The sequence below is a fragment of the Pseudonocardia nematodicida genome (genome assembly GCF_040105385.1).
Classification (GTDB): Bacteria; Actinomycetota; Actinomycetes; order Mycobacteriales; family Pseudonocardiaceae; genus Pseudonocardia; species Pseudonocardia nematodicida.
Genome location: NZ_JBEDNQ010000011.1, coordinates 228,333 through 284,961, shown reverse-complemented (window position 1 = coordinate 284,961; position 56,629 = coordinate 228,333). Strand labels below are relative to the sequence as shown.

Genomic DNA, 56,629 nt, shown 5'->3' with positions numbered 1-56,629 from the left:
CGCGCGTGCCACCGGCGAGGTCGAGCAGCTCCCGCAGGGTGGTGCCGAAGTCCACCTCGTACACCCCGGGCGTCCCGACCGCGCCGGAGACGCAGAACAGCTTCGACCCGGTGGACTTCCCGCCGCCGACCGAGGCGAAGGCCTGCCCGCCGATGTTGAGGACCTCCAGCACGTCGTACAGGGTCTCGACGTTGTTGATCGCCGTGGGCTTGCCGAACAGCCCGGCGGTGGCGGGGAACGGCGGCTTGTTCCGTGGTTCCCCGCGGTAGCCCTCGATCGACTCCAGCAGCGCGGTCTCCTCACCGCAGATGTAGGCCCCGGCGCCGCGGCGCAGGTCGATGTCGAACGCGAAGCCCTCGCCCATGACGTCGTCGCCGAGGTAGCCACGGGCCCGGGCGGCGGCGATCGCGTCCTGCAGCCGGCGGGTCGCCAGCGGGTACTCGCCGCGGATGTAGAGGTGCCCGGTCGTCGCGCCGGTGACGTAGCCGGCGATGGTCATGGCCTCGATCAGGCCGAACGGGTCGCCCTCCATGAGGACGCGGTCCTTGAACGTGCCGGGCTCGGACTCGTCGGCGTTGCAGATCAGGTGGTGCGGGCGTTCCGGGGTGGCCGCGACCGTCTCCCACTTCACGCCGGTCGGGAACGCCGCACCGCCGCGCCCGGTCAGCGAGGCGTCCTTCAGCTCGGCGATGACCCGGGTCGGGCCGAGGTCGACGGCACGGCGCAGCGCGGCGTACCCGCCGGCGGCCCGGTAGTCGTCCAGTGAGCCGGGGTCGACGACGCCGACCCGGCGCAGCAGCCGCAGGTGCTCACCGGTGCGGGTCTGGGGTGCGCTGACGGTGGTGTCGGCGAACGCGTGATCCGCGGCGGAGGCCTGTTCGCCGGTGGGGTCCGCGGGGGCCTGCGCGGCCTGCAGGACCGACGACGGCGTGGCCGGGGCCTGGGAGAGGTCGGGCTCCCCCGCGCGCTGGTGCAGTACGGCCGGAGCGCGCTCGCACAGGCCGAGACATGGGCTGCGCACCCAGCAGGCGTCGGTGGAGCCGTCCAGCCCCGGCTCGAGCTCGGCGATGATCTCCTCGCCGCCGAACGGGCCGCACGCGACGTCGTCGCACACGTGCACCACCCGCGGCGCCCGCGGCTCGACCGAGAACATCGCGTAGAACGTGGCGACGCCGTACACCTCCGCCGGCGGGACCTGCAGCGTCCGCGCGACGTGGTTGAGCGCCCCCTCCGAGAGCCACCCGACGGCGTCGTGCACCGCGTGCAGCATCGGCAGCAGCAGGTGCCGCCGGGACCGGGCGGCGTGCCCGGCGTGCACCGACCGGGTCGCGACGTCGCCGTCCCGCTCGGGAACCGTGGGCGCGAGCATCGCGAACGCGGCGTCGATCGCCTCGCGCTCGCCCTCGGTGGGCGAGGCCGACGACAGGTGCAGATCCATCCACTACCCCCCGGCCGCCGGGAGCGAACCGAGACGTTCGATCCGCACCGCGGTGGCCTTGAACTCCGACGTCCCGGACTTGGGGTCCCAGGCGTCGTTGGTGAGCGCGTTGACGTCGACCTCCTCGGTGAAGTGCGGGGTGAACGACGCCAGCCCGGGCCGCAGCGACGGGTCCAGCGCCACCGGGGCCTCCACCGAGCCGCGCCTGCTCGTGACCCGCACCCGCTCGCCGTCGGCGATGCCGAGCCGCGTGGCGTCCGAGGCGTCCATCCGCAGCGACTCCCGGCGGCGCAGCGGCGAAGCGTAGCCGCCGGTCTGGACGCCGGAGTTGTAGGCGTCCAGCAGCCGCACCGTGGTGAGCCTGATGGGGTAGTCGTCGGTGAGCTCGTCGACCGGTGGGACGTGCTCGACCGGCGTGAACGGCGCCGCGTTCCCGCGCTTCTCCGGTTCGGTCTCCCACAGCCGGGCGTGCATCAGCGGGGTACCCGGGTGGTCCTCGGTCGGGCACGGCCACTGGATGCCGCCGAGCGCGTCGAGCCGGGCGTAGCTCATCCCGTGGTGCCAGTTCAGCGACACCGACCGCAGCTCGTCCCACACCTGCTCGGCGGTCGGTGAGCCCCAGTCGTGGCCGAGCCGGTTCGCGATGTCGCAGATGATGTGGGTGTCCGGGCGGGCCTGCCCGGGCGGGTCGAGCGCCTTGCGGACCCGCTGCACCCGTCGTTCGGAGTTGGTGACGGTGCCCTCGTACTCGCACCAGTCCGCCGAGGCCGGCAGCACGACGTCGGCCAGCTCCGCGGTGGCGGTCCGGAAGATGTCCTGGACGACGAGGTGGTCCAGGCCCTCCAGCAGTTGCCGGGCGTGCACGACGTTGGCCTCGGACTCCGCCGGGTTCTCGCCGATGCAGTACAGCGCGTTCAGCTCGCCGCGCTCCATCGCCTCGAACATCTCCGAGAGGTGCATCCCCTTCTCGGACGGGATCGGCTTGCCCCGGTAGACGGCCTCGAAACGGGCGCGGGCCTCGTCGTCGGACACGTCGTAGCCGCCGGGCAGCTTGGCCGGGATCGCGCCCATGTCGCCGCCGCCCTGCACGTTGTTCTGCCCGCGCAGCGGCACCAGACCGGAGCCGTAGCGGCCGACGTGCCCGGTCAGCAGCGCCAGGTTGATCAACGCGAAGACGTAGTCGGCGGCGTTGTGGTGCTCGGTGATGCCGAGCGTCCAGCAGATCTGGGCGCGGTCGGCACGGGCGTAGGCGTGCGCCAGCTCCCGGATCGACGACGCCGGCACGCCGGTGATCTCCTCGGCTCGCTCCAGCGTGTAGGGCTCGACGGTCTCGGCGTAGTCGTCGAACCCGGTGGTCGAGCGCTCGACGAACGACCGGTTCACCAGACCGGCGTGGATGATCTCGCGCCCGATCGCGTTGGCCAGCGCGATGTCGGTGCCGACGTCGAGCCCGAGCCAGGAGTCGGCCCACTGCGCGGTCGAGGTGTGCCGCGGGTCCACCGAGAACAGCCGGGTCCCGCCCGAGATCCCCTGCAGCACGTGGTGGAAGAAGATGGGGTGCGTCTCGCGGGCGTTACTGCCCCACAGGACGATCAGGTCGGCGTTTTCCGCTTCGACGTACGCGGAGGTGCCGCCGCCGGCACCGAACACCGCCGTCAGACCGACGACGCTGGGAGCGTGTCAAGTGCGGTTGCAGCTGTCGACGTTGTTGCTGCCCATCACCGCCCGGGAGAACTTCTGCGCGGTGTAGTTCATCTCGTTGGTGGCCTTGGAGCAGCTGAACATGCCGTAGCGCTCGCCCGGCACGTCGCGGAACCCGGCCGCGGCGCGGTCCAGGGCCTCCTCCCACGAGGCGGGGCGGAGCACGCCGTTCTCGCGGACGAGCGGCTCGGTGAGACGGACGTGGCGGGGCCTGAAGCCACGGCGGTTGCGGGTCGTGCGGGTCATCGTCGACCTCCGGCTGGTGAGTCCGGGACTCCTCCACCGTAGCAACCGCGGAGATCCACGTCACATGATCGGCGTAGGCGGCAGACTGTCCCGATGGACTCCGACCCCGGACGGCCTCCCCCCGGCGACGACCTCGACATCTACCTCGGCTCCCTCGACGCCGACGCGCTGCGCGCCCTGCTGCGCACGATCGCCGACGGCGACCCCGCGGTCGACCGGCTGCTGCGCGTCCGGGCCACCGCGGGCACCCCCGACCCGGGCGCGACGCGACGGCTGACGGCGGCCGTGACCGAGGCGCTGCGCACCCGCGAGTTCATCGACTACCGGCACTCCTTCGACGTCGCCAAGGACGCGAACGCGGTCCTCGACGAGCTCGAGGACCACCTCGACGCGGGCGCCCCGGACACCGTCCGGCCCGCCCTGGAGCGCGCGACGACCCGATTGCGCGCGCTCGCGCTGCAGGCCGACGACTCCGCCGGGGTCATCGGCGACGCCGGGCAGCGCGCCGTCGACCTGCACGCCCGGTCGTGCCGCGAGGGCTCGCCCGACGGCCGGAGGCTGGCCCGCTGGCTGGTGAAGTTCCGCGTGGGCTCACCGGGGTGGCCGGAGGTCGTCCTCGACGACCACCTGGCCGGGCTGGGCGACGCCGGGCTCACGGCCTACCGGGCCGCGGTGGCCGGCCTCGACCCCACCGGCGACACCCTGTTCGAGATCGAGCGGATGCGCCTGGAGCTGGCCGACCACGACGGCGACGTCGACGCCGCGATCGACATCCTGCAGCACGGTGGCCGGTCGCCGACCTACGGCGGGATCGTCCGGCGGTTGCGGGCCGCCGGGCGGGAGTCCGAGGTCCTGGGCTGGATGGACCGGGCGATCGCCGACGGCCGGGTGTCCGGCCGGCTCGGCCCGTCCGGTGCCGATCACTGGCTCGACCCCGCCGACGTCGCCCGGGTGCTGCTCGGCGCCGGCCGGCCCGACGACGCGGTCGGGGTGCTGCGCACCGAGTTCACCAGCCGTCCGGACCGGACGACGTTCGCGGCGCTGCTCGCGTTCGCCGGCGAGCTCGGCCGGCGGGAGGCGGAGCGGGAGTGGGCGCTGGCGCACGCCCGCTCGCGCGCCGGTTCGCACGAGCGGGGTGCGGTGCTCGTCGACCTGGCGCTGGGCGAGGGGGACCTCGCCGCCGCGTGGGCGGCCGCCGACGAGTTCGGTGCGGGGGCCGGGTGGCGTGATCTGGCCGAGGCGAGCCGGGACGAACGGCCGCTCGGCGCCGCGCAGCTCTACCGCTCGGAGGTCGACGCCCAGCTGGAGGGCGGCGCCGACACCCGGGTGTACGCCTCGGTCGCGGAGACGCTCGTCGATGTCCGGGAGCTGCACAGGGCGGCCGGGAGCGAGGAGGACTTCGTCCAGTACCTGCGCGTCCTCCGGGAGACCTACCGGCGGCGGACGTCGCTGATGACCGCCCTGAACCGCAACGGTTTGTGAGTGGTTATCGCGGTCCTGACCGCGACAACCGCTCACGAGCGACGGAGTCGCCGGTGACCAGCGGGAACCAGGAGGGCAGCGGGCCGGGGGGCGCGACGGTCTCGCCGACCGCGACGAGACCGCCCTCGACGGCGCCGGCGCGGGCCGCGCGCAGGGTGCGGGTCCGGCCGTCGCCGTCCTGCAGCCGGACCGCCGGCAGTGGGCGGGCCAGGGCGTCCGCGAGCTCGTCGGGGGTGTTGACGTTGAGCAGCGAGTCCAGGCCGGGGTCGAGGCGGGCGAGGACCGGGTCGGCGCGCAGCGCACGCTCGTCGATCCGGTGCACGTCGCAGCGGGCGAACAGCGACGGCGGCCGGCCCTCCCCGGCTCGCGTCAGCGCGGCGATCTCGGCGGCGAGGGCTGTGCGGTAGGCGGCGGCCAGCGGCTGGTGGTGGCCGTGCGCGACCGGCAGGGCGACGTCGTGGCCGTCCAGGTGGTCGAGCGTCCGCGCGGCGAACGCGGGGTGCAGCAGGGGCAGGTCGACCGACGCGACGAATGCGGAGCTCCGGTCCAGCGACTCGACCGCCGCCAGGCCGATCCCGATCGCGGGCAGCGGGCCCAGGTCCGGCACCGGGTCGTCGAGCACCTCGGTGCCCTCCGGGAGCAGCGGCAGCGGCTGCCCGGCCGCACGCACCACGACCAGCGGCCCGTTCACCGCCCGGCCCAGGACGGCGACGGTGCGGGTCAGCAGCGGCGTCCCGTGCCAGTCCAGGTCGGCCTTCGGCGTCCCCATCCGGGACGACCGGCCGCCGGCGAGGACGATCCCGGCCCCCGGTCGTCGGCCCCCGTACCCGCGCACGCGGTGATCCTACGGGCCCGGCCTACCCAGAACTGATGACTCCGAACGGCGGGGGGCAACACGTCCGGTCAGGGCACCGATGCGAAGTTGTGACCACTTCGTACCAGCCCCGCCACGGCGCGTCCGACGACGACGAGAACAGGTGGACCACCCCGGCCGTCCCGGCGCAGCGGAGCGCCCCGCCGATGCTTCCCGAGCGCCCCCGGTGGACCGCCCCGGCCGGGCTGTCCACCCCGTCCGAGTGGGTCACCCCCGTCGACCCCACCCATCGGGTCCCTCCGCGGCCCGGCGCGACCGCGCTGCCCGCCTCGGCGATCGAGGCGATGATGCGGACCGCCGCCGCACCGATCTCTCCCGCCGTCGGGGCGGACCCGTCGTCGTCCGGGTCCGCTCCGTCGGCGCCCGGTCCGCGCCCCCGTCGCGCGTGGGTGCCGTGGACGGTGGCCGGGGTCGCCTGCGTCGTCGCGATCGGCGCGATCGCGTCCGGCGGGCGCACCCGGATCCCGGAGTAGACCGAGCCGCGGCGGCCGGCCCCGGGCGGCGCCTACCCTGGTGGTCCGCCCACCGCCCGCCCAGGTGGCGCGGAGGAACGAGGACGTGATGGGACGGCTGACGGTCCGCCGGCCGGTGCTGCGCCTGACCGCCGACGGGACGACCCGGTCGCGGCCGGACACCCTGGTCGCCGAGGAACCCCTCGAGCTCCGGGTCGGCGGGAAGCCGCTGTCGGTGACGATGCGGACCCCCGGCCACGACGTCGAGCTGGCGCACGGCTTCCTGCTCACCGAGGGCGTGATCGGGAGCGGCGCCGACATCGCGGCCGCGCGCTACTGCGACTCGCTCGACGACCAGGGCCGCAACACCTACAACGTGCTCGACGTCGACCTGGCCGCCGGTGTGGAACCGCCGGACACCTCGGTGGAACGGAACTTCTACACGACGTCGTCGTGCGGGGTGTGCGGGAAGGCCTCGCTGGACGCGGTGAAGCTCAAGACCCGGCACTCCCCCGCCGCCGACGCGCTGCGGATCGGGCGCGAGCTGCTGGTGCAGCTGCCCGACCGGCTGCGTGAGCACCAGAAGGTCTTCGGTTCGACCGGCGGCCTGCACGCGGCCGCGCTGTTCGACGCCGACGGTGAGGTGCTCGCCGCCCGGGAGGACGTGGGCAGGCACAACGCCGTCGACAAGGTCCTCGGCCGAATGCTGATGGACGGCCGCATCCCGGCGGCCGGCACGGTGCTGATGGTGTCCGGACGGGCGTCGTTCGAGCTGGTGCAGAAGGCCGTGATGGCCGGGGTGCCGATGCTGGCGGCGGTGTCCGCGCCGTCGTCGCTGGCGGTGGACCTGGCCGAGGAGGCCGGGATGACGCTCGTCGGGTTCCTGCGGGGCGAGACCGGCAATGTCTACACCGGAGCCGAGCGCATCGTCGTCTGAGCCGGCCGGTCACGGCACCGGCTCGGCGCGCGCCGCTGCGCCCGACGGGAGCACCAGCTCGGCATCGGGAAGTCCGGCGAGCACGTCCTCGATCGCCGCGGAGTGGGACGTCGGGTGATCGCGCGTCCGACGGTGGTCGTCGGAGAGGGTGAGGATCTCCAGGGCGAGCGTGGCCGTGAGCCGGACGGACAGGTCGGCGGCCGCGCGGCCCATGCGAGCGGCCAGCGCGTCCTGCAATCGGGTCCGGGCGCTGAGGTGGAAGTCCCACAGCCGTGCGCGCGGCACCGGGGTCACGTCCACGAGCTGTCGGATCTCCGCGATCCGGAGGTCCGGGGCATCGAAGTCGGCCGCGGCGGCGCGCAGTACCGCGGCCAGTGCCTCGCCGACCGGTTCGTCGGACGGCCGATCACGCAGCCGCTCCCCGAGGTCCGGGCCGCCGACGAGCCGGTCGAGCAGCAGCAGGTCCTTCGTCGGGAAGTACCGGTAGAGAGTCGTCGTCCCCGCCTCGGCGGATTCGGCGATCTGTTCCATCGTCGTGTCGTCGTAGCCCTGCTCGAGGAACAGCTCGACGGCGACGCCGACCATCCGCTGTCGCGTGCGCGCCGACTTGATCTCTCGAAGCCCCATCGCCCGAGCCTACCGGCCACCGACTCCCGTGCGGGCTTGACACCGTGCCGGGTTAGACTACAAATAGGTAGTCACTACCAAGTGGTGCGCGACACCGAGACGGTTTCCTCTCCGGAGGATCGACCGCGGAGAGGAAACCGATGAACACCCTGTCTGTGTCGTCCTACAGCCTCCGGGAGCAGCTCGGACCGATCGATCTGAGCGCCGTCGCGCCCGACGGCCGTGAGATCCGGTTCGCGACCGAGTACCCCAGACTGATCGCGCTGACCGAGTTCCCCCGCCTGGCGGCGGACCGGTTCGCGGTCACCGCGGTCGAGACGGTCGCGTTCCAGTTCGCCGGGGTCGACGACCCGGAGCTCGACCGGTTCGCGGCGGAAGCGGTGGCGGCGGGCGCGACGCTGCTCAACGTCGCCGTCGACGACGGCGACCTGCTCGCCGACGACCCCGCCCGGCGTGCCGACGACATCGCCGCGCTCACCGCCTGGATCGACCGGTGTGCGGAGCTCGGGTCGGTCTTCGTCCGGGTCAACCCCGGGTCACCGCTGAGCCCGAACCACGGCAGCACCCCGCCGGACCACCTGGTCGAGGCACTGGCCCGGCTCGGCTCGTACGCCCGCGAGAGGGGGGTCCGGCTGCTCGTGGAGAACCACGGAGGTCGGTCGAGCGACGCCGTCTGGATGAACCGGCTGCTCGACGCCGTCGGCCCGGAGAACCTCGGCCTGCTCCTCGACCTCGGCAACTTCGACGTGATCATGGCGCCGATGATGGCGCCGCTGACCGGCGGACCGGCCGGCCCACTCCCCGGCCCGGCCGAGCTCGAGCCCGTCTACGAGGGGATCGACGCACTCGCCGGGCGGGCCGAGCTCGTGCACGTCAAGGCGCACGAGGTGGCCGACGACGGGGCGATCGGGCTCGTCGATCTCCCGCGCGCGCTGGGAATCCTGGCCCGGCACGGCTACCGGGGTCCGCTGACGATCGAGTACGAGGGCACCGGGGGCGATCCGTGGTCGAAGATCCGGCAGATCCTCGACCTGACCGCCGCGATGGCTCCCGCCACCGACTGACGCCGCTCCGGCGGTGGAAGGAGTACGGATGACCACACACGAACCGGTGGACGTGCTGGTGATCGGCAGCGGCCCCGCCGGTGCCACCTACGCCCGGACCATCGGTGACGCCGTGCCGTCGGCCCGGATCCTGATGGTCGAGGTCGGTCCGCCCGTACCCGGCGGACGAGGCGACCACACGCAGAACCTGTCGGACGAGGACCGGACCGCGGCCCAGCTGATCACCCAGGGCCCCGACGCCGGCATCGAGAGGGCGGCCGCCCTCTCGGATCTCGCGACCGGTATCGATCCGAGCCTGGAGTTCCGGCACACCATCCTGCCCGGCCTGTTCTTCGTGGATCCACGACCCGCGACGTCTCCGGGCGAGGTCGGACTACCCGCGGCCAGTATGGCGAGCGGCGTCGGCGGGATGGGCATCCACTGGGCGACGTCGAGCCCCCGGCCGCAGCAGTCCGAGCGCGTCCCGTTCGTCGATGCAGCCGAGATGGACGCCGCCCTCGACCGTGCCGAGCAGCTTCTCGGCACGACGACGCCGGCGGTTCCGGGCGACGGGCTGCCCGAGGCGGTCCGTTCGGTGATCGCGGAGGAGTTCGACGGGCCGGGGCTCGTCCCGACCGGCTTCATGCCGACCTCGACGCGGTGGGAGGGTGACGTCCTCCGCTTCGCCGGGACCGGGACCATCCTGGGCGATCTCGAACGATCGGTACCCGGCTTCGAGTTGCGCAGCGAGACTCTCGCCCGCCGGGTGCTCGTCGAGGACGGTGTCGCCGTCGGCGCGGTGCTGGAGGACCGCCGATCGGGCCGGGTCCACGAGGTGCGGGCCGGGCGGGTCGTCGTCTGCGCCGACGGGCTGCGCACACCGCAGGTCCTCTTCGCCTCCGGCATCCGGCCTCCCGCTCTCGGGCACCATCTCAACGAGCACTTCCAGGTCACCTCGTTCGTGACGCTGGACGACGAGTTCGACCCCGCCCGGTTTCCGCCCGCACCCCGCGACGTCCGGTCCGTGCTCACGCCGTTCTCCGACACCCGGCCCATGCAGGGCGGCGTGGTGCTGCTCGCGAACTCCGCGTACCGGATGGGCCCGGGCGACGACGCTTCGGCCAGGCTCGCGGTCCTGGCCTGGTACGGGGCGAAGGACGTCCGCTTCGCCGACGCCGTCGAGTTCAGCGACACCGAGACCGACTTCTACGGGATGCCGCGGATGCGGATCCGCTACGCGCACACCGACCGGGACCGGGCGACCATCGAGGAGATGAGGCGGAACTCGGCCCGCGCGGCGAGCCGGATCGGGACGCTCGTCGAGCCGCCCACCCTGGCGGCCGGAGGTTCGTCACTGCACTACCAGGGGACCGTACGGATGGGCGAGACGGACGACGGCTCCTCGGTGTGCGACCCGCTGCTACGGGTCTGGGGGGTGGAGAACCTCTACGTCGGCGGCAACGGGGTCATCCCCACGGCCACCGCATCGAACCCGACGCTGACGACGGTCGCGCTCGCCTGGCGTGCGGCCGTCGCGATCGCCGACGAGCTGACCGTCGCGGCGCGCGCCACCGTCGCGACCACCGTCTGACCCGTACGTCCGCTTCGGCCCACCCGGGCCGCCGCCTCCAGGAGACCGCAATGTCGCAGTCCCACGATCCGACCGCCGCACGACCGGCCGACGTCCGTCACCCAGCGCCGGACGCAGCCCGGGCACCGACTTCTCTCATCGCGATCTACGTGCTGGCCCAGTTCGGCCTGTGGACCGTGTTGCTGACACCGGTCACCGTGACGCTCGCACTCAAGGTCGCGAGCCTGGACGGGGTGAACAAGGCCACCGCGCTGGGCCTGATCCTGGGGATCGGAGCCTTCATCGCGATGATCTGCATGCCGATCTGGGGGGCGCTGTCGGACCGGACCACATCCCGGTTCGGGCGCAGACGCCCGTGGCTCGCGGCGGGTGTCGTCGCCGGCGGGATCGGCCTCGCGGTCATCGTGCTGGCGCCGAACATGCTCGTGCTCGGGCTGGGCTGGTGCCTGTGCCAGGCGGCGTTCAACGCCACGCAGGCCGCGCTCAACGCCATCCTCCCCGACCACATCCCCGATGCGCAGCGGGGCAGGGTGTCCGGCCTGCTCGGCCTGACCCCGATCAGCGCCGTGCTGCTCGGCACCTTGATCGTGCAGGTGGTGGGCAGCCCGTCGGTCTGGATGTTCCTGGTACCGCTCGCCGTCGCGGCGCTGTTCGTCGGCCTGCTCGTCGCGGTGCTCCCCGACCGGCCGCGGGCCGATGTCCCCGCCGGACCGCACACGGCCCGGGTGAACCCCGTCGAGTTCGTCCGCGGCTTCTGGATCAGCCCGCGCCGGCACCCGGACTTGCGTGGGCCTTCCTGAGCCGGTTCCTCTTCTTCACCGGTGCCGCGTTCCTGCTGACCTACCAGGTCTACTTCCTCACCGACGGGCTCGGGATCCCGACGGACGAGGTGGCCGGCCGCGTCTTCGTCAGCACACTGGTCAGCGCCACGGTGACGATCGCGGTGTCCGTGCTCGGAGGCTGGCTGTCGGACCGTATCGGGCGGCGGAAGCCGCTGGTCCTCGTTGCCGCATTGATCGGCGGGGCCGGGCTGTTGACGATCGGCATGTCGACGACGTTCACGCAGTTCCTCATCGGAAGCGCCGTGACCTCGGTGGGCACCGGCCTTTACCACGCCATCGACCTCGCCCTGGTCGCGGCCGTCCTGCCGAACCCGGACGACGCGGCGAAGGACATGGGGACCTTCCAGATCGCGAGCTCGATCCCGCAGTCGCTCGCGCCGACGATCGCACCGGTCTTCCTGCTCCTGGGCAGCGGCGACTACCTGGCCGTGTTCGTCGCCGCCGCCGTCTTCGCGGTGCTCGGTGCGATCGCGATCCAGCCCGTCCGTGGCGTCCGATGACCTCGGCCGCGACAGAGCCGACAAGGAGCACTCCGTGATCCCCTACCCCGACCGTTCGCTGGTCACCCGCCTGCTCGACGTGGTGATCCCTGCCGACTCCCAGCCCGGGGCGACCGAGGCGGGCGTGCTGGGCTGGCTCGACGGCGTCGCGGCCGACCATCACGCCGAGCACTGGAGGACCCTGTTCACCCCCGGTCTCGACGCGCTCGCCGCGGAGCTCGCCGCCGGGGCGGAGCTGGACGCGGAGCTGGTCGCCGAACTCGGCGACCAGGACCGGCGACCCGGGTGGACGGTGTCTCCCCGCGTCTTCGTCGCCACGCTGGCCGACGTCGCCGCGCACGGCTACTACGGTCGCCGGGAGAGCGGGTCATGGTCCGGGATCGGCTACGACCCGGCACCGAAGCTCCCCGTGCCCGAGCTCGTCCGGCACGTCGCGCCCACCGAGTCCGGCGTCGAGGCCCTCGACGGGAGCTACGACGTCGTCGTGGTCGGTGCGGGAGCCGGCGGTGGCGTGGCCGCCCGGGTTCTCACCGAGGCGGGTGCGCGGGTGCTGCTGCTCGACCGCGGCCGGTTCCTGACCACCGAGGCCATCGGTCACGACCACCTGGCCAACCACCGGTTCTCGGGCTACGGGCACAACACCGGCCCGGAGCGGACGGGCAATCCGCGTGTCGTCGCGGACTCCGACGGCGAGCACAGGATCGACGCGCCGCACCACTTCCAGTGGCAGAACAACGCGATGACCGTGGGTGGAGGCACCCGCGTCTACCAGGGCATGGCCTGGAGATTCCAGCCCGACGACTTCCGGATGGCCTCGCGCTACGGGGTCCCGGAGGGCAGCTCCCTGGCCGACTGGCCGCTCACCTACGACGAGCTGGAACCCTTCTACACCCGGGTCGAGCAGGAGTTCGGGGTGTGCGGTGACGGATCGGCGCACCGGTTCCAGGGGCGGCGCAGCGCCCCGTATCCCATGCCACCACAGCCCGAGACCGTGGAGGCGGGGGTACTCCGCAAGGGCGCCGAGGCGCTCGGCCTGAGCACCGGACCGGTCCCACTGTTGATCAACACACAGCAACGGGACGGCCGGGCCGCGTGCGTGCGGTGCGGCCAGTGCATCGGCTTCGGCTGCCCCGTCGACGCCCGCGCGGGCTCCCACAACACGGTGATCCCGCTCGCCCTCGCCACCGGGTTGTGCCGCCTGGTCCCGGGGCAGTTCGTCGAGCGCGTCCTCGTCGACCACACCGGGAGGGCGACCGGGGTCGTCGTCGACGACCTGCGCACCGGCGCGCGGCGCGAGATCCGGGCCGGCGCCGTCGTGCTCGCCGCGGGAGCGATCGAGACGGCACGCCTGCTGCTCGCCAGCAGCACCCCCGAGTTCCCCGACGGGCTGGGCAACCGGAGCGGCCACGTCGGCCGGCATCTGCAGGGGCACAACTACGTCGGGGCGTTCGGGCTGTTCGACGATCCGGTACAGGACCTGCACGGACCCGGCGTGTCCATCGCGACCACCGAGTACACACACGACCTGGATGGAGAGGGGATCGGTGGCGGGGTGATCGCCAACGAGGTCGTCAAGATGCCGGCCCTGTTCCGGGTCTGGGCCATCGCACCCGACGCGCCGCGATGGGGACACGCGGCGAAACAGTGGATGCGGGACGCCTATCTGCGTACCGCCCACCTCATGGGGCCGATCCAGGAGATCCCGAACCCGCAGGCGCGTGTCACCCTCGCCGACGACGTCCGGGACGCAATCGGCCAGCGGGTCGCCCGGCTGTCCGGCGCACAGCACCCGGAGAGCGTGCGCGCCGCGCATGCACTTCGCCGCCGGGCGGAACGATGGATGCACGCCTCCGGGGCGCGACAGGTCTGGACCGGACCGGTGCAGACCGGCCTGACCGGTGGTCAGCACCAGGCCGGAACCGCGCGCATGGGGACGGACCCCGCCCACTCGGTGACCGATCCGTACGGCCGGGTACACGGACACGCCGGTCTCTGGATCAGCGACGCCTCGTTGCACGTCACCAACGGCGGAGTGAATCCGGTTCTCACGATCCTCGCGCTGGCGTACCGCTGCATCGGCGAGCTCGCAGCGACCGGTGCCGGTCGCCGATGACCTCCTGCGGTAGCCGCCGCGTGTCCGGGACGGGCTACCGGGTCCTGTGCCCTCTCGCGCGAGACCGCGCCCGCCTCCCGGCTCCCCACACGCGCGCCCACGACCACGCATGATCGTCGACTCACGCCCGATCCCGTGGTCTGCGCGAGGAGGCCGGCGACGTCCACACGAATCCTCGGCGCATCCGGGCGTGAGCTGACTAGGGTTGCCGGCGATGACCAGCGCCGTGACCCTGATCCGTTCCCGGGCCCTGTCCGACGTCGCCGAGTACGCCTACGCCGCCACCGCTCCGGCCGACGCAAGACTGATCTTCCTGGCGGGGAGCTGCCCGCTCGACGTCGACGGGACGACCGTCGCGGTCGGAGACCACGCAGGTCAGGCGGCCCGGTGTGTGCAGAACATGACGACCGCGCTGCGCGAGAGCGGCGCGTCGTTGACCGACGTGATCAGCACCCGGGTGCTGGTGGCGTCGAGCCGGCAGGCCGACCTCGTCGCCGCCTGGGAGGTCGTGCGGGACGCCTTCGGTGACCACGACCCGCCGAGCACGCTGATCGGGGTGACGGTGCTGGGCTACGACGACCAGCTCGTCGAGATCGAGGCGGTCGCGGCCGTCCGGGACTGATCAGTCCGTCCGCGGCACGGTCCCGGCCACCCGACGCGTCCACCTGCGGGCCCACCCACCCGGCCCGGCGAGCCACGCCACGGCGGCGACGACCACCGCGCACCCCACGAGCTGCCAGGCCGTCGGCCGCTCCGCCAGCACCAGCATCCCGAGCATCACCGACAGGACCGGGTGAACCAGCAGCAGCGCCGCGGCCGTCCCGGGCGTCAGGCCCGCGGTGCCGCGGCCGATCAGCACCCACGACACGACCTGGCCGGACAGTGCGAGCACGATCAGCCACGCCCAGCTCTGCGCCGGCAGGTCGACGGCGATCCCGCCGCCCACCGCACCGACGATCCCGCTGGTGACCGCGGCGCCGACCGTGGCCAGCGCGACCGGGGTGACCAGGTGCCGGCGGTGCCGTCGGGACACCGAGCGGTTCAGGTACAGGAACCCGGCGTAGGCGATCCCGGCCAGCGTGCCGAGCACCGCGCCGCGGACCGGCTCCGGCCCGCCGGCCCCCGCGCCGAACACCCCACCGGCCAGCGCGATCCCGCCCAGGAGCACCGGGACGGCGAGCAGCTGACGCCGCGACATCGTCTCCCCCGCCACCAGCCACGCGATCAGCGGCAGCGCGACGACCTGCACGTTGAGGACGACGTTCGCGATGCCGGTCCCGGCATCGAGCACCGCGCGGGCCCACAGCAGGAAGTCCGCGCCGAGCAGCACCCCGGACAGCAGCGCCCAGCCGGCTGCCGCCGGAGCGACCCCTCCGTGCCGCCGGCACTCGGCGAGTGCCCACGGGGCCAGCACGACCAGCGCGAGCACGCACCGCCAGAACGACGCCGTCGCCGGGTCCGCACCCGTGAGTGCGACCAGGATCCCGGTCCAGGCCAGTACGGTCGCCCCGGCGAGCAGGGCACCGACGGAGCGGGGGTCGGCGGACGGGGTCCGGTGCGGTGCGGGGGCGTGTACTGCTGCGGTCACGATCTCCACGCTGCCTGTCGAAACCGTGAAGATCCAATGACTGTTTCTGCGGTGTACTGCTTAGAATCGCTGCGTGATCGGAATGACGCTGTGATCGCATGGGACAGGCTCCGGGTGTTCGCCGCCGTCGCCGATCACGGGTCGGTCGGGGCCGCGGCGGCCGCGCTGCACATCACCGGGCCCGCCGTGACCCAGCAGCTGCGCAAGCTCGAACGCGAGACGGGGACGCGGCTGGTCGAACCGGACGGCCGCGGGATCCGGCTCACCGCGGCCGGGCACGTGCTGGCCGGGCACGCCCGCGCGGTGGCGGCCGCCGTCGCCGGTGCCGAGCGCGACCTGGCCACGCTGCACGACGACGTCGCCGGCCCGCTGCGGATCGCCTCGGTCGCCAGCGCCCTGCGCGCCCTGCTGCCGGACGTGCTGCGGAGCCTGACCGCGGACCACCCGCGGCTGGTCCCGACCGTCACCGACGGCGAGGTCGTCGACATGCTGCCCGCGCTGCGCTCCCGGGATCTCGACGCCGTACTGCTGGAGAGCTGGACGCACCGCCCGGCGACACTCCCGGCCGGCCTCGAAGTGACCACACTGGTCACCGAACCCGTCCTGCTCGCGGTGCCCGACGGTCACGCGGTGGCCGAGCTGGACCCGGTGCCGCTGCGCGGGCTGACCGGCGAGGTGTGGGCGTCGAGCCCGGTGGGCACCGAGCCCTACGAGGCCATGCTGCAGCTGCTCCGGTCCCGAGGGGTCGAGCCCGACGTCCGCTACCTGTTCGGCGACTTCGCCACCCAGCTCGCGCTGGTCCGTGCAGGGCTTGCCATCGCCCTGGTCCCGACGACCGCGGTGCCGGGCACGACCGGCGCCGCCGCGCCCGACGGGAGCCCCCGGGACGCCGAGCGGGTCGGGCCCCGGCCGGGTGTGGGCCCTGACGAGAGCGACGAGGTGCCGTCCGGGCTCGTTCCGGGTGCGGTGGCACCGTCGTCGCGACCCTCCGGCTCACTCGACGGCGTGCGCTTCGTGCCGTGCCGGCCGGCCGTGACCCGCGCCCTGCTCCTGGCGACCCGGGAGTCCGACGCCGGCCTCCCCGCTCTCCGCGCGCTCACCGACACCCTGCGCACCACCGCGGCCCGCGCGGTCCACGTCGCCCCGGACCCCGCGCGCACCCACGACACCCCGTGATCATCGGCCCCACGCCCCGGAGCCGAGCCTGGCTGCGGCGATCACTGATCGGGCCCGGAACCCGGACGGATCAGGCCGGATTCCGGGCCCGATGGTCGATCACGACCGGCCGCGTGTGCGCCCACCCCGTGATCAGGCCAGCAGCTCACGCACCATCGGGACCACGCGGGTGCCGTACAGCTCGACCGCGCGCATCCGGGCCGAGACCGGCTGCGGGCCGACCGTGTAGGTCAGGTCGAACCGGCCCGCTCCGAGCGAGCGCACGGATTCGGCGATCTTGCGGGCGACCGTCTCCGGCGACCCGACGTGCAGCGCCCCCTGCGCGACGTCCGCCTCGAACCGGGCCCGCGACATGGGCGGCCAGCCGCGCTGCGCACCGATCCGGTCCATCTGCACCTTGAACGGGGCGTAGAAGATCTCGCGCGCCTCGTCGTCGGTGTCGGCGACGAATCCGGGCGCGTGCACCCCGATCGGCTTCGGGGCGTTCCCGAACTGCTCGACGGCCCGGTGGTAGAGGTCGACGTAGGGCGCGAACCGCGCCGGCGCCCCGCCGATGACGGCCAGCACCAGGCCGAGGTCGTGCCGCGCGGTCCGCACGACCGACTCCGGCGACCCGCCCACCCCGACCCACACCGGGATCCTGCGGCCGGTGGTCGGGAAGACCTCGATGCCGTCCAGCGCCGCCCGCGTCGTGCCGCGCCAGGTCACCGGCTTCTCGTCGAGGAGCCTGGCGAACAGGTCCAGCTTCTCCTCGAACAGCACCTCGTAGTCGCTCATGTCGTAGCCGAACAGCGGGAACGACTCGGTGAACGACCCGCGGCCGAGGATCACCTCGGCGCGACCGGAGGACAGCGCGTCCAGCGTCGCGAACCGCTGGTAGACGCGCACCGGGTCGTCGGAGCTGAGCACGGTCACCGCGGACGAGAGGTGGATCCGCGACGTCCGGCCGGCGATCCCGGCGAGCACCGTCTCCGGCGTGGAGATCGCGTAGTCCGCGCGGTGGTGCTCCCCCAGGCCGATGACGTCCACGCCGACCTCGTCGGCGAGCACCGCCTCGTCGACGACCTGCCGGATGGCCTGCGGATGGGTCAGCGACTCCCCGGCGTCGTCGGTCGGCACGTCGCCGAAGGTGTCCAGGCCGAAGACGATCTCACTCATGGCGCCCCCAAGTAGTTGATTCTTCAATCATGCCATCGGGGGAACACTCGAGAGCGTCCCGGTATGCCCGCTCCGCGACGGTCAGGTAGCGGACCAGGCCCGCGCGCTCGGAACTCGACAGATCGGCCACTGCGGCGCCGATCGGCTCCCGGACCCGGTCGAGGATCTCGGTCAGCCCCGGCGGCAGGACGCCGGTGTGCTCGACCAGGACGCGCCGGCGGTCTCCCGGATCCGGCACCCGGCGGGCGAGGCCGGCGGCGACCAGCCGGTCGACCACCCGGGTCGCGGAACCCGGGGTGAGCCCGAGCCGCCGGCCCAGCGCACCGGCCGTCGTCGGGCCGTCCAGCTCCAGCAGGCTCGCCGCCTGGTAGTCGGTGGGCCCCAGTCCGGCCGCCTCGGCCGCCCGCAGATGGAACCGCACGACCGCGGCGAGGTAGCGGCGATAGATCTCGGTCGTCGGATCGCGCTCGGTCACCCTCGCCCCATTTCAGTTGCGTTTGCGCAATGACTGCGTCTACACAATGATTGCACACGCACAACTCATCGGGAGGTCCCGTGACCACATCGTTCGTCCCCCGCCGGCGCCGCCGTCTCGTCGCCGGTCTCGTGGGCGCCGGCCTCGTCGCGCTCGGTGCCGGGGCGTGGCTCTGGCTGACGGCGTCCTCCACCCCGCACGCGGTCGGGCACGTCGACTGCACCGCCGCACCCGTGACCGGGCCGGTCGCGCCCGGCGGGCCCGAGCACCGGGCGGTCTGCGCGACGATCGGCTCGCTGACCACGGCCTGGAACGCCGGGGACGCCGACGCCTACGGGGCCGCCTTCACCCCGGACGCCACCTACACCAGCTGGGTCGGCACCCACTACGCCGGACGGGAGGACGTCGTCGAGAGCCACCGCGCCCTGTTCGGCGGGCTGCTGTCCGGGACCCGGCTGGTCGACCGGTACCTGTCGGTGCGGTTCGTGCGCCCCGACGTCGCGGTCGTCAGCACCCGCGGGGACACCTACGACGGCGACGAGCCCCCGTCGGTGCCGGGCAAGGTCCAGACCTACATCGTCGTGCGGGACGGCGGCACCTGGTCGGTCGCGGCCTTCCACAACACGGCACGCCGGCCGGTCATGGAGCGGATCCAGTTCCTGTTCGAGCCCGCCTCGCGCCCGGCGGCCGAACGGTGAGGCCTACCGCTCCCGGGCGTGCAGGTACTTCAGCAGGTTCGCGCCGAACCGGTCCCCCGTCACGTCCATCGTCGCCCGCATGGTGCGGGTGACGACGGGCGCGGCCAGCCGGGACAGCGGCATGTCCACGTGCAGCGTCAGCGAGATCTCCAGGTGGGTCGCCGGTGCCCCGTCCGTACCGGGCTCGGCGTCGCGCAGCGCGTAGTACCCCTCCGCGCCGGACCACTCGGTCACCCCGGGCGGCGGTTCGTGGGTGAACTCGATCCGCTTGCCCTCGGTGAAGCTCATCCGCTCGGTGAACACCGGCTTGATCCCGACGCCGAGCACGGCCAGCTGCACCATGTGCCAGCGCCAGCGGGCACTCGCCCGGTCGGGGCCGGGCTCGGCGTCGATCCTGCTCAGCAACGGGGTCAGCTTCGGCAGCAGCACAGGGTCGGTCAGCACACCCCACACCGCCGTCCGGTCCGCGGTCACGACCGCCGCGGACTCGGTGGTCGCCGAGAACCGCGTCAGGACGAACCGTCCTCGCCCAGCGCACCACCCGCAGCCGGCGCGTCGTCCCCGCCCGCGACGTCGGGCTCGGGCTCCTCGGTGCCCCGGTTCACGGCCGGGAGCAGTGCCGCCAGCGCCGCGCCCTCGATCCGGCGGAACGTCCGGCGCGGCCGCGCGCGGTCGAGGACGGCGACCTCGAGGGCCTCGGCACCGAGCACGCGCGCCTCGGAGCTGCCGTTCGACGCCGCCGGGTCGGCACCCGGGACCTGCAGACCACCCAGCGCGACCTCGATCGCCGCGCCGAGCTCGAGGCCGTGCGAGTAGGTCTCGCCGAGCTTGGTCGAGATCGGCTCGGTCTGACCACCCATCACGACGAAGCGGGGCTCGTCGGTGATCGAGCCGTCGTAGGTGATCCGGTAGAGCTGGTCGCCGTCCGCCTCGGCGCCGACCTCGGCGACGCAGAGCTCCACCTCGAACGGCTTCTGCTGCTCGACGAACGCGGTCCCCAACGCCTGGGCGTAGGCGTTGGCCAGCATCCGGCCGGTCACGTCCCGCCGGTCGTAGGAGAAGCCGCGGAAGTCGGCCATCCGGATCCCGCCGGTGCGCAGGTTCTCGAACTCGTTGTACCGGCCGACGGCCGCGAAGCCGATCTTGTCGTAGATCTCGGAGACCTTGTGCAGCGCCGTCGACCGGTTCTCGGCGACGAACAGCACCCCGCCGGCGTAGGTCAGCACCACCACGCTGCGCCCGCGCGCGATGCCCTTGCGGGCCAGCTCGGACCGGTCGCGCAGCAGCTGGTCGACGGAGGAGTAGAACGGCATCGTCATGGGGAGCGCTCCAGGGGCTCGTGCGTACGGAAGGCGGGGTGCGGCCGGCCGGCCGGGTCAGCGGCTCGGTCCACCGGGCTGCTCCCTGCGTCCCGCGACGACGCGGTCGACCACCGCAGCGATCTCGTCCTCGCCGCGCCGGGCCGCACCCTCGGCCGAGATCCCGACGACGATCGGGTAGATCCGGCGGACGGTGTCCGGCCCGCCGGTCGCCGTGTCGTCGTCCGCGGCGTCGTAGAGGGCCTCGATCGCGGTACGGACGGCCCCGTCGAGGTCGGCGGCCGGGTCGTGCAGCTTCTTCAGCGACGACTTCGCGAACACCGAGCCGGAGCCGACGGCGTGGTAGCCCATGTGCTCGTCGTACCGCCCGCCGGTCGGGTCGAAGGTGACGATCCGGCCGGCGCGCGCGGGGTCGGTCGCGTCGATGTCGTACCCGGCGAACAGCGGGACGACGACGAACCCCTGCATCGCCGCGCCGAGGTTCTGCCGGATCATCCCCGCCAGCTTGTTCGTCTTGCCGTCCAGCGACAGCGGGACACCCTCGAGCTTCTCGTAGTGCTCCAGGTCCATCGCGAACAGCCGCACCATCTCCAGTGCGATCCCGGCCGAGCCGGCGATGCCGACCGCGGAGTGCCCGTCGGTGACGAAGACCTTCTCGATGTCCCGCTGCGCGATGACGTTGCCCTGGGTGGCGCGACGGTCCCCGGCGATCACGACGCCGCCGGCGTACTGCAGCGCGACGATCGTGGTGCCGTGCACCGCGCCGAGCGCCTCGGCGGCGTTCCCGGGTGCGGCCGCGTGCGGCACCACCCCGGCGCCCGGCATCAGGTGCGGCGCCGTCGCCCCGACGAAGTCGGTGAACGACTGGGACCCGGTCAGGAAGGTGCCGAGGTGTCCGGTGCTACCGGGTGCCGTACTGCCGACTGTGTGGCCGAGCCGGAACTCCATGGTCGGGTGCGTGCCTCTCGATCCGGGGTGGTGCGCCGGCGGTTCCGCTCGTGGCGAGCGGCCTGGTCCGGCACGGCCGGGCCCGCGCACTGCGGACCCGGCCGGGACGGTGGTGCGGAGGGTGGCCGGAGGCCCGCGGGCCTACTGACCGCCCTTCTGGACGTAGGACCGGACGAAGTCCTCCGCGTTCTCCTCCAGCACGTCGTCGATCTCGTCGAGGATGGTGTCGACGTCCTCGCCGAGCTTCTCCCGACGCTCCTGGCCCGATCCGGACGCGTTCTCGCCGGACTCGTCGTCGCCGTCGCCACCGCCCTGGCGCTTCGTCTGCTCCTGCGACATGACGTCTCCTTCTCGCACTGGGATCCGGCGCCCGCACGCTGGCCCGCGCGGAGAACCCGGATCCGGTACGTGTTCACACTACCGACCGGGACCGACAAATTCGCCTGTAGCGCAGTGCCGGGCCCCCTATCCCTGGGTGAGCTTGTCGACCAGTTCCTCGGCGCTCGAGGTCGCCTCGAACAGCTCCCCGACGTGCCGGCGTGTCCCCCGCAACGGTTCGAGCGTCGGGATCCGGACCAGCGACTCGCGGCCCAGGTCGAAGATCACCGAGTCCCAGGACGCCGCGGCCACCTCGACCGGGTACAGGGCCATGCAGGTGCCCCGGAAGAACGCCCGGGTGTCGGTCGGCGGCTCGGTCATCGCCGCCATCACCTGCTCCTCGGTGACGATCCGGCGCATCGACCCGCGGGTGACCAGCCGGTTGTAGAGGCCCTTGGCCAGCCGGACGTCGGAGTACTGCAGGTCGACCATCCCGAGCCGGCCGGACGCCCAGGTCAGCCCGTCCCGCTCGCGGTAGGCCTCGAGCAGCTTGAGCTTGGCCGTCCAGTCCAGCCGGTCGGCGGTGAGCATCGGGTCGCGGCGCAGGTCGGTGAGCACCATCTCCCACTCCTCGACGACCTCGCGGGTGTCGGCGTCCCACCCGGACCGGTCGGCCCCCTGGGTGTCCTCCACGTGCGCGACGGCACGGGCCAGGTACTCGTCCTGCAGGTCCAGCGCGGTCATCTTCCGGCCGTCGGCCAGCTCGACGGTGAGCTGCAGCGACGGGTCGTGGCTGATCCGGGCCACCGACTTCACCGGCTCGGCGAGGCGCAGGTCCTCGAAGGTGCGGCCGTGCTCGATCATGTCCAGCACCAGCGCGGTGGTGCCGACCTTGAGCAGGGTCGCGACCTCGGACAGGTTCGCGTCGCCGATGATGACGTGCAGCCGGCGGTACTTGTCGGCGTCGGCGTGCGGCTCGTCGCGGGTGTTGATGATGCCCCGCTTGAGGGTGGTCTCCAGGCCGACCTCGACCTCGATGTAGTCCGAGCGCTGCGCGATCTGGTAGCCGGGCTCGTCGCCCTGTGCGCCGAGCCCGACCCGGCCGGCCCCGCAGACGACCTGGCGGGACACGAAGAACGGGGTGAGGCCGCCGACGATCGACGGGAACGTCGTCGTGCGGGCCATCAGGTAGTTCTCGTGCGAGCCGTAGCTCGCGCCCTTGCCGTCGACGTTGTTCTTGTAGAGCTGGGTACGCGCCGTGCCGGGCACGGTGACCGCCCGGTTCGCGGCCTCCAGCATGATCCGTTCGCCGGCCTTGTCCCAGGTCACGACGTCGCGCGGGGTGAGCACCTCGGGCGTGGAGAACTCGGGGTGCGCGTGGTCGACGTAGAACCGGGCGCCGTTGGTGAGGATGACGTTGGCGGCGCCGAGGTCGTCGAGGTCGGTGTCGAGCTGGGGTGCGAGCGACGGGGCGGACAGGTCGAAACCGCGGGCGTCGCGCAGCGGCGACTCGACCTCGTAGTCCCAGCGGGCGCGCCGGTTGCGGGGGACGTCGGCCGCCGCGGCGTAGGCCAGTACGACCTGGGTGGAGGTGACGACGGGGTTCGCGGTCGGGTCACCGGGCACCGCGATGCCGTACTCGACCTCGGTGCCCATGATCCGGCGGGCCGTCACGGGCGGCCCCTCTCGCGAGACTGCATCCTCCGAGCCTAGCCGTCGGCGGCCGCCGCGCACCCCCGCCGCGCGGGGCCGGACGGCGGCGCGGATCATCGTGGTCCGTGACCGACCCCGCACGCGAGCGCCTGACGGTGTTCGACGCCGACGGTCGGCCGACCGGCGTCGCCGAGCGCGGCGAGGTCTACGCCCGCTCGCTGTGGCACGCGACCACCGCGATCGCGCTGCGCAGCACCGACGGCGAGCACATCTACGTGCACCGGCGCACCGACACCAAGATGGTCATGCCGGGACTGTGGGACAACTGGGCCGGCGGCGTGCTCGACGAGGGCGAGACCCCCGACGACGGCGCCGCCCGCGAGCTGGCGGAGGAGCTCGGCATCACCGGGGTCGCGCTGGAGCCGCTGTTCGTCGTCCCGTTCGACGCCGGTGCGCTGGGCATCGACACCGGCCCCGGCACCGGGCCACACGGCCTGCGCGCCCACGTGCACACCTACCAGGCGTTCTCCGACGGACCGGTCACCCACCAGGCCAGCGAGGTCGCCGAGGGCGGGTGGTGGACCTTCGCCGAGCTGCGGGAGCGACTGGGCGACCCCGCCTTTCCGTGGGTTCCGGACGGCGCGCACGTCACCCGGCGGTGGATCTTCGGCCAGGTCGGCTAATCTCTTTCCTGCAGGTTTACCAATCGGTAACAGATGTCACCCACAACGGTCGCTGGATCGGTTAACACCCGGCGGGTCGCGTGACGACAATCGAAGAGGCCCCCAGCGTGGGGGCGCCCCCGACAGCATCGACTCCCCACCACGCCCCCAGGAGCTCCCCATGGTCAGCATCTCGGTCTCGGCACGGTCCCTCGCCGCCGCCCGGCTGATCGACCCCGACGTCAACACCGCCGCCGTCCAGGCCGCGGTCGAGGCGGCGCTGGTCGCCGAGCGCAAGGAGCAGCGCGACGCCGGCCGTCCCGCTGCCCGCCGCGAGCACAACGCGCGCCGCGAGCCCGGCCGCGCCGCCGGCGACGCCTGACCCGCCGACCCCGGGGCGTCCGCCACCGAGCCTCCTCACGGCCTCCGGCCGGGTGGGCGGGCGGCGACGGATCGAGCCCGGCCGGTATCGGACCCGGAACGCACGGGCGGCCCCGTGGCTCTCGCCGCGGGGCCGCCCGTCGTAGCGTGACTCAGAGGTTGATCATGTGGCCGGCCAGGCCGTGGATCGCCTCCTGCAGCCCCTCCGACAGGGTCGGGTGCGCGTGCACGTTGCGCGCCATCTCGTAGACCGTCAGGTCCCACTTCTGCGCCAGGGTCAGCTCCGGCAGCAGCTCGGTGGCCTCCGGGCCGATGATGTGCCCGCCCAGCAACTCGCCGTAGGTCTCGTCGGCGATCAGCTTCACGAACCCGTTCGGCTCGGCCAGGCCGTGCGCCTTGCCGTTCGCGGTGAACGGGAAGGACGCGACCTTGACCTTCCAACCCTTGGAGTCGGCCAGCTCCTCGGCCTGGGCCTGGGTGTAGCCGAACGAGGCGACCTGCGGCGAGCAGAACGTCGCCCGCGGCATCATCACGTACTCGAGCTCCTGGGTCTCCGCGCCGGCGAGGGTCTCGGCGGCGACGACGCCCTGGGCCTCGGCGACGTGCGCGAGCATCAACTTCGCGGTGACGTCGCCGATCGCGTAGACGTGCTCGGCGCTGGTGCGCATGTAGTCGTCGATCTTGATCGCGCCGCGCTCGGTGAGCTCGACGCCCAGCTTGTCCAGCCCGAAACCGTCCACCCGCGGGGCGAAGCCGATGGCCTGCACGACCTTGTCGGCGCGCAGCTCCTCGGTGCCCTTCGACGACGAGACGGTGACGGTGACGCCCTTGCCGTCGTCGGCGATCGACTCGACCTTGGTCGAGGTGCGGACGGTGACGCCCATCTTCTTGTAGCGCTTGAGCAGCTCCTTGGACACGTCCGCGTCCTCGAGCGGGAGCAGCCGGTCCAGGAACTCGACGATGGTGACGTCGACGCCGTAGTTGGCCAGCACGTAGGCGAACTCGACACCGATCGCCCCGGCGCCGGCGATGATCACGCTCTCCGGCAGCTCGCGGGTGAGGATCTGCTCCTCGTAGGTCACCACGCGCTCGGACAGCTCGGTGCCCGGCAGCAGCTTGACCGTGGAACCGGAAGCGATGATCACGTCGTCGTAGGTGACGGTCTCGCTGCCGCCCTTCGACAGCTCGACCTCGATCTCGCCCGGCTTGGTGAACCGGCCGAACCCGTCGAACTCGGTGATCTTGTTCTTCTTCATCAGGAAGTGCACGCCCTTGACCCGGCCGTCCGCGACGGTCCGGCTGCGGTCGAAGGCGGCGCCGAAGTCCAGCGAGACCTCGCCGGAGAGGCCGAAGGTCTTCTGCTCCTTCGTGACGATGTGCGCGATCTCGGCGTTGCGCAGCAGCGCCTTGGACGGGATGCAGCCCACGTTCAGGCACACACCGCCCCAGTACTTCTCCTCGATCACCGCCACACTGCGGCCGAGCTGAGCGGCGCGGATGGCCGCCACGTATCCGCCGGGTCCGGCTCCGAGTACGACGACGTCGAAATGAGGCATGTGCCCAGCCTAGGACGCCTGCGGGCAGCCCGGGCCGTCCGGTCCCGAGTCCCCCGTCACGGGCCACTCCGCGCCGTCGGACAGGTGCGTGACGATCGCCTCGCTCGCCTCCTGCAGCGCGGCCTGCTGGGCGGGGGTCAGGCCGTCGAACACCGCCTCGCGGACGCTCTCGACGTGGTCGGGCGCGGCCGCCTCCAGCACACCCATGCCGGTGTCGGTGAGGACGGCGAGCTGTCCACGACGGTCGGTCGGGCAGGACCGCCGGACGATCCAGCCGGCCTCCTCCATCCTGGCCACGGCGTGCGACACCCGGCTGCGCGAGGCCAGCGCCGACTCGGCGAGCACGCTCATCCGCAGCGTCCGCCCCGGCGCCTCGGAGAGCCGGACGAGGATCTCGTAGTACGCCTGCGGCATCCCCGCCCCGGCCTGCAGCCGCCGCTCGACCTTGTCGAACACCAGGCGGTGGGCCGCGAGGAAGGCGCGCCACGTCCGCTGCTCCTCGTCATCGAGCCAGCGCGTGTGGTCCACGTCACCCTCCGGAATGATTGAGCCTTCATCTTGTTGGGTCCTACTGTACTCATCAGCTGAGCGTTCAACTACTTTGCCCGGAGGCTGCACCCATGTCCACCACCATCCCGAACTACGTCGCCGGCACCTGGGACATCGACCCGGTTCACAGCGACGTGTCCTTCGTCGTCCGGCACATGATGGTCAGCAAGGTGCGGGGTCGCTTCGAGGGCGTGTCCGGTGAGCTCGTCACCGGCGAGGAGTTCGAGAACTCCACCGTCTCCGCCACGATCGACTGCAGCTCGCTGACCACGGGCAACGAGCAGCGCGACGGGCACGTCAAGTCGGCCGACTTCTTCGAGGTCGAGAAGTACCCGACCTGGAACTTCACCTCCACCGGGCTCGTGGCCAAGGGCGACGAGTACGTGCTGTCCGGCGACCTGACGATCAAGGGCGTCACCAAGCCGGTCGAGCTGGAGCTCGAGGTCAACGGCTTCGGGCCGGACGCCTGGGGCGGCACCCGCGCCGGCTTCACCGCGAAGACCACGATCAACCGCTCGGACTACGGCGTCGACATCGAGCTGCCGCTCGACGGCGGCGGCGTGGTCGTCAGCGAGAAGGTCGGCGTGGAGCTCGAGATCCAGGCGGTCCTGCGCGCGGCCTGATCCGCACTGCCACACCCGGGAGCCCCGGCGCGCATCCAGCGCGGCCGGGGCTCCGGTGCGTCCGGGCGTCGTAGGCTCGGCGGGTGGACTACCGGGAGATCCCGGCGGCCGGGCCGGCTGCGGAGCTGGTGGAGTGCGCGTGGCGGGCGCGCACCCCGGTCGCTTCCGAGGGGCGGGTCCTCCCCGACGGCTGCATGGACCTGATCGTGCTCGGCGGCCGGATCGTCGTCGCCGGGCCGGACACGGCCGCGCACCGCACGACGACCCCGGCCGGCTCGGTCACCACCGGGCTGCGCTTCCGGCCGGGCGCGCTCCCGGCGCTGCTGGGCGTGCCCGCCGCGGAGCTGCGGGACCGCAGACCCGCTCTGGACGACGTGCTGCCCGCCCCGCGTCGGGCCGCCCTGGCCGCCGCTCCCGCCGCTCCCGCCGCTCCCGCCACGGTCGGGCGCCTCCCCGCCGCCATCGCCCATCGGTCGCCGGCCCCGCCCGAGGGGTACGTGGGCGCTGCCGAGCGTGGCCCGGACGACCCTGCCGTACCCCTCGGCGATCTCGCACGGTTGTTCGGCGTGCTCTCCGCCCTGCGCGCAGCCGCGGACGACGACCGGGTCGGCCTGCCCGCGCCGCTCCCCCGGCCCGCGCTCCGGGCGCTGGCCCGTGGCATGCCGGCGGGCGAGCTCGCCGACCGGCTCGGCGTCACCACCCGCACCCTGCACCGGCGCTGCCTGGCGACGCTCGGCTACGGCCCCTCGGTCGCCCGCCGGGTGCTGCGGTTCCGCACGGCGAGCCGCCTGCTGTACGACGGCGTGCCGCCCGCCGAGGTCGCCGCCCGCGCCGGGTACGCCGACCAGCCACACCTCTCCCGCGAGGTCCGGGCCCTGGCCGGGGTCCCGGCGACCGCCCTGCACCCGGGGTCCCCCGGCCGCGGCCCGGACACTCAGGTCCAGGCGAACAGGTCCAGCGACTGCCCGTCCGGATCGCGCACGGTGGCGTAGCGCTGCCCCCACGGCGCGTCGAACGGCTCCAGCACGCTGCCGTGGCCGGCAGCGGTGACCCGCTTCCAGGCGTCGTCGACGGCGTCGGCCGACGGCAGCTTGAAGGCCAGGCTCATCCGCCCGTCCGGCGACGGCGCGGGCCCGGGATGGAAGGTCTCCACCATCGACTGCAGGTCCAGCGCCAGGCGCAGCCCGCCGCGCAGCGTCCTCTCCACGTGGGCCTCCCCCTCCGCGCCGTCCGGGAACGTCAGGCCCAGCAGCCGGTAGAAGGCCACCGAGGTGGCCATGTCCGTCACCAGGATGCCGATCATGTCGACCTCGGCGCCGATCGTCTCGTCCATGGGTGCCAGCGTGCCCGCCCCACGATGTCGTGTCGTGAACGGATCGGACAGCGGGAGTCGACATTCAAGGACGAATGCTCCTATCGGGTACCTTCCCGGCACGACGCGTGAGCGTCCGAGTGTTCCGGCGGCCGAAGGGGTCCTCTTGTCCACGACAGAACCAGACCAGAGGGACGCCGACAAGGCTCCCGAGAAGGCCGGCGGCGACCCGCCCGTCGGCACCGGCGGCGCCACCGCGGCGGACGGGCGATCCCCGGGCCGTACCTGGAGTTTCCGTGCCCTGGGCCTCGGTCTGGGCGTCCTGACCTGGCTGCTGCTCGGCCTGGCCGAGACCCTCGAGCCCGACGCGCGGATGGTCGCCGCGATCGGCGTCCTGATGGCGACCTGGTGGGTCACCGAGGCGATCCCGCTGTCGGCGACCGCGCTGCTGCCGCTGGTGCTCTTCCCGGCCTTCGGCGTCGTGCCGGTGGCCGACGTCGGCGCCCGCTACGGCGACCCGATCGTCTTCCTGTTCCTGGGCGGCTTCCTCATCGCGATCGCGATGCAGAAGTGGCACCTGCACCGGCGGATCGCGCTGCTCACGCTGCGTGCGGTGGGGACCACGCCGACCCGGATCGTGCTCGGCATGATGATCGCCACCGCGTTCCTGTCGATGTGGGTGTCGAACACCGCGACCACGCTGATGATGCTGCCGATCGCGCTGTCGGTGCTGGCGCTGGTGGCCGAGCGGGCCGGTGGCGCGGAGGACGAGGTGAAGCGCGGGGCGCCGCTGAGCGAGACGATCAAGAATCCGTCCGTCCAGATGTTCGGTGTGGGCCTGGTGCTCTCGGTCGCCTGGGCGTCCTCGATCGGCGGGCTCGGGACCCTGCTCGGGAGCCCGCCGAACGCCATCGTCGCCGGCTACGTGCAGGACGAGCTGGACCGGGAGATCAGCTTCCTGGGCTGGATGCAGCTCGGCGTGCCGATCGTGATCGTCTTCACCGGGATCGCGTGGTTCCTGATCACCCGGTTCCTGTTCCGCACCGATCTGACCGAGATCCCCGGCGGCCGGGAGATGATCGACGAGCAGCTGCGCGAGATGGGACCGGCCAGCCGGGCCGAGAAGCGGGTGCTCGCCGTCTTCGCCGGTGCGGCGTTCCTGTGGATCGCGCCCGGCCTGCTCACCGAGTTCGACGCGATCGACACCGCGCTGCCCTGGCTCGGCGAGTTCAACGACACCGCGATCGCGATCCTCGCCGGCATCGTGCTGTTCCTGATGCCGGCGAGCACCACTCCGCCCGGCGAGGCCGCGGAGGCCGAGGGCGCCCCGCGCCGCTACCGGATGCTGCTGGTCTGGGACGACGCCCAGAAGGGGCTCCCCTGGGGCGTGCTGCTGCTGTTCGGCGGTGGCCTCGCGCTGGCCGGTGCGGTCTCGGCGAGCGGCCTGGACGAGTTCATCGGCACCAGCGTCGCCGGGCTCGGGGTGCTGCCGATCCTGCTGCTCGTCGGCGCGATCGTCGCCATCGTCCTGCTGCTCACCGAGGTCACCAGCAACACCGCCACGGCCGCGACCTTCATCCCGGTCCTCGGCGGCGTCGCGATCGGGATCGGGGCCGACTCGATGACCCTTCTGATCCCGGCCGCGCTGGCCGCGACGTGCGCGTTCATGCTGCCCGTCGGCACGCCGCCGAACGCCATCGTGTTCGGCTCCGGCGTCGTGACGATCGGCCAGATGGCCCGCGGCGGTGTCTGGCTCAACATTGTGGGCGTCCTGCTGATCACGCTGTTCGCGTTCCTGCTCGGCGGATGGGCGCTGGGCCTGCAGTTCTGATCGTCGGACCCCGCTCGCCCGACCGGTGAGCGGGGCCCGACGGCCGATCCGGGCGGCGGCCGCACAGCCGCCGCCCGGCCGAACGGCGCGTCCGACCGGGCGCGCCGAGGAAGGGCACGGATGTCCACCGACACCACTCCCGGGTCCGCCGAGAACGCTGCACCACCCGGCGAGCCCGGCACCGGCACCACCCGTACCCCCGCGGTCGTGTGGGGCCTGCGCGCCCTCGGTCTCGTCCTCGCGGGCCTGACCTGGCTGTTGCTGGGCGCCGCCGAGACGATCGAACCCGACGCGCGCCTCGTCGCCGCGATCGGCGTGCTGATGGCGACCTGGTGGGTCACCGAGGCCGTCCCGCTCCCCGCGACCGCGCTGATCCCGATCGTGGCCTTCCCGGCGTTCGGGATCGTGTCGGTCACCGACGCCGCCGCCCGCTACGGCGACCCGATCGTCTTCCTGTTCCTCGGCGGGTTCCTCATCGCGATCGCGATGCAGAAGTGGAACCTGCACCGGCGGATCGCGCTGCTGACCCTGCGCGCGGTCGGCACGACCCCGGACCGGATCGTGCTCGGCGTCATGATCGCCTGCGGCTTCCTGTCGATGTGGGTCAACAACACCGCCACCGCGCTGATGATGCTGCCGATCGCGCTGTCGGTGCTCGCGCTGGTCGCCGAGCGGGTCAGCAACGAGCGGCTCACCCCCGGTACCCCGGTCTCCGAGGTCATCCACAACCGGGACGTGCGCCGCTTCGGGATCAGCCTGATGCTCGCCGTGGCCTGGGCCTCGTCCATCGGCGGTCTCGGGACGATCGTCGGGTCGATCCCGAACGCGATGGTCGTCGCGTTCCTCGCCGACGAGTTCGGCCGCGAGATCGGGTTCCTGCAGTGGATGCTGATCGGCGTCCCGGTCACCGTGATCCTGCTGCTGACGGTCTGGCTGGTCCTGACCAAGTTCCTCTTCCGGACCTCGCTGTCCGAGGTCCCCGGCGGCCGCGAGATGATCGACGAGCAGCTGCGCGAGATGGGACCGGTCGGCTCCGCCGAGAAGCGGGTGCTGGCCGTGTTCGGCGGCGCGGCGTTCCTCTGGATCGTCCCGGCCCTGCTGTCGGAGTTCGAGGCGATCGACACCGCGCTGCCGTGGCTGAGCAACCTGAACGACACCGCGATCGCGATCGCGGCCGGCATCGCGCTGTTCCTGGTTCCGGCCGGGCCGGCGGGCGATGGGCGCGGCCGGTATCCGATGGTGCTCGTCTGGGACGACGCCCAGAAGGGCCTGCCCTGGGGGGTCCTGGTCCTGTTCGGCGGCGGGCTCGCCCTGGCCGGATCGGTGTCGGCGAGCGGGCTCGACGAGTTCATCGGAAACCAGGTCGGCGCGCTCGGCGTGCTGCCGACGCTGCTGCTCGTCCTCTGCGTCGTCGCCATCGTCCTGATGCTCACCGAGGTCACCAGCAACACCGCGACCTCGGCGACGTTCATCCCGCTGCTCGGCGCGGTCGCGCTGGGCATCGGCACCGACGAGGCGACCCTGCTCATCCCGGCCGCGATGGCCGCGACGTGTGCGTTCATGCTGCCGGTCGGCACTCCACCGAACGCGATCGTGTTCGGATCCGGCGCGGTGACGATCGGTCAGATGGCCAGGGCAGGTGCCTGGGTGAACGTGGTCGGGGTCTTCGTCATCACCGGGGTGGCCTGGCTGATCGGCAGCTGGGCGCTCGGGATGGTGTTCTGACCCTCCCCCTCCCGACGACGACGGGCCCGCCGCTCGAGGTGAGCGGCGGGCCCGTCGTGGGTGGTGCGGTCTGTCTACAGGTACTGACCGGTGTTCGACGCCGTGTCGATCGCGCGGCCGGTGGTGTCGCTCTTGCCGGTGACCAGCGTGCGGATGTAGACGATCCGCTCGCCCTTCTTGCCCGAGATCCGGGCCCAGTCGTCCGGGTTGGTGGTGTTCGGGAGGTCCTCGTTCTCCGCGAACTCGTCGACGATCGCGTCCAGCAGGTGCTGGACCCGCAGGCCCGCCTGCCCGGACTCGAGCACCGACTTGATCGCGGACTTCTTCGCCCGGTCGACGATGTTCTGGATCATCGCGCCGGAGTTGAAGTCCTTGAAGTAGAGGGTCTCCTTGTCACCGTTGGCGTAGGTGACCTCGAGGAACCGGTTCTCCTCCGACTCGTCGTACATCCGCTCGACGATCCGCTGGATCATGCCGTCGACACACGCCTTGCGGCTGCCGCCGAACTCGGCGACGTCGTCGGCGTGGATCGGCAGTGTCTCGGTGATGTACTTGGAGAAGATGTCCTGCGCGCCCTCGGCGTCCGGACGCTCGATCTTGATCTTCACGTCGAGCCGCCCCGGGCGCAGGATCGCCGGGTCGATCATGTCCTCGCGGTTCGAGGCACCGATGACGATGACGTTCTCCAGGCCCTCGACGCCGTCGATCTCGGCGAGGAGCTGGGGCACGATCGTCGTCTCGACGTCCGAGGACACACCCGAGCCACGGGTCCGGAAGATCGAGTCCATCTCGTCGAAGAACACGATCACCGGGGTGCCGGCGCTCGCCTTCTCCCGGGCGCGCTGGAAGATCAGCCGGATGTGCCGCTCGGTCTCGCCGACGAACTTGTTGAGCAGCTCCGGGCCCTTGATGTTGAGGAAGAACGCACGGCCCTCGTCCGGGTCGTCACCGCGCTGGCTCGCGATCTTCTTGGCCAGCGAGTTGGCGACGGCCTTCGCGATGAGCGTCTTCCCGCAGCCGGGCGGGCCGTAGAGCAGCACGCCCTTCGGCGGGCGCAGCTCGTACTGGGTGAACAGCTCCTGGTGGAGGAACGGCAGCTCCACCGCGTCCTGGATCTGTTCGATCTGCCGGGACAGCCCACCGATGTCGGCGTAGGCGATGTCCGGGACCTCCTCCAGCACGAGGTCCTCGACCTCGGCCTTGGCGACCCGCTCGTAGGCGTAGCCCGCCCGCGAGTCGACCATGAGGGAGTCACCGGACTTGAGAGGGCTGACGCCCTCCTCCTCGCCCAGCTCGAACAGCGGTGCGGCCAGCCAGACCACCCGCTCCTCGTCCGAGTGCCCGACGACCAGGCCGCGGCCCGCCGAGCCGTCGTCGCCGGGACGGGAGATGACCTCCCGCAGCGAGTAGAGATCGCCGACCTGCTCGAAGCCCATGGCCTCGACCACGGTGAGCGCCTCGTTCAGCCGCACGGACTGGCCGCTGCGCAGCGACTCGCCCTCGACGGCCGGGGACACCGGGACGCGCATCCGGCGCCCGGAGGTGAACACGTCGACGGTGTCGTCGTCGTAACGACCCAGGAACACGCCGTATCCGGACGGCGGCTGGGCGAGCCGGTCGACCTCCTCGCGGAGTGCGACCAGCTGCCCCCGAGCCTCCTTGAGGGTCTCGGTGAGCTTCTCGTTGCGGGCGTTGAGCGCGGAGAGCCGGCTCGTGGTCTCGGCCAGTCGTTGTTCCAGCACTCGGGCGTGCCGGGGGGTCTCGGTCAGCCGCTGGCGCAGCGTCGCGATCTCGGTCTCGAGGTGACGGATGTTCTCGGCGGCCTCAGCTGGGCTGAGGTCACGGTGCCTGCCTTCAGACTGGATGTCCCGCCTGCCGGGACCGTCGTCGTGGGGGTGGTTCACGGCAGCCTCCCTCCGTGTTCCGTCCGACCAGGGTACCCAGGTGGGATACCGCGGCGGTGCGTCCAACCGGTGATCCGGGCCTCAGCCGGTCGGGCACCGTGAGTCACTCTGCGGCCTCCTGCTCGTCACCGCCACGTCCACACGGAGGGTCCTTCGTAAAGTTCTTGTTCCACACCGGGCGCGTCGCGGGCCGGGCGCCGCAGCGGACGGCGGGTCAGCGGCCCGTCGGACGGCGCTGCTGGCGGGGTGGCGTGACCCCGTCGGCCAGCCGACGGGCGGTCAGCAGGAAGGCCGTATGGGCGATCATCCGGTGCTCCGGACGGACCGCCAGACCCACCACGTGCCAGGGCCGGACCATCGCCTCCCACGCCTCCGGCTCGGTCCAGCACTGCATCTCGCGCAGCTTCTCGGTGAGCACCGACAGCTGGGTGGTGGTCGCGACGTAGCCGACCAGGATCCCGCCCGGCACCAGGGCGTCCCGCACGGTCTCGAGCACGTCCCACGGCGAGAGCATGTCCAGCACCACCCGGTCGACCTCGCCGCGGTGGTCCTTCACGTCGCCGACGGTCAGGTCCCAGTGCGGCGGGCGGTGCCCGAAGAACTTCTCGACGTTGGTGACCGCGTGCGGCGCGTGGTCGTCGCGGACCTCGTAGGAGATCACCCGCCCGGTCGGGCCGACGGCCTGGAGCAGCGAGCAGGTCAGCGCCCCGGAACCGGCACCGGCCTCCAGGACCCGCGCGCCGGGGAACACGTCGCCCCACATGAGGATCTGTGCGGCGTCCTTGGGGTAGATGACCTGCGCGCCACGGGGCATGGACAGCACGTAGTCGGCCAGCCGCGGCCGCAGCGCGAGGTACGGGGTGTTCGCGGCGCTGTGCACCAGGCAGCCCTCGGCGGCGCCGATGAGGTCGTCGTGGGAGATCTGGCCGCGGTGGGTGTGGTAGTACCCGCCCTCCTCCAGGACCAGGGTGTAGTGACGGCCCTTCGGGTCGGTCAGCTGGACCCGGTCCCCCACCCGCAGCGGCCCGCCGCGCCGAGGCGGCACCCAGGCGGCGGTCTCCTCGCCGGCAGCGGTCACCTCGCCGGGGACGAGGTCCTGGACGGGGACGGTGTCCCGGCCGGACGTGGTGTCGTGAGCGGGGCCGGAGGCCGGCAGCGGGTCGTGCACGGGCGTCGACGCTAGCCACGAACCGCGGAGCCCCCCGCATCGGGGCCGCCCCGGTGATCGCCGAACCGGATCGCGTACGGGGATCCGCGCACCCGGACGGGGTTGTCGGGGGTGTCGCCTAGTCTCGCCGTATGGCCTCGTCGCCGCTCGATCTCGCCGCCTCCGGCCCGCCCGCGGGTGGGGCGGGGACGATCGGGAGCCCGCCCCGTGCCGTCGACGCCGGTCCCCCGTCGACGGAACCCGACGAGCGGCCGCGGCCGCCGGCGTTGTCGCCGTCCCGGGCGTCGGACTTCCGGCGCTGCCCACTGCTCTACCGGTTCCGGGCGGTGGACCGGCTGCCCGAGCCGCCCTCGCGGGCCCAGGTGCGCGGGACGCTCGTGCACGCGGTGCTGGAGCGGCTGTTCGCCGCGGACCCGCCCGACCGCACGCCGGCGGCCGCCCGGGCGCTGCTCGGGCCGTGCTGGGACGAGCTCGCGACGGCCTGGCCGGAGGCGCTGACGTTGTTCGAGGGCCCGGACGACCGGGAGCTCGCGGTCTGGCTGGACTCGGCGTCGGCGCTGCTGGACACCTACTTCACCCTGGAGGACCCGGCCGCGGTGCCGGCCGCGGAGGTCGAGACCCGGATCGAGGTCGAGCTCGCCGCCCCCGGTGGCCCGGTCCCGTTGCGCGGCATCGTGGACCGGCTCGACGAGGGCTCCGGCGGCACCCTGAGCGTCGTCGACTACAAGACCGGGTCCACCCCCGGCGAGGGCTTCGAGGGATCAGCCCTGTTCCAGCTGAAGTTCTACGCGCTGGCCGTGCTGCTGACCCGCGGCCGGGTCCCGGACGAGCTGCGGCTGCTGTACCTGTCCGACGGGACGGCGCTGACCTACCGCCCCGACGAGCCGGAGCTGCACCGCTTCGCCCGGCTGCTCGACGCGGTGTGGACGGCGATCCGCCGGGCCGCGCCGGACGGCGACTTCCAGCCCAACCCCGGGCGCGCCTGCAAGGCCTGCGACCACCGGGCCCGGTGCCCGGCGTGGGGGGGCGTGCCGCCGCCGTACCCGGGGTGGCCCGGGACTCCGGCGACCCCGTGACCCGCGGACGGCCGGGCCGGACCCCCGGGCCACACCCGACCCCTCCCGGGGACCGGCGAGCACCGCGCCGGGACGACCACCACCGGACCGGCACGACCGCCGCCCGACGGGCATGATCGCCGCCGTGCACGATCCCATCCCGCCCACGCCGTTCTATCTCCCGCGCGGCGAGCGCACCGGCCCGGACGGCGCCGGCACCGCCGACTTCGAGGCCACCCTCTCCACCACCGGGCCGTGGTACGCCGAGGCCCAGCACATGGGGCCCCCGTCGGCTCTGCTGGTCCGCGCCATGGAGCGGCTGCCGGAGTCCCGCCCGGGCGGGGCGCAGGACGGGTGGCGGCTCGCCCGCGCCACCGTCGAGGTGCTCGGGATGGTGCCCGCCGGGCCGGTCACGGTGACCGCTCGGGTGGAACGGCCGGGGCGCAGCATCGAGCTGCTGGAGGCGACGATGCAGGCCGCCGGACGCGACGTGCTGCGCGCCCGCGGGTGGCGGCTGGCCGCGGGCGACACCGCGGACGCGGCCACCGGTGCCGTGCCGGCGCTGCCCGGCCCGGAGACCGGCGTCGCGCAGCCGGGCCTTCCCGACGGCTGGCTGCCGGGGTTCCTCGACGCCATCGAGTGGGTCTGGCTGGACGGCGGCGCGCTGGACGACCCCGGTCCGGGGCGCGGCTGGATCCGGATGCGGGTGCCGCTGGTCGAGGGCGAGGAGCCGACGTCGGTGCAGCGGCTCATGGTCGCCGCGGACTGCGCGAACGGGCTCGCCGCACCGCTGGACGTGCGCCGGTGGCTGTTCGTCAACACCGACCTGACGGTGCACCTGCACCGCGCCCCCGCCGGCGACTGGATCGGGGTCGACGCCGCCACCACGATCGGTCCGGACGGGCTCGGCACCTGCTCGGCCGCGCTGTTCGACACCGCCGGGCACACCGGGCGCGGCGCCCAGGCGCTCACCGTCCGGCCACGCGGCTAGCGACCCCGCTCAGACCTCCGGGGCCCGGTCCGAGCTCATCGCCCGGCAGGAACGGATCTCGGAGGTCAGGATGGCGGTCGCCCCGATGGTGGCCAGCTTGTCCATGACCCGGTTCGTGTCCTTCGACGGCACCATGGTCCGGACGGCGACCCAGCCGGCCTTGCGCAGCGGCGAGACGGTGGGCGCCTGCAGGCCGGGCGCGACCTTCTCGACCTCGGACAGCAGGCTCTCGGGGCAGTCGAAGTCCATCATCAGGTACTCACGGGCCAGGACCACACCCTTGAGCCGCTCGGCGAAGATCCGCTTCAGCGCGGTGGTGTGCTCGTCCTCGGCCCGGTCCGGGCGCTTCTCCCGCTCGATCAGCGTGGCCTGCGACGTGGCCAGCGGATCGCCGATGACCTTCAGGCCGTGCTGGCGCAGGGTCCGGCCCGAGGACACGACGTCGGCGATCGCGTCGGCGAGGCCGAGCTGGACCGAGATCTCGACGGCCCCGTCGAGCTTCACGATCTCGGCGCCGATCCGCTTGCCGGACAGGTGCGAGCGCACCAGCCGCGGGTAGGACGTGGCGATCTTGCGCCCGTCCAGGTCCTCGAGCTTCCAGTCGGAGTCGGCCGGGGCGGCGAAGTGGAAGCGGGACTTGCCGAAACCCAGCGCCAGGATCTCCTGGACCTGGCTGCCGGACTCCTCCATCAGGTCGAAGCCGGTCACGCCGAGGTGCAGGTCGCCCTTGCCGACGTAGGTCGCGATGTCCTTGGGCCGCAGGTAGAAGAACTCGATCTCGTTCTCCTCGTCGACCACGCTGAGGTCGCGCGAGTCCGACCGCTGCCGGTATCCGGCCTCGCGCATCATCGTCGCGGCGGGCTCGGCCAGGGTGCCCTTGTTCGGCAGTGCCACGCGGAGCATGACGCTCTCCTGATGGTTCTCGGTGGTGCTGATGTGCTGAGGTCGTAACTAGAGGTGCTTGTACACGTCTTCGAGCGTGAGCCCGCGCTGGATCATGATCACCTGCAGCCGGTAGAGCAGCTGTGAGATCTCCTCGGCGAGTTCGTCGTCGCCCTGGTACTCGGCGGCGAGCCACACCTCGCCCGCCTCCTCCAGCACCTTCTTGCCCTGGGTGTGCACCCCGGCGTCCAGTGCGGCGACGGTCCCCGAACCGGCGGGACGGTCCTTGGCCTTGGCCTGCAGTTCGGCGAACAGCCCGTCGAAAGTCTTCACGTGCATCGACCCCTTTCGCCACCAGTGTGAACCGCCGCCCCGGACGTACCAGCGGGTACCCGGTGCACGGAGCCGTACGGGCGACCGACCGCGCCGGATGGTTCACCCGGCGTGACCGGCCCGGCCCCGATCAGCCGTTCGTCGCGGCCAGAGATCCACTCACGGGCGGCCGCGCACCCGATCCATGATCTCGCCGAGCTCGGCGGTCGTCATGCCGGACAGGGTCTCCCGGTGGACCCGCCGCGGCCCGGCCGCCACCGGCAGCTCGCACGGCACGACGAGCACCGCGCAGCCGGCCCGCTCCGCCGACAGCGCGCCGGTCGGCGAGTCCTCGACCGCCACGCAGTCCGCCGGGGCCACCCCGAGCAGCTCCGCCCCACGCCGGTACGGCTCCGGTCCCGGCTTCGGGTCGGTGACCTCGTCGCCCGGCACGACGGCCGCGAAGTGCTCCCGGCCCATCGTGTCCAGGACCTTCTCGACCAGCACCCGGATGGTGTTCGTGACCAGTGCGGCCGGGATCCGCTCGTCGCGCAGCAGCCCGAGCAGCTCGCGGGCACCCGGGCGCCACGGCACGCCCTGGGCGAACAGCTCCCCGGCGCGGTCGTAGAGCCACTCCCCCATCTCGCGGTAGTCGGCCTCCGGAACCGTCTCCGGGTCCCGCCCGGACTCCCGGAAACAGATCCGCAGGCTGGAGGTCAGCGACCCGCCGACTGTCTCCTTGCGGGCCTCGGCGGACAGCGGTGGTGCGCCCAGGTGCTTCATGAGGTCGTTGAGCACGACCTCCCACACCTTCTCGGAGTCGATCAGCGTGCCGTCCATGTCGAGCAGGACGGCGGCCGGCCTGTTCGCACGCGCGGTCTCAGGCATTGGGTGTGTACCCCAGGTTCGGTCGGAGCCACTTCTCGACGACGGCGACGTCGGTTCCGAGACGGGAGGCGTAGTCGGCGATCTGGTCGGAGCCCACCCGTCCCACGGTGAAGTACCGCGAGCCGGGGTGGGCGAACATCATCCCGCTGACCGCGGCGGCCGGGTACATGGCGTAGGACTCGGTGAGCCCGACCCCGGTCTCCTCCGCGCCGAGGAGGTCGAACAGCGGCCGCTTGAGGGTGTGGTCCGGGCAGGCCGGGTAGCCGAACGCCGGGCGGATGCCGCGGAACTTCTCGGCCAGCAGCTCCTCGAGGGGCTGGTCGGCCTCCGGCTCGAACCACTCGCGGCGGGCCTGCCGGTGGACGTACTCGGCGAAGGCCTCCGCGAGCCGGTCGGCCAGCGCCTTGACCATGATCGCCTTGTAGTCGTCGAGGGCGTCCTCGAACTCCTTCGCCATGTCCTCGGCGCCGTGGATGGACACCGCGAACGCACCCAGGTGGTCCCCCTCGGGGGCCACGTAGTCGACCAGGCTGCGGTTGGCGCGGCCCTCGGGCTTGCGGGTCTGCTGGCGCAGCATCGGCAACCGCACGTCCCCGGAGTCCGGCGAGATGACGACGTCCTCGCCGTCGGCCCGCGCCGGCCAGAAGCCGTACACACCGCGAGCGGTGAACCGGTCCTCGGCGATGATCTGGTCCATCATCGCCTGCGCGTCGTCGTAGAGCTCCTTGGCCACCGGCGAGTTCAGGATCTGCGGGAACTTGCCCTTCAGCTCCCAGGCCAGGAACAGGAACTGCCAGTCGATCAGCTCGCGCAGCTCCGCGATCGTCGGCGTGCAGTCCCGGACCCCGGTGAACTCCGGCGTGGGCAGGTCGTCGAACTCGACAACCTCGTGGTTGGCGCGCGACTCCTCGAACGGCAGCAGCGGCTTGGCCTCGCGCCCGGCGTGCTGCTCGCGCAGCCGCTCCTGGTTCTCGGCGTTGGACTTCGCGAGCGCCTCGGCCCGGTCGTCGTCGAGCAGGTCGGACACCACCCCGACGACGCGGGAGGCGTCGAGGACGTGCAGCACGTTCCCGTCGTAGGCGGGCGCGATCTTGACCGCGGTGTGCTGCCGGGACGTCGTCGCACCGCCGATCAGCAGCGGCAGCTTCAGCCCGCGCCGCTCCATCTCCTGCGCGACGCCGACCATCTCGTCCAGCGACGGGGTGATCAGCCCGGACAGCCCGACGACGTCGGCGCCCTCGGCGACCGCGGTGTCCAGGATCGTCTGGGCCGGCACCATCACGCCGAGGTCGATGACCTCGTAGCTGTTGCAGCCCAGCACGACGCCGACGATGTTCTTGCCGATGTCGTGCACGTCGCCCTTGACCGTGGCCATGACGACCTTGCCGTTGCCGCGCTCGTCGATCTCGCCGCGGGCCCTGGCCGCCTCCTTCTCCTCCTCCATGAAGGGTTCGAGGTAGGCCACCGCGCGCTTCATCACCCGCGCCGACTTCACGACCTGCGGCAGGAACATCTTGCCGTCACCGAACAGGTCGCCGACGACCTTCATGCCGTCCATCAGCGGGCCCTCGATCACGTCGAGCGGCCGGGACGCCTGCGCGCGGGCCTCCTCGGTGTCGGCCTCGACGAAGTCGACGATGCCGTGCACCAGCGCGTGCGAGAGCCGGGCGCGGACGTCGTTCTCCCGCCACGTCAGGTCGACCTTGCGCTGGGTGCCCTCACCCTTGAACCGCTCCGCGGCCTCGACCAGACGGTCGGTGGCGTCCGGGCGCCGGTTGAACAGGATGTCCTCGCACATCTCCAGCAGGTCGGCCGGGATGTCCTGGTAGACCGCCAGCTGGCCGGCGTTGACGATGCCCATGTCCAGGCCCGCCTTGATGGCGTGGAACAGGAACGCCGAGTCCATCGCCTCACGCACGACGTTGTTGCCGCGGAAGGCGAAGGACAGGTTCGAGACACCACCGGAGATGTGCGCGCCCGGGCAGCGCTCCTTGATCCGGGGGCAGGCCTCGATGAAGTCCTTGGCGTAGTCGTTGTGCTCCTCCATGCCGGTGGCGACGGCGAGGATGTTCGGGTCGAAGATGATGTCGTGCGGGTCCAGGCCCGCCTGCCCGACGAGCAGGTCGTAGGCGCGGCCGCAGATCTCGACCTTGCGGTCGGCGGTGTCGGCCTGGCCGGTCTCGTCGAACGCCATCACCACGACGCCCGCGCCGTAGGCCTTGACCCGGCGGGCCTGCTCGAGGAAGGGCTCCTCGCCCTCCTTCAGGCTGATCGAGTTGACGACGCCCTTGCCCTGCACGCACCGCAGCCCGGCCTCGATCACCGACCAGCGCGAGCTGTCGATCATGATCGGCAGCCGGGCGACCTCGGGCTCGGTGGCCAGCAGGTTCAGGAAGGTCGTCATCTCCTCCTCGGACTCGAGGAGGTCGGCGTCCATGTTGACGTCGAGCATGTTCGCCCCGCCGCGGACCATGTCCAGCGCGACGTCGAGCGCGCCGTTGTAGTCCTTCGACTCGATGAGCCGGCGGAACCGCTTCGAGCCGGTGACGTTGGTCCGCTCGCCGATCATGACGAAGCCGGTGTCCGGGCCGATCTCGAACCGCTCCAGCCCGGAGAACCGGGTGCGGTCGGGGGTCTCCACCGGGCTGCGCGGCGGCAGGTCCTTGACCTGCTCGGCGATGTGCCGGATGTGCTCGGGCCCGGTACCGCAGCAGCCGCCGACCAGGTTCACCAGCCCGGACTCGGCGAACTCGCGCAGGTAGGCCGCGGTCTGCTCGGCCGTCTCGTCGTAGCCGCCGAAGGCGTTCGGCAGGCCGGCGTTCGGGTAGGTGGCGACGAAGGCGTCGCTGATCTCGGACAGCGCGACCGCGTGCGGGCGCATCTCGTCCGCGCCCAGCGCGCAGTTCAGCCCGACGACGAGCGGGTCGGCGTGCCGGACCGAGGTCCAGAACGCGTCGACGGTCTGGCCGGACAGAGTCCGCCCGGAGCGGTCGACGATCGTCACCGAGATCCAGACCGGCAGGTGCGGCGCGACGTCGTGCGCGGCCTGCAGCGCGGCCTTCGAGTTCAGCGTGTCGAAGATCGTCTCGATGAGCAGGACGTCGACGCCGCCCTCGTCGAGCGCGGCGATCTGGTCGGCGTAGGAGTCGTAGACCTGCTGGTAGGTCACCGCGCGGTAGGCCGGGTCCTCGACCTTCGGCGACAGCGACAGCGTGACGTTGAGCGGGCCGATCGACCCCGCCACCCACTTCGGCTCGCCGGTGCGCTCCTCGGCCTCGTCCGCGGCCCGGCGGGCCAGCTTGCCGGCCTCGACGTTCATCTCCTTCACGTGCGCCTCGAGCCCGTAGTCGGCCTGGCCGATCGTCGTGGCGGTGAAGGTGTTGGTCGTGGTCAGGTCCGCGCCGGCGTCGAAGTAGTCACGGTGGGCTGCCAGGATGAGGTCCGGACGGGTGAGGTTCAGCAGGTCCGGGTCGCCGTTGGTGTCCTTGTGGTGCCCCTGCAGCCAGTCCGCCGAGTAGTCGTCGGCCGACAGGCCGAGCCCCTGGATGACGGTGCCCCAGGCCCCGTCGATGACGCCGATCCTGCGGCCGAGGAGCTCTTTCAGCTGCTCGGTCTTCTCCCGCGCGCGCGCGACCCGATCGGGGTCCGCCGAGCCGGTCGTGATGTCGCCTTCCGAAGAGGTGCTCACCGAGTGATCTGCTCCCGTCGTGGATGACACGGTCGATCAGGTTACCCGCAGGAGGGGTCGTACCCCGGTTTCGCAGCGCAGGGGTCGTAGGCTGGACCGATGACCGACCGAGAGCCGAGCACCGCCGGCACCGGCGACTCCCCCACCCTGGTGGAGCCGGTCCTCATCGCGGCGTTCGAGGGCTGGAACGACGCGGGCGAGGCCGCGAGCACCGCTCTGGAGCATCTGGAGCTCACCTGGGACGCCCAGCCGCTGACCTCGATCGATCCCGAGGAGTACTACGACTTCCAGGTCACGCGGCCGCACGTGAAGCTCTCCGACGGGATCACCCGGCGGATCGAGTGGCAGACGACGCGGCTGTCCTGGGCGACGCTCCCGGGCACCGAGCGGCACGTCGTCCTGGTGAACGGGATCGAGCCGAACCTGCGCTGGCGGTCGTTCTGCGCGGAGCTCGTCGGTCACGCCGAGCGTCTGGGCGTGACGAAGGTCATCACTCTGGGAGCGTTGCTCACCGAGGTCCCGCACACCCGGCCGACGCCGGTGAACGGCACATCCTGGGACGTCGAGTCGCTGCAGCAGATGGCCACCGAGCCGTCGAACTACGAGGGGCCGACGGGCATCGTGGCGGTGTTCCAGCAGGCGTGCGTGCAGGCCGGGATCCCGGCGGTGTCGTACTGGGCCGAGGTGCCGCACTACGTGTCCCAGGCGCAGGTGCCGAAGGCGGCCGTCGCGCTGCTGCACCGGATCGAGGAGGCGCTCGACGTCGAGGTGCCGCTCGGGGTGCTGCCGGAGAAGGCCGAGGAGTGGGAGCGGACCGTCTCGGAGATGGCCGACGCCGACGACGAGGTCCGCGAGTACGTCCGCCAGCTCGAGGAGCAGGCGAACGAGACCGACGAGGAGGAGAAGCGCACCGAGCTGCGGGAGACCTCCGGCGACTCGATCGCCGCCGACTTCGAGCGCTACCTGCGCCGCCGCGGGCCGAACTCCTGAGACCCGTGGGCTCACGGTGGCCGTCCCGCCGGTGATCCGCCGCGGCGCGCTGTTCGCCGGCGCGTTCCTCGGCCCCTACGGCGGCGGTATGACCGCCGCGATGCTCCCCGAGCTGGGGGCCGACTTCGGCGTGCCCACCGCCACGGCGTCGGTGTCGATCACCGCCTACCTGCTGCCGTTCGCGGCCGTGCTGCTGGTGTCCGGCACGCTGGGCGAGCGCTGGGGCCGGTCCGGCACCGTCGTCGCCGGGTACGTGCTCTACGTGGTGGCGTCGCTGGCCTGCGTGCTGGCCGGGTCCTGGACGTTGTTCCTCGCCGCGCGGGCGCTGCAGGGCGTCGCGAACGCCTTCACCACGCCCCTGCTGCTGTCCGCGCTGGCGGCCTCGGTGGAGCCGGAGCGCCTGGGACGTGCGCTGGGCTGGTTCGGGTCGATGCAGGCGGCCGGGCAGACCTTCGCGCCGCTCGCCGGGGGCCTGGCCGCCGAGCTCGACTGGCGGCTCGCGTTCGGCGCGGCCGCCGCCCTCGCGCTGCTGCTCGCGGTGATCGGGCTCCCCGGCGACGCCGGCGCGCACGCCCGGCGGACCTCCGGACCGCTGCGGCTGCGCTCGGCCTGGACCCCGCCGGTGCTGCGGCTCGCGCTGGTCGCCGCGCTCGGCTGGGGCTGCCTGGCGGGGCTGAGCTTCCTGCTCGCGCTGCGGCTCGAGGACGGGTTCGCACTCGGCGCGGGTCCTCGCGGCCTGGTACTGACGGCGTTCGGCCTGACCGGGATCCTGACGGCGCGGCTGATCGGCGGCGCGGTCGACCGGCTCGGGCCGCGGCGCTGCGTGCTGGCCGGTGCCGTCGGCGGCGGGGCGCTGGTCGCCGGCGTCGGCGCGGTCCCGCTGCTGTGGGCGGTCGTGACGCTCTGGGCACTCGGCGGTGTCTGCGGCCAGCTGATCCTGGTGGGCCTGAACACGCTCGTGCTCTCCTCCCGCGGACCCAACAACGGTGGTGCGGTGTCCGTGGTGCAGGCGGGGCGCTTCGCCGGAGCGGCGACCGCTCCGGCGCTGGTGACCCCGATCTACCACGCCGACCCGCTGGCCGGGTTCCTCGTGCCGGCCGGACTCCTCGCGGCGGGAGCCCCCGCGCTGCTGGCGCTCGACCGGAACCCGGATCGCTGGACCTGAACCCCGGTCGAGGTTGCATCCTTCGTGCGGGCCACGGAGTGGAGGAGACCCGGATGCAGGCGATCGTGGTGGACCGGTTCGGCGGTCCGGAAGTGCTGCAGGTGCGCGACGTCCCGGCCCCGGCGCCGGCGACCGGCGAGGTCCTGCTCGACGTCGAGGCGGCCGGGGTGCTCTGGATCGACACCGCGATCCGGCGCGGGGACGCGCCGCACGCGCACCGGGCGGTGCCGCCGTACGTGCCCGGCGGCACCGTCGCCGGCACGGTGACCGGCCTCGGCGCGGGCGTCGGCCCGGACCTGCTCGGCCGGCGGGTGGTGGCGCGGGCGCCGGCCGGGGGCTACGCCGAACGGGTCGCCGTACGTACGGACGAGCTGACCGCGGTCCCGGACGGGCTCGACCTCCCCTCCGCGGCCGCGCTGGCCGGCGACGGCGCGGTCGCCCTCGCCCTGCTCGAACGCACCCCGGTGCGGCCCGGCGAGCACGTCCTCGTGCTCCCGGCCGCGGGGGCGGCGGGGAGCCTGCTGGTCCAGCTCGTCACCGCCGCGGGCGGACGGGTGATCGGCGGCGCCCGCGGCACCGCCCGGCAGGACCTGGTGCGTGCACTCGGCGCCGAGCACGTGGTCGGCCACAGCGCCGCCCGCAATCACAGCGCCGGTGGACCGCACGGCGACCAGGGGACCTGCGCCGCGCGGGGGTGGATGGCCGAGGTCCACGCACTGGTCCCGCGCGGCCTCGACGTGGTGTTCGACGGCGTCGGCGGGGACGTGGGACGGTCGGCGGCCTGGCTGGTCGCGGACGGCGGCCGCTACAGCTCCTACGGCACCGCCGATGGACGGCCGGTGGTCGTCGGATCCGCCGAGACGCGGTCCCGGAGGCTGACCGTCGCCGGGATCGACCAGCTGGCCGGGTTCGCCGCGGAGCGCCCGCGCCGGGTCCGGGAGGTCCTGGCCCGCGCCTCCCGCGGGGAGCTGCGCGCGGTCGTCGGTGCCACGTACTCGCTGGCCGAGGCCGCGCACGCGCACGCCGACCTGGAGCAGCGCCGGGCGACCGGCAAGATCCTTCTGCGGCCGTGAGCAGAGCCCGCCGCGTGCCCCCCGCCCCCACCCCTTCGACTCATGGAGCTTTAGTTCGGTGCTGCCGAACTAAAGCTCCATGAGTCGGCCTCGGGGTGGGGTCGGGCTCGGGGAAGGGTCGGGTCGGGTCGGGTCGGGTCGGGTCGGGTCGGGTCGGGTCTACAGCGTGACGCCGAGCAGGGCGTCCAGGGCAGTGCGGACCAGCTGCGGCGCGCCGGGGTCGGTGCCGCGGCGGGTGAGCGCCTCGTCGGCCCAGGCGTCGACGGCGGCCAGCGCCCCGGGGGTGTCGAGGTCGTCGGCCAGGTGGGTGCGCAGCGTGGCGACCAGCCCGCCGGCGTCCGGGCCGGCGTCGAGCTGCACCGCCTCCCGCCAGCGGGCCACCCGGCGCTCGCCGAGCGCGTGCACGTCCTCGGTCCAGGAGCGGTCGTCGCGGTAGTGCCCGTCCAGCAGCGCGACCCGGATGACGTTCGGGTCCACGCCGGAGTTGCGCAGCTTCGAGACGAAGACCAGGTTCCCCTTGGACTTCGACATCTTCTCGCCGTCCAGCCCGATCATGCCGGTGTGCACGTAGTGCCGGGCGAACGGGTGCTCACCGGTCAGCGACTCGGCGTGCAGCGCCCCGCACTCGTGGTGCGGGAAGATCAGGTCCGAGCCGCCGCCGTTGAGGTCGATCTGCTGGCCGAGCCGGTTCAGCCCGATCGCGGCGCACTCGACGTGCCAGCCGGGACGGCCGCGGCCCAGGTCGGACTCCCAGGCCGGCTCCCCCGGGCGCTCCATCCGCCACAGCAGCGGGTCGAGCGCGTTGCGCTTGCCGGGCCGGTCCGGGTCGCCGCCGCGCTCCCGGGAGAACGTGAGCATCGTGTCCAGGTCGTAGTTCGACTCGTAGCCGAAGTGCCCGGTCGAGGAGACGTCGTGGTAGACGTCCGGGTACTCCGGGTCGTCGAGCCGGTACGCCGCGCCGGAGGCGAGCAGCTTGGCCACCAGCTCGGAGATCTCCGGGATCGCCTCCACCGCGCCGACGAACTGGCGGGGCGGCAGCACCCGCAGCGCCTCCATGTCCTCGCGGAACAGCGCCGTCTCGCGCAGCCCGAGCACCACCCAGTCGTCCTGGTCGCGCTGGGCGCGCTCCAGCAGCGGCTCGTCGATGTCGGTGACGTTCTGGACGTAGTGCACCTCGTGGCCGAGGTCGCGCCAGAGCCGGTTCACCAGGTCGAACGCGAGGTAGGTGGCCGCGTGGCCGAGGTGCGTGGCGTCGTAGGGGGTGATCCCGCAGACGTACATCGTGGCGACCGCGCCCGGCGCGGTCGGCCGGACCCGGCCGGTCGCGGTGTCGTGCAGCCGCAACGGCGGGCCACTGCCCTCGAGCGCGGGGACGTCGGTCGGGGCCCAGGACTCCATACGGTCAACCTACCTGCGTGTCGTCGGGATTCGGCGGCATGCGCGGGTGCGCTCACCCACCCCAACCACCCGGGCCGTCACGGGATTCCGGGCCCGGGCACCCCGGCCGGCGCCGGCGCCGGTTCCAGCTGCTCCCGGATCGTCCGCTTGACGATCTTCCCGTACCCCGACTTCGGGATCGTCTCCCAGCGCACGAACCGCTTCGGGATCTTGTACCGGGCCATCCGGCCGGCCAGCCAGTCCCGCAGCTCGACCTCCCCGGCCTCGTCGTGACCGGCCGCGGCCACGTAGACGGCGACGCCGATCTCGCCCCACTGCGGGTCGGGCATCCCGAGCACCGCGACCTCGTCGATCGCCGGGTGCTGCAGCAGCTTCTCCTCGATCTCCCGCGGATGGATGTTGGACCCGCCCGAGATGTACATGTCCGACGCCCGGCCGGTCACGTACAGGTAGCCGGCGGCGTCGACGAGGCCCAGGTCACCGGTGCGGAACCAGCCGTCCCGGAAGGACTCGGCGTTCGCGCGCTCGTTGTTCAGGTACCCGGCGAACACGGCCGGGCCGGCCACGCAGATCTCGCCCTGCTCCCCGGCCGGGAGCTCGCGGCCGTCGTCGTCCTGGACGCTGATCTGGATGCCGGTCCGCGGCCGCCCGCAGCTGCCGAACTGCAGGCCGTCGGGCACCGGCCGGTCGTGCTCCCCCGGCGGCAGGACGGTGATGTTCCCGGTGACCTCGCCGAGCCCGTAGTACTGGACCAGGACCTCGCCGAGCACCGCGCGGGCCCGGTCGGCGTCCGCCCGGTACATCGGGGCGCCGGCGTAGATCACGTGGCGCAGCGAGCCCAGGTCGTGCCGGGCGGCCTCGGGCGCCTCGGCGAGCCGCTTGAGGATCGTCGGCACGGTGAACATGCTGCTCACCCGCTCGGTCTCGACCAGGCGCCACACCTCGGCCGGGTCCAGGCTCGCCGAGGTCGGCAGGACGGTCGTCGCGCCGCGGGCGACCAGCGGCAGCAGGTGCACCCCCGCGCCGTGCGAGAGCGGGGCGACGACGACCTGGGCGTCGGTGTGGTCGGTGCCCGGCAGCAGGTCGCACAGGTGGTTGGTGACCACGAAGCCCATCTGGTCGTGGGTCAGCACCGCCGCCTTGGAGCGCCCGCTGGTGCCGGAGGTGAAGAAGTACCAGGCGTGGTCGCCGGTCCGGACCGGCTCGTTGGGTTCGGGGTCCGCCGGCCGCGGCAGCGCTGCGAGGTCCGGGCCCTCGCCGGGTGGGGCGTCGATCCAGAGGACACCGGCCCGGGGCGCGGCGGCGGCGCGGACCGCCTCGGCGTGCCCGGTGTGCGAGCCGTGGCAGATCAGTGCGGCCGGCGCGACGAGCTCGGCGAGGTCGGCCGTCTCGGGTGGGGTGAGCCGGTGGTTGACCGGCGCGAACACCCCGCCGGCCCGCCAGACGCCGAACATCGCGGCGATCAGGCCGACCTGGTTCGGAGCGTCCACCAGCACCGGGTCGCCGCGCCCGACGCCGCGGGCCCGCAGCTCCGCGGCGACGGCGTCGGCCCGGCGGTCGAGCTCCCGCCAGGTGATCCGGTCGGCGCCGTGCACGACGGCGTCGTGGCCGGGCAGCCGCCGGGCGGTCTGGCTCAACAGCTCGGCCAGGTTGACCGCGCGCACGGCCGGGCGCAGCTCGGGCATCGCGGGCCCCGGAAGGCCGCTCACCGGGTCCGCTCCAGCACCGAGAAGTAGTTGGCCACGGCCACCCCGCCCATGTTGAACACCCCGGCCAGGGTCGCGCCGGGCACCTGCATCCCGCCGGCCTCGCCGGTCAGCTGCAGCGCGGCCATCACGTGCTGGGACACCCCGGTCGCGCCGATCGGGTGCCCCTTGGCCTTCAGCCCGCCCGACGGGTTCACCGGCAGCGCTCCGGTGCGCTCGGTGGCCCCCTCGGCGACCAGCGCCGGTCCCCCGCCCGGTCCGGCGAGCCCGAACGCCTCGTACTGCAGCAGCTCGGCGACGGTGAAGCAGTCGTGGGTCTCCAGCAGGTCGAGGTCACCGGTGTCCACACCGGACTCGGCCAGCGCGGCCCGGTGCGCGGCGCGGGCGCCGGCGAGTTCCAGGACGTCGCCCCGGCGGCTCAGCGGCAGGTGGTCGTTGGCGGCGCCCCGGCCCCGCCAGGAGATCGCGCGCGCGGCGCCGGCGGCGACCTCGGGGGCCGCGACGACGACCGCCGCGGCGCCGTCGGACACCAGCGAGCAGTCGGTGCGCCGCAGCGGGTCGGCGACCAGCGGGTTGCGCTCCGACGGCGTCCGGCAGAAGTCGTACCCGAGATCGGTCCGCAGGTGCGCCCACGGGTTGTCCACCCCGTTGCGGTGGTTCTTGGCGGCGATCGCGGCCAGCGTGTCCCCCGGGTCGCCGTGCCGCGCCGCGTACTCCCTGGCGAGCACCGCGAACACGCCGGGGAAGCTCTCGGCCTTCTCCTCGTTGCGGTACGACGCGCTCAGCAGGGCGTCGTTGAGCACCCCGCTCGCAGCGTGCGTCATCTTCTCGGCGCCGACGACGAGCGCGATCCGGCCCCGGCCGGACTGCACGAAGTCCAGCGCGCCGTACAGCGCCGCGGACCCGGTGGCGCAGGCGTTCTCCAGCCGCACCGCGGGGGTCCCGGCCAGTTCCGGGCAGGCGGCGCCGACCAGCGCGCCGCCGAACCCCTGGCGGGACAGGCCGCCGTCGAAGGTCCCGACGAACACGCCGTCGACCTCGCCCGGGCCGATCCCGGCGTGCTCCAGCGCGGGGCCGACGACGCCGGCGATCAGCGACTCGACGTCCGGTTCGGGGGCGCGGCCGAACGCCGAGTGCGCCCAGCCGATCATGCTCGGGGTCGTGGTCATGTCGTCCTCTCCCGCGGGGGCGGTGGTCGTGTGGCGGGCGGTGCGGCGCCAGCGGTCAGGGCGGTCCGGACGTCCTCGGCGCAGCGGTGCAGCTCGGCGGCCAGCTCGGCCCGGCGCTCGGGCCCCAGCCGCTGCTCGATGCTGGCGACGCTCAGCGCGGCGACCACGCGGCCGTCCGCGTCGTGCAGCGGCACGCCGATCGCCCACGAGCCGGCGACGAACCGCCCGTCGTTCAGCGCGTACCCGTCGGCCCGGGAGCGCTGCACCAGGTGCCACAGCGCCTCGTCGTCGAAGCGCAGGTAGCGACGGCGGGCCGGGGCGGTGGCGGCCAGCGCGGCGGCCACCTCGTCGTCGGGCAGCGCCGCGAGGATGGCCAGGCTCCCGGCGCCGATGCCGAGCGGATGGCGGTCGCCGACGGCGAGCGCGTTGTTGCGGATCGGGCCAGACCCCTCCTGGCGACGGGTGCAGAGCGCGTAGCTGCCCCGGCGCACGGTGAGGAAGGTGGTGTCGCCCGAGGAGTCCGCGAGCCGGATCAGGCTGTCGGTCGCGGCGTCGCCGAGCCGGTCCGCGCCGTAGCCGGCCAGCTCGCCGAGCACCGCGGCCTGGACGCCGAGCCGGTACCCGCTCGTGTCCGGGTCCTGCGCCACGTAGCCGGCGTGCACCAGCGCGGTCAGGACCCGGTGCACGCTCCCCTTCGGACGCCCGCTGGTCCGGGCGAGCTCGGCCAGCGACACCCCGCCGGGCCGGTCCCGGGCCGTCACGGCGACCAGGTCGAGCAACACCAGCGCCCGCTGGATGCTCTGCGCACCCGGCGGTTCGGCACCCGCCTCGTGGGCGTGCACGACGTTCCGTGATGCGGATCGCCGGGCGCCGGCACCGGCGTCGTCCGTCGGACCTGGACCGCCGCGCAGGGACACGAGCACCAGGAATACCCAACGAAGCGGCCGACCGCAATGGTCCACCATGCGGAACGATTTTCGCGATCATGCTGCTCTCGTCGATTGACAACACGCTCCGGCCGACCCGAGCATGCGTGTGCCGTCGCGCCGCGGAGCGTCCCGCGGGCGGCCCCCGACCACCTTCCACGCACCGCTGCGGGGAGGTCCCGAGGAGCTGACGATGAGGTCGAAGCTGTTCGCTTCGGGCATCGCCGCGCTGTCCTGCCTCGCGCTCGCCGCGTGCGGTGCGACGGACCCGGCGGCGCCGCCCGATCCGGAACACGTGTGGGACATGACGGTCACCACCGGTGACTCGTCCACCTGGTACGAGGCGGCCGAGCACTTCGCCGACACCCTCACCGAGCGGTCCGACGGTCGTATCCAGGTGCGGCTGTTCACCGGCGAACGGCTCTCGGCGGGCGACCCGGCCGCCGGTGTCGAGCAGCTCATGGCCGGGACCAAGGACCTCTCGTACAACTCGACGATCATCTACGCCGGGATCGACCCGCGGTTCGGCGCGATCAACGCGCCGTTCCGCTACCCGGACCACGCCGCCGCCGAGGCCGCGATCGAGAGCGGCGCCCGGGAGGCCTACGAGGAGCTCTCCGCCGAGTTCGGCGTGGAGATGCTCGGCTTCGGCGAGAGCGGCTTCCGGCAGATCACCAACAACGTGCGTCCGATCCGGACACCGGAGGACCTGGCCGGGATCAAGATCCGGATCCCGGGGATGGGCCTGTTCACCGACGTCTTCCGTGATCTGGGCGCGAACCCCACGACGATGAACTTCGCCGAGGTCTTCACCTCCCTGCAGCAGGGCACGATCGAGGCCCAGGAGAACCCGATGGACGTCATCTCCTCGGCCGGGCTCGCCGAGGTCCAGCAGCACCTCACGATCTGGAACTTCGTCTACGACCCGCTCATCCTCGGGATGAACAAGGAGCTCTTCGACTCCCTCGACCCGGCCGACCGGGACCTGGTCCGGTCCGCCGCGGCCGAGGCCAACGAGCTCCAGATCGCGAGCAACCGGGCGCTGGAGGACTCGCAGGTCGCCGAGCAGTCGGAGCTGATGGAGACCGTCGAGCTCACCCCGGACGAGATCGCGGTCTTCGCCGAGGCGGTGCAGCCGCTCTACGACGCCTACGCGCCGGTCTGGGGTCCCGAGCTCGACGCCGCCGTGGACCCGGGGGCAGGCCGATGACGGACCGGATCCTCACCGCCACGGAGAACGCGCTCGCCGCGATCCCGTTCGCCGTCGTCGCGGTCATCGCGTTCGTGAACGTGGTGACCCGCTACTTCTTCAACGTCTCGCTCGCCTTCACCACCGAGCTGACGGTCAACCTGGTCGTCTGGACCGTGATGATCGGCTCGGTGATCGGCATCCGGGAGGGCGCCCACCTCGGGTTCACCATGCTGCGCGACCGGGTCACCGGCCGGGCGCGTGACGGGCTCACCGTGCTGGTGACCCTGGCGACGGTCGCCTTCCTGCTCGCCCTGCTCGTCCACGGCACCGAGATGGCCGCCCAGCAGTTCGAGCGCGGCCGGGCGACCCCGTCGATCGGCGTGCCGCAGTGGCTGTTCACCGCGGCGCTCCCGGTCGGCGCGGCGCTGGGCGTCCACCGCGCGGTCCGGGCCGGGGTCGCCGCGTTGCGCCGGACCGACCGTCCCGCCGCCCCGCTCGGGCCGGTGGCCGACCGATGATCACACTCGCGCTGTTCGGCACGTTCTTCGTCCTGCTGTTCCTCGGGGTCCCGGTGGCGTTCGCGCTCGGGCTGGCCGCGGTCGTCGCACTCGTGGCCGCGGGCGGGCCCGGGGACATCGCGGTCCTGCCCAGCGTGTTCACCGCGTCGGTGTCCTCGGAGACGCTGCTGGCGATCCCGTTCTTCATCCTGGCCGGGGTGATCATGGAGTACGCCGGGATCTCCCGGCGGCTGATCGACTTCGCGAGCGCCTGCGTCGGGCACCGGAAGCACGGCCTGGCCGCCGTGGTGATCCTGGCGGCGTTCTTCTTCTCCGCCATCTCCGGCTCCGGGCCGGCGACGGTCGCCGCGATCGGCGCCATCCTGATCCCGGCGCTGATCCGGCAGGGCTACTCGCGGAGCCACTCGGCGTCGATGGTGGCCAGTGCGGGCTCGATGGGCCTGATCATCCCGCCGAGCGTGGTGTTCATCGTGTTCGCCGTCGTGGTGAGCGACTTCGCCGGGGTGTCGATCGCGCGGCTGTTCGTCGCCGGTGTGGTGCCGGGGATCCTGCTGGCGGTCGCGTTGCTCGTGGCGTGCCTGTTCCTGCCGCGCACCGCGCCGGTCGCCGAGCCGGCCACGGTCGGGGTGAGCGGGTCCGGCCCGACCGCGATCGCGGACGGCGGGACGGGCCCGGACGGCGGAGCCGGTGGATCCGGGACGGCCGGCAGGCCCGCATCCGCGGGGGCGCCCGGCGTGGCGCTCGAGGCCCGGACGTCCTGGGCCACCCTCGCCGGCGCGTTCGGGCGTGCCCTGCCCGGCCTGCTGCTGCCGGTGATCATCCTCGGCGGGATCTACGGCGGGATCGTCACCCCGACCGAGTCCGCCGTGGTCGCCGCCTTCTACGCGCTCGTCGTCGGCCTGTTCGTCTACCGGGAGCTGCGCCCGTCGATGCTGTTCCGGGTGCTGGTCACCGCCGCGATGCAGTCCGCCGTGATCATGCTGATCGTCGGTGCGGCGTCGGTGTTCGCCTACGTGGTCACGGCCAACGGCATCGCGTCGACGCTGGCCGAGGCGATGCTCGCGCTCACCGGCAACCTCTACGTCGTCCTGTTCCTGGTCGTCGTGCTGCTGCTGGTGATCGGGGCGTTCATCGACGCGATCTCGGCGCTCTACCTGCTCGTGCCGATCGTCGCCCCGGTCCTGCTGGCCCTCGACGTCGACCCGACCACGATCGGCGTGATGATGACCGTCGGGCTCGCGCTGGGCCTGATCACGCCGCCGGTCGGGGTGAACCTGTTCGTCGCGGCCGGTATCGCGCACACGTCGCTGGGTGACGCCTTCCGCGGCATCCGGCCGTTCTTCGTGGCCGGGCTGGTGGTGCTCCTGCTGGTCACCTACCTGCCGGTGCTGTCGAACGGGCTGCCCGACCTGCTGGGGTTCTAGATGAGCGCACCGGTGCGGGACGACGGCGCGGCCGGGAGCGGCTGGGCCGGTGCCGGCACGGACGACGGGGTCCGGATCCTCGTCGACGACCTGGCCGAGCGGCTGGGCCGCTCGGTGGTGGTCGACGACCCGCAGGTCCGGCCGCTCTACGCCAGCCGGCACTTCGACGACGAGGACCCGGTCCGGGTGCGGGCGCTGCTGCAGCGCGATGCCGGGGCCGCGGCCGTCACCCACCTGCTCGGCCACCACGTCACGGGCTGGACGCGCGCCGGAGCTGGGCCTGCTCCCCCGGCTCTGCGCGCCGCTGCGGGCGCACGGTCACCTGGTGGGGCTGCTGCTGGTGATCGACGCCGAGCACGGCCTGTCGGCCGCCGAGATCGCCGACGTCGAACTGGTCGGCGACCGGGTCGCGGCGTTGCTGGCCGGGCGGGCCGCGGCCGGCGACCGGGAACGCGCCGCGCGGGCCGCCACCGTGCGACGGATCCTGTCGGCGGATCCCGCCGAGCGCCGCGCGGCCGTGGGGGACCTGGACCGGCTCGGCCTCGCCGTCGGCCCGCACCTGTCCGTCACGGTCGTCGAGGTGCGGGGACACCCGCCGGGTGCCGGGGTGGAGCCCGCCCTGTGGTCGGTCACCGCGGGCGTGGGCGACGACACGGCCGTCGCGGTGCACGGGGGCCGCGCCGAGATCGTGCGCCGGGACACCGCGGCCCCGACGCCGGCCGATCTGCGGGCCCGCGCGGCCCGGCAGCGGGACGCGGTGCTGCGCGTCCTGGGCGGCCCCGCCGATGTCGTGGTGGGGACCGGCGGCGTGGTGGGCTCGCCGTCGGGGCTGTACGAGTCGGGCCGGCAGGCCTCGGTGGCGGTGCGGGCGGGCCACCGGCTCCCGCACCTCGGCGGCGTCGGGGTGTGGGACGAGCTCGGCGAGTACGCCGTCCTGCTGTGCGTGCCCGACGACGTCCCGCCCGGTCATGCCGGGGCCCGGGCACTGGGCCGCCTCGCCGCACACGACACCGGCTCCCGGCTGCGCGAGACCCTGCGGGTCTTCCTCGACGAGGCGGGATCGGTGCCCCGCGCGGCACGCGCGCTGCACCTGCACCGGACCTCCCTGCACTACCGGCTCCGGCGGATCCGGGAGATCACCGGCCTGGACCTCGACGACGGCCGCGACCGGCTCCTCCTGCACATGCAGCTGCGGCTCGAGGAGACCACCGGTAGCGGCAGGCCGGTCACGCCCGCGCGCTGAGGCCGCCGTCCACCGGCAGGCACACCCCGTTGACGTAGGCCGCCGCGTCGGAGGCCAGGAAGACCGCGGCGCGCGCGACGTCCCACGGGCTGCCCATCCGGCCGGTCGGGCTGGCCGCGTCCCGCTCCGCGCGGGCCCGGGCCAGGTCCTCGGCGTGCAGCTGGTTCCCGACCAGCGGGGTGTCGATGTAGCCGGGCAGGATCGCGTTCGCCCGGATGCCGTCGCGGGCGTGGCTCAGCGCCACCGAGACGGTGAGCTGGTTGAGCGCGGCCTTGCCCGCCATGTAGCCGGGGTAGTCGTAGCCGAGGTGCCGGATGCCGGCCACCGAGGACACGTTGACGATCGCGCCCCGTCCGGCGGCCAGCATCAGCGGCAGTACGTGCGTGCAGGTCAGGAACGCGCCGGTGGCGTTGAGGGCGAGCGCCCGCTCCCAGCCGGCCCGATCGAGCTCGCCGACCCCGCCGAGGATCGCGGCTCCGACGTTGTTGTGCAGCACGTCCGGGGTGCCGAGCCGGGCGGTCGCGGTCTGCACGGCGGCGGCGACGGACGCCTCGTCGGTCACGTCCGCGGTGAGCGCGACGGCCGTGCCGCCCTCGCCGTCGATGAGTGCGGCGGTCTGCTCGGCGGCCGTGGTGTCGACGTCGATCGCCGCCACCCGGGCACCGGCGCGGGCGTAGGCGCGCGCGGCCGCCTGCCCGTTGCTGGTCGCCGCCCCGCTCGACCCGGCCCCGAAGACGAGGACCACCCGGTCCCGCAGATCGGTCATGTCCGCTCCTCCCCCACGATCAGCACCTCGGCCGTCACCGCGACCGGGTTGGCTCCCGGCACCAGGGCCCCGGCGTGGACCGCGCCGTGCCGGTCGACCAGCACGGCGGAGAGCCGGGCCTCGCCGTCGCGCACCGCGCCGCTGAGGACCACCTCGGTCGCCGGCCCGTCCACCCGGCACGGTCCTGACGGCCCGGCCAGGACGCCGCCGGCCAGGCTGCCCAGCGACCCGCGCACGGTGGCGCCGGCCAGGTCGTGCTCCCGGCTCAGCGCGGTGACCGCCCCGGTGACGTCCTCCCCCGGCCGGATCCGGGCGATCACCGCGGGCCCGCCGACCGGGTCACCGGCCGTACC

At 73.1% G+C, this 56,629-nt stretch carries 53 protein-coding genes (2 of these 53 only partly in view); 26 read left to right on the top strand and 27 right to left on the bottom strand.

Annotation, left to right across the window (positions count from 1 at the left end; all coding sequences use genetic code 11):
• Both WIS52_RS25105 and WIS52_RS25100 read right to left on the bottom strand, forming a co-directional pair.
• Window positions 1-1,438, bottom strand: partial view of an NAD(P)H-dependent oxidoreductase subunit E gene (locus WIS52_RS25105; RefSeq protein WP_349300824.1) — the 5' portion only. 503 nt of this gene lie to the left of the window's left edge; only the first 1,438 of its 1,941 coding nucleotides appear in the window; the start codon lies at window positions 1,436-1,438; the stop codon falls past the left edge of the window.
• A 3-nt stretch (window positions 1,439-1,441) separates the two neighbouring features.
• Window positions 1,442-3,385, bottom strand: a complete 1,944-nt coding sequence (locus WIS52_RS25100; protein WP_349300823.1) for a molybdopterin oxidoreductase family protein — start codon at window positions 3,383-3,385, stop codon at window positions 1,442-1,444.
• Window positions 3,386-3,478: 93 nt separating this feature from the next.
• Between WIS52_RS25100 and WIS52_RS25095 the strand changes: the two genes are divergently transcribed.
• Window positions 3,479-4,867 carry a DUF6880 family protein gene (locus tag WIS52_RS25095; RefSeq protein WP_349300822.1) on the top strand — a complete coding sequence of 463 codons (1,389 nt, stop codon included), beginning with the start codon at window positions 3,479-3,481 and terminating at the stop codon, window positions 4,865-4,867.
• A gap of 4 nt (window positions 4,868-4,871) precedes the next feature.
• Here WIS52_RS25095 and mobA read toward each other — a convergent pair whose 3' ends face one another.
• Entirely contained in the window at window positions 4,872-5,702 is an 831-nt protein-coding gene (gene mobA, locus WIS52_RS25090) for a molybdenum cofactor guanylyltransferase (protein ID WP_349300821.1), read from the bottom strand.
• Between the two features lie 89 nt (window positions 5,703-5,791).
• Here mobA and WIS52_RS25085 point away from each other — a divergent pair, with 89 nt between their 5' ends.
• Window positions 5,792-6,214 carry a hypothetical protein gene (locus WIS52_RS25085; RefSeq protein ID WP_349300820.1) on the top strand — a complete coding sequence of 141 codons (423 nt, stop codon included), beginning with the start codon at window positions 5,792-5,794 and terminating at the stop codon, window positions 6,212-6,214.
• A gap of 88 nt (window positions 6,215-6,302) precedes the next feature.
• Window positions 6,303-7,130, top strand: coding sequence for a formate dehydrogenase accessory sulfurtransferase FdhD (fdhD, locus tag WIS52_RS25080; protein ID WP_349300819.1), 828 nt, complete (start codon window positions 6,303-6,305; stop codon window positions 7,128-7,130).
• Window positions 7,131-7,139: 9 nt separating this feature from the next.
• Here the strand turns inward: fdhD and WIS52_RS25075 are convergent, their stop codons facing one another.
• Window positions 7,140-7,757: a TetR/AcrR family transcriptional regulator gene (locus WIS52_RS25075; RefSeq protein WP_349300818.1), complete on the bottom strand. Its 618-nt coding sequence runs from the start codon at window positions 7,755-7,757 to the stop codon at window positions 7,140-7,142.
• Between the two features lie 140 nt (window positions 7,758-7,897).
• Between WIS52_RS25075 and WIS52_RS25070 the strand changes: the two genes are divergently transcribed.
• The 6 genes from WIS52_RS25070 (at window position 7,898) to WIS52_RS25045 (ending at window position 14,468) form a co-directional block, all read left to right on the top strand.
• Complete coding sequence (locus tag WIS52_RS25070) at window positions 7,898-8,821, top strand: sugar phosphate isomerase/epimerase family protein (protein WP_349300817.1); 924 nt, start codon at window positions 7,898-7,900, stop codon at window positions 8,819-8,821.
• A 28-nt stretch (window positions 8,822-8,849) separates the two neighbouring features.
• Complete coding sequence (locus WIS52_RS25065; protein WP_349300816.1) at window positions 8,850-10,391, top strand: GMC oxidoreductase; 1,542 nt, start codon at window positions 8,850-8,852, stop codon at window positions 10,389-10,391.
• A gap of 50 nt (window positions 10,392-10,441) precedes the next feature.
• Window positions 10,442-11,191, top strand: a complete 750-nt coding sequence (locus WIS52_RS25060) for an MFS transporter (protein ID WP_349300815.1) — start codon at window positions 10,442-10,444, stop codon at window positions 11,189-11,191.
• Window positions 11,146-11,733, top strand: coding sequence for an MFS transporter (locus tag WIS52_RS25055; RefSeq protein ID WP_349300862.1), 588 nt, complete (start codon window positions 11,146-11,148; stop codon window positions 11,731-11,733). Before WIS52_RS25060 ends, WIS52_RS25055 begins: the two co-directional genes overlap by 46 nt.
• Before the next feature lie 34 nt (window positions 11,734-11,767).
• Window positions 11,768-13,846, top strand: a complete 2,079-nt coding sequence (locus WIS52_RS25050) for a GMC oxidoreductase (RefSeq protein ID WP_349300814.1) — start codon at window positions 11,768-11,770, stop codon at window positions 13,844-13,846.
• Between the two features lie 214 nt (window positions 13,847-14,060).
• Window positions 14,061-14,468: a RidA family protein gene (locus WIS52_RS25045; protein ID WP_349300813.1), complete on the top strand. Its 408-nt coding sequence runs from the start codon at window positions 14,061-14,063 to the stop codon at window positions 14,466-14,468.
• On the opposite strand, the gene WIS52_RS25040 is transcribed toward WIS52_RS25045, so the two are convergent.
• A complete protein-coding gene (locus WIS52_RS25040; protein WP_349300812.1) occupies window positions 14,469-15,434 on the bottom strand; it encodes a DMT family transporter in 966 nt (321 codons plus the stop codon). It lies immediately after the preceding gene.
• 90 nt (window positions 15,435-15,524) lie between these two features.
• On the opposite strand from WIS52_RS25040, the gene WIS52_RS25035 reads away from it, so the two are divergent.
• Window positions 15,525-16,610: a LysR family transcriptional regulator gene (locus tag WIS52_RS25035; protein ID WP_349300811.1), complete on the top strand. Its 1,086-nt coding sequence runs from the start codon at window positions 15,525-15,527 to the stop codon at window positions 16,608-16,610.
• Window positions 16,611-16,742: 132 nt separating this feature from the next.
• On the opposite strand, the gene WIS52_RS25030 is transcribed toward WIS52_RS25035, so the two are convergent.
• On the bottom strand, window positions 16,743-17,768 hold the full coding sequence (locus WIS52_RS25030; RefSeq protein WP_349300810.1) for an LLM class flavin-dependent oxidoreductase: 1,026 nt from the start codon (window positions 17,766-17,768) through the stop codon (window positions 16,743-16,745).
• The gene (locus tag WIS52_RS25025; RefSeq protein ID WP_349300809.1) at window positions 17,761-18,243 is read right to left on the bottom strand and encodes a MarR family winged helix-turn-helix transcriptional regulator; all 483 of its coding nucleotides are present in this window, start codon (window positions 18,241-18,243) and stop codon (window positions 17,761-17,763) included. Before WIS52_RS25025 ends, WIS52_RS25030 begins: the two co-directional genes overlap by 8 nt.
• An 80-nt stretch (window positions 18,244-18,323) precedes the next feature.
• On the opposite strand from WIS52_RS25025, the gene WIS52_RS25020 reads away from it, so the two are divergent.
• A complete protein-coding gene (locus tag WIS52_RS25020; RefSeq protein ID WP_349300808.1) occupies window positions 18,324-18,941 on the top strand; it encodes an SgcJ/EcaC family oxidoreductase in 618 nt (205 codons plus the stop codon).
• A 3-nt stretch (window positions 18,942-18,944) separates the two neighbouring features.
• On the opposite strand, the gene WIS52_RS25015 is transcribed toward WIS52_RS25020, so the two are convergent.
• From WIS52_RS25015 to dop, 5 genes are all read right to left on the bottom strand, one after another.
• Complete coding sequence (locus WIS52_RS25015; RefSeq protein ID WP_349300807.1) at window positions 18,945-19,385, bottom strand: SRPBCC family protein; 441 nt, start codon at window positions 19,383-19,385, stop codon at window positions 18,945-18,947.
• Between the two features lie 65 nt (window positions 19,386-19,450).
• Window positions 19,451-20,260 carry a proteasome subunit alpha gene (gene prcA / locus WIS52_RS25010; RefSeq protein WP_349300806.1) on the bottom strand — a complete coding sequence of 270 codons (810 nt, stop codon included), beginning with the start codon at window positions 20,258-20,260 and terminating at the stop codon, window positions 19,451-19,453.
• Between the two features lie 57 nt (window positions 20,261-20,317).
• Window positions 20,318-21,208, bottom strand: a complete 891-nt coding sequence (gene prcB / locus WIS52_RS25005; RefSeq protein ID WP_349300805.1) for a proteasome subunit beta — start codon at window positions 21,206-21,208, stop codon at window positions 20,318-20,320.
• A gap of 141 nt (window positions 21,209-21,349) precedes the next feature.
• A complete protein-coding gene (locus WIS52_RS25000; protein ID WP_349300804.1) occupies window positions 21,350-21,547 on the bottom strand; it encodes a ubiquitin-like protein Pup in 198 nt (65 codons plus the stop codon).
• A gap of 126 nt (window positions 21,548-21,673) precedes the next feature.
• Complete coding sequence (gene dop / locus WIS52_RS24995) at window positions 21,674-23,182, bottom strand: depupylase/deamidase Dop (RefSeq protein ID WP_349300861.1); 1,509 nt, start codon at window positions 23,180-23,182, stop codon at window positions 21,674-21,676.
• Window positions 23,183-23,304: 122 nt separating this feature from the next.
• Here dop and WIS52_RS24990 point away from each other — a divergent pair, with 122 nt between their 5' ends.
• On the top strand, window positions 23,305-23,862 hold the full coding sequence (locus tag WIS52_RS24990; protein WP_349300803.1) for an NUDIX hydrolase: 558 nt from the start codon (window positions 23,305-23,307) through the stop codon (window positions 23,860-23,862).
• Between the two features lie 160 nt (window positions 23,863-24,022).
• On the top strand, window positions 24,023-24,223 hold the full coding sequence (locus tag WIS52_RS24985; RefSeq protein WP_349300802.1) for a hypothetical protein: 201 nt from the start codon (window positions 24,023-24,025) through the stop codon (window positions 24,221-24,223).
• Between the two features lie 151 nt (window positions 24,224-24,374).
• Here the strand turns inward: WIS52_RS24985 and lpdA are convergent, their stop codons facing one another.
• Complete coding sequence (lpdA, locus tag WIS52_RS24980; protein ID WP_349300801.1) at window positions 24,375-25,778, bottom strand: dihydrolipoyl dehydrogenase; 1,404 nt, start codon at window positions 25,776-25,778, stop codon at window positions 24,375-24,377.
• Window positions 25,779-25,787: 9 nt separating this feature from the next.
• A complete protein-coding gene (locus WIS52_RS24975; protein WP_349300800.1) occupies window positions 25,788-26,306 on the bottom strand; it encodes a MarR family winged helix-turn-helix transcriptional regulator in 519 nt (172 codons plus the stop codon).
• A 92-nt stretch (window positions 26,307-26,398) separates the two neighbouring features.
• Between WIS52_RS24975 and WIS52_RS24970 the strand changes: the two genes are divergently transcribed.
• Entirely contained in the window at window positions 26,399-26,950 is a 552-nt protein-coding gene (locus WIS52_RS24970) for a YceI family protein (protein ID WP_349300799.1), read from the top strand.
• An 83-nt stretch (window positions 26,951-27,033) separates the two neighbouring features.
• Entirely contained in the window at window positions 27,034-27,942 is a 909-nt protein-coding gene (locus tag WIS52_RS24965) for an AraC family transcriptional regulator (RefSeq protein ID WP_349300798.1), read from the top strand.
• Here WIS52_RS24965 and WIS52_RS24960 read toward each other — a convergent pair.
• Window positions 27,885-28,283 carry a VOC family protein gene (locus WIS52_RS24960; RefSeq protein ID WP_349300797.1) on the bottom strand — a complete coding sequence of 133 codons (399 nt, stop codon included), beginning with the start codon at window positions 28,281-28,283 and terminating at the stop codon, window positions 27,885-27,887. The genes WIS52_RS24965 and WIS52_RS24960 overlap by 58 nt on opposite strands.
• 145 nt (window positions 28,284-28,428) lie before the next feature.
• On the opposite strand from WIS52_RS24960, the gene WIS52_RS24955 reads away from it, so the two are divergent.
• Window positions 28,429-30,093, top strand: a complete 1,665-nt coding sequence (locus WIS52_RS24955) for an SLC13 family permease (RefSeq protein WP_349300796.1) — start codon at window positions 28,429-28,431, stop codon at window positions 30,091-30,093.
• A gap of 120 nt (window positions 30,094-30,213) precedes the next feature.
• Window positions 30,214-31,818: a DASS family sodium-coupled anion symporter gene (locus WIS52_RS24950; protein WP_349300795.1), complete on the top strand. Its 1,605-nt coding sequence runs from the start codon at window positions 30,214-30,216 to the stop codon at window positions 31,816-31,818.
• 74 nt (window positions 31,819-31,892) lie between these two features.
• Here the strand turns inward: WIS52_RS24950 and arc are convergent, their stop codons facing one another.
• Window positions 31,893-33,683, bottom strand: a complete 1,791-nt coding sequence (gene arc, locus WIS52_RS24945; protein WP_349300860.1) for a proteasome ATPase — start codon at window positions 33,681-33,683, stop codon at window positions 31,893-31,895.
• 253 nt (window positions 33,684-33,936) lie between these two features.
• Window positions 33,937-34,767, bottom strand: a complete 831-nt coding sequence (locus WIS52_RS24940) for a tRNA (adenine-N1)-methyltransferase (RefSeq protein WP_349300859.1) — start codon at window positions 34,765-34,767, stop codon at window positions 33,937-33,939.
• Window positions 34,768-35,021: 254 nt separating this feature from the next.
• On the opposite strand from WIS52_RS24940, the gene WIS52_RS24935 reads away from it, so the two are divergent.
• Both WIS52_RS24935 and WIS52_RS24930 read left to right on the top strand, forming a co-directional pair.
• Complete coding sequence (locus tag WIS52_RS24935; protein WP_349300794.1) at window positions 35,022-35,966, top strand: RecB family exonuclease; 945 nt, start codon at window positions 35,022-35,024, stop codon at window positions 35,964-35,966.
• 112 nt (window positions 35,967-36,078) lie between these two features.
• Window positions 36,079-36,936, top strand: a complete 858-nt coding sequence (locus WIS52_RS24930) for a thioesterase family protein (RefSeq protein WP_379610206.1) — start codon at window positions 36,079-36,081, stop codon at window positions 36,934-36,936.
• Between the two features lie 9 nt (window positions 36,937-36,945).
• On the opposite strand, the gene hisG is transcribed toward WIS52_RS24930, so the two are convergent.
• From hisG to metH, 4 genes are all read right to left on the bottom strand, one after another.
• A complete protein-coding gene (hisG, locus tag WIS52_RS24925) occupies window positions 36,946-37,839 on the bottom strand; it encodes an ATP phosphoribosyltransferase (RefSeq protein ID WP_349300792.1) in 894 nt (297 codons plus the stop codon).
• A 48-nt stretch (window positions 37,840-37,887) separates the two neighbouring features.
• On the bottom strand, window positions 37,888-38,151 hold the full coding sequence (locus tag WIS52_RS24920; RefSeq protein ID WP_349300791.1) for a phosphoribosyl-ATP diphosphatase: 264 nt from the start codon (window positions 38,149-38,151) through the stop codon (window positions 37,888-37,890).
• A gap of 159 nt (window positions 38,152-38,310) precedes the next feature.
• On the bottom strand, window positions 38,311-39,018 hold the full coding sequence (locus WIS52_RS24915) for an HAD family hydrolase (protein ID WP_349300790.1): 708 nt from the start codon (window positions 39,016-39,018) through the stop codon (window positions 38,311-38,313).
• Complete coding sequence (gene metH, locus WIS52_RS24910; protein ID WP_349300858.1) at window positions 39,011-42,682, bottom strand: methionine synthase; 3,672 nt, start codon at window positions 42,680-42,682, stop codon at window positions 39,011-39,013. The genes WIS52_RS24915 and metH overlap by 8 nt, the downstream gene beginning before the upstream one ends.
• 123 nt (window positions 42,683-42,805) lie before the next feature.
• On the opposite strand from metH, the gene WIS52_RS24905 reads away from it, so the two are divergent.
• Genes WIS52_RS24905 through WIS52_RS24895 form a run of 3 tightly spaced genes read left to right on the top strand, consistent with a single transcriptional unit; the run spans window position 42,806 to window position 45,934 of the window.
• Window positions 42,806-43,696, top strand: coding sequence for a PAC2 family protein (locus tag WIS52_RS24905; protein WP_349300789.1), 891 nt, complete (start codon window positions 42,806-42,808; stop codon window positions 43,694-43,696).
• Window positions 43,697-43,712: 16 nt separating this feature from the next.
• Window positions 43,713-44,861: an MFS transporter gene (locus WIS52_RS24900; RefSeq protein ID WP_349300788.1), complete on the top strand. Its 1,149-nt coding sequence runs from the start codon at window positions 43,713-43,715 to the stop codon at window positions 44,859-44,861.
• Window positions 44,862-44,914: 53 nt separating this feature from the next.
• A complete protein-coding gene (locus WIS52_RS24895; RefSeq protein ID WP_349300787.1) occupies window positions 44,915-45,934 on the top strand; it encodes a zinc-binding dehydrogenase in 1,020 nt (339 codons plus the stop codon).
• 159 nt (window positions 45,935-46,093) lie between these two features.
• Here the strand turns inward: WIS52_RS24895 and mshC are convergent, their stop codons facing one another.
• The 4 genes from mshC to WIS52_RS24875 form a co-directional block, all read right to left on the bottom strand.
• A complete protein-coding gene (gene mshC / locus WIS52_RS24890; protein WP_349300786.1) occupies window positions 46,094-47,332 on the bottom strand; it encodes a cysteine--1-D-myo-inosityl 2-amino-2-deoxy-alpha-D-glucopyranoside ligase in 1,239 nt (412 codons plus the stop codon).
• Between the two features lie 77 nt (window positions 47,333-47,409).
• Window positions 47,410-49,041: an AMP-binding protein gene (locus WIS52_RS24885; protein WP_349300785.1), complete on the bottom strand. Its 1,632-nt coding sequence runs from the start codon at window positions 49,039-49,041 to the stop codon at window positions 47,410-47,412.
• Entirely contained in the window at window positions 49,038-50,207 is a 1,170-nt protein-coding gene (locus WIS52_RS24880; RefSeq protein ID WP_349300784.1) for a thiolase domain-containing protein, read from the bottom strand. Before WIS52_RS24880 ends, WIS52_RS24885 begins: the two co-directional genes overlap by 4 nt.
• Window positions 50,204-51,049: an IclR family transcriptional regulator gene (locus WIS52_RS24875; protein ID WP_349300783.1), complete on the bottom strand. Its 846-nt coding sequence runs from the start codon at window positions 51,047-51,049 to the stop codon at window positions 50,204-50,206. Before WIS52_RS24875 ends, WIS52_RS24880 begins: the two co-directional genes overlap by 4 nt.
• A 277-nt stretch (window positions 51,050-51,326) precedes the next feature.
• On the opposite strand from WIS52_RS24875, the gene WIS52_RS24870 reads away from it, so the two are divergent.
• The 4 genes from WIS52_RS24870 (at window position 51,327) to WIS52_RS24855 (ending at window position 55,510) form a co-directional block, all read left to right on the top strand.
• Window positions 51,327-52,343, top strand: a complete 1,017-nt coding sequence (locus WIS52_RS24870) for a DctP family TRAP transporter solute-binding subunit (RefSeq protein WP_349300782.1) — start codon at window positions 51,327-51,329, stop codon at window positions 52,341-52,343.
• On the top strand, window positions 52,340-52,843 hold the full coding sequence (locus WIS52_RS24865; protein WP_349300781.1) for a TRAP transporter small permease: 504 nt from the start codon (window positions 52,340-52,342) through the stop codon (window positions 52,841-52,843). The genes WIS52_RS24870 and WIS52_RS24865 overlap by 4 nt, the downstream gene beginning before the upstream one ends.
• Entirely contained in the window at window positions 52,840-54,267 is a 1,428-nt protein-coding gene (locus WIS52_RS24860; protein ID WP_349300780.1) for a TRAP transporter large permease, read from the top strand. The genes WIS52_RS24865 and WIS52_RS24860 overlap by 4 nt, the downstream gene beginning before the upstream one ends.
• A gap of 325 nt (window positions 54,268-54,592) precedes the next feature.
• A complete protein-coding gene (locus WIS52_RS24855; protein ID WP_349300779.1) occupies window positions 54,593-55,510 on the top strand; it encodes a PucR family transcriptional regulator in 918 nt (305 codons plus the stop codon).
• On the opposite strand, the gene WIS52_RS24850 is transcribed toward WIS52_RS24855, so the two are convergent.
• Both WIS52_RS24850 and WIS52_RS24845 read right to left on the bottom strand, forming a co-directional pair.
• On the bottom strand, window positions 55,494-56,276 hold the full coding sequence (locus tag WIS52_RS24850) for an SDR family NAD(P)-dependent oxidoreductase (RefSeq protein ID WP_349300778.1): 783 nt from the start codon (window positions 56,274-56,276) through the stop codon (window positions 55,494-55,496). The two genes, WIS52_RS24855 and WIS52_RS24850, sit on opposite strands and share 17 nt — an antisense overlap.
• Window positions 56,273-56,629 carry the 3' portion of a PCC domain-containing protein gene (locus WIS52_RS24845; RefSeq protein WP_349300777.1) on the bottom strand. Its footprint extends 498 nt past the window's final position, so only the last 357 of its 855 coding nucleotides appear in the window; the start codon falls outside the window, past its right edge — the gene reads right to left on this strand; its stop codon occupies window positions 56,273-56,275. Before WIS52_RS24845 ends, WIS52_RS24850 begins: the two co-directional genes overlap by 4 nt.

Bases quoted from the DNA above. Each gene is read 5' to 3' on its own strand.
- prcA (WP_349300806.1), bottom strand. From the start codon at position 20,260: ATGACGATGCCGTTCTACTCCTCCGTCGACCAGCTGCTGCGCGACCGG.
- WIS52_RS24850 (WP_349300778.1), bottom strand. From the start codon at position 56,276: ATGACCGATCTGCGGGACCGGGTGGTCCTCGTCTTCGGGGCCGGGTCG.
- WIS52_RS24935 (WP_349300794.1), top strand. From the start codon at position 35,022: ATGGCCTCGTCGCCGCTCGATCTCGCCGCCTCCGGCCCGCCCGCGGGT.
- WIS52_RS24880 (WP_349300784.1), bottom strand. From the start codon at position 50,207: ATGACCACGACCCCGAGCATGATCGGCTGGGCGCACTCGGCGTTCGGC.
- WIS52_RS25000 (WP_349300804.1), bottom strand. From the start codon at position 21,547: ATGTCGCAGGAGCAGACGAAGCGCCAGGGCGGTGGCGACGGCGACGAC.
- WIS52_RS24970 (WP_349300799.1), top strand. From the start codon at position 26,399: ATGTCCACCACCATCCCGAACTACGTCGCCGGCACCTGGGACATCGAC.
- mshC (WP_349300786.1), bottom strand. From the start codon at position 47,332: ATGGAGTCCTGGGCCCCGACCGACGTCCCCGCGCTCGAGGGCAGTGGC.
- WIS52_RS25060 (WP_349300815.1), top strand. From the start codon at position 10,442: ATGTCGCAGTCCCACGATCCGACCGCCGCACGACCGGCCGACGTCCGT.
- WIS52_RS25095 (WP_349300822.1), top strand. From the start codon at position 3,479: ATGGACTCCGACCCCGGACGGCCTCCCCCCGGCGACGACCTCGACATC.
- WIS52_RS25075 (WP_349300818.1), bottom strand. From the start codon at position 7,757: ATGGGGCTTCGAGAGATCAAGTCGGCGCGCACGCGACAGCGGATGGTC.
- WIS52_RS24930 (WP_379610206.1), top strand. From the start codon at position 36,079: ATGATCGCCGCCGTGCACGATCCCATCCCGCCCACGCCGTTCTATCTC.
- dop (WP_349300861.1), bottom strand. From the start codon at position 23,182: ATGGGCACCGAGGTCGAGTACGGCATCGCGGTGCCCGGTGACCCGACC.
- WIS52_RS24860 (WP_349300780.1), top strand. From the start codon at position 52,840: ATGATCACACTCGCGCTGTTCGGCACGTTCTTCGTCCTGCTGTTCCTC.
- WIS52_RS25070 (WP_349300817.1), top strand. From the start codon at position 7,898: ATGAACACCCTGTCTGTGTCGTCCTACAGCCTCCGGGAGCAGCTCGGA.
- WIS52_RS24870 (WP_349300782.1), top strand. From the start codon at position 51,327: ATGAGGTCGAAGCTGTTCGCTTCGGGCATCGCCGCGCTGTCCTGCCTC.
- WIS52_RS24915 (WP_349300790.1), bottom strand. From the start codon at position 39,018: ATGCCTGAGACCGCGCGTGCGAACAGGCCGGCCGCCGTCCTGCTCGAC.
- WIS52_RS24865 (WP_349300781.1), top strand. From the start codon at position 52,340: ATGACGGACCGGATCCTCACCGCCACGGAGAACGCGCTCGCCGCGATC.
- WIS52_RS25065 (WP_349300816.1), top strand. From the start codon at position 8,850: ATGACCACACACGAACCGGTGGACGTGCTGGTGATCGGCAGCGGCCCC.
- WIS52_RS25045 (WP_349300813.1), top strand. From the start codon at position 14,061: ATGACCAGCGCCGTGACCCTGATCCGTTCCCGGGCCCTGTCCGACGTC.
- lpdA (WP_349300801.1), bottom strand. From the start codon at position 25,778: ATGCCTCATTTCGACGTCGTCGTACTCGGAGCCGGACCCGGCGGATAC.
- fdhD (WP_349300819.1), top strand. From the start codon at position 6,303: ATGGGACGGCTGACGGTCCGCCGGCCGGTGCTGCGCCTGACCGCCGAC.
- WIS52_RS24960 (WP_349300797.1), bottom strand. From the start codon at position 28,283: ATGGACGAGACGATCGGCGCCGAGGTCGACATGATCGGCATCCTGGTG.
- WIS52_RS24950 (WP_349300795.1), top strand. From the start codon at position 30,214: ATGTCCACCGACACCACTCCCGGGTCCGCCGAGAACGCTGCACCACCC.
- WIS52_RS24985 (WP_349300802.1), top strand. From the start codon at position 24,023: ATGGTCAGCATCTCGGTCTCGGCACGGTCCCTCGCCGCCGCCCGGCTG.
- WIS52_RS24905 (WP_349300789.1), top strand. From the start codon at position 42,806: ATGACCGACCGAGAGCCGAGCACCGCCGGCACCGGCGACTCCCCCACC.
- prcB (WP_349300805.1), bottom strand. From the start codon at position 21,208: ATGGAGTTCCGGCTCGGCCACACAGTCGGCAGTACGGCACCCGGTAGC.
- WIS52_RS24895 (WP_349300787.1), top strand. From the start codon at position 44,915: ATGCAGGCGATCGTGGTGGACCGGTTCGGCGGTCCGGAAGTGCTGCAG.
- WIS52_RS25030 (WP_349300810.1), bottom strand. From the start codon at position 17,768: ATGAGTGAGATCGTCTTCGGCCTGGACACCTTCGGCGACGTGCCGACC.
- hisG (WP_349300792.1), bottom strand. From the start codon at position 37,839: ATGCTCCGCGTGGCACTGCCGAACAAGGGCACCCTGGCCGAGCCCGCC.